The 57,671-nt window shown below is 43.2% G+C and carries 44 protein-coding genes (2 of these 44 only partly in view); 6 read left to right on the forward strand and 38 right to left on the reverse strand.

The genetic code is table 11. From position 1 onward, the window contains the following. From ACFGVS_RS05835 to ACFGVS_RS05865, 7 genes are all read right to left on the reverse strand, one after another. On the reverse strand, window positions 1–524 hold the start of the coding sequence (locus ACFGVS_RS05835; protein WP_439697835.1) for a MutS-related protein. Its footprint begins 829 nt before the window's first position; 524 of the gene's 1,353 nt are visible here — the first part of the coding sequence; its start codon is at window positions 522–524; the stop codon falls past the left edge of the window. A gap of 2 nt (window positions 525–526) precedes the next feature. After that, entirely contained in the window at window positions 527–2,827 is a 2,301-nt protein-coding gene (locus ACFGVS_RS05840) for a Gldg family protein (protein ID WP_439697836.1), read from the reverse strand. Continuing rightward, window positions 2,827–3,765 carry an ABC transporter ATP-binding protein gene (locus ACFGVS_RS05845; RefSeq protein WP_439697837.1) on the reverse strand — a complete coding sequence of 313 codons (939 nt, stop codon included), beginning with the start codon at window positions 3,763–3,765 and terminating at the stop codon, window positions 2,827–2,829. Before ACFGVS_RS05845 ends, ACFGVS_RS05840 begins: the two co-directional genes overlap by 1 nt. An 81-nt stretch (window positions 3,766–3,846) precedes the next feature. Continuing rightward, the gene (locus ACFGVS_RS05850; protein WP_439697838.1) at window positions 3,847–5,217 is read right to left on the reverse strand and encodes a RagB/SusD family nutrient uptake outer membrane protein; all 1,371 of its coding nucleotides are present in this window, start codon (window positions 5,215–5,217) and stop codon (window positions 3,847–3,849) included. A gap of 18 nt (window positions 5,218–5,235) precedes the next feature. After that, window positions 5,236–8,757 (reverse strand): SusC/RagA family TonB-linked outer membrane protein, encoded by a 3,522-nt coding sequence (locus ACFGVS_RS05855; protein WP_439697839.1) that lies wholly within the window; start codon window positions 8,755–8,757, stop codon window positions 5,236–5,238. A gap of 205 nt (window positions 8,758–8,962) precedes the next feature. Next, window positions 8,963–10,174 carry a FecR family protein gene (locus ACFGVS_RS05860; protein ID WP_439697840.1) on the reverse strand — a complete coding sequence of 404 codons (1,212 nt, stop codon included), beginning with the start codon at window positions 10,172–10,174 and terminating at the stop codon, window positions 8,963–8,965. A gap of 81 nt (window positions 10,175–10,255) precedes the next feature. Continuing rightward, window positions 10,256–10,846, reverse strand: coding sequence for an RNA polymerase sigma factor (locus ACFGVS_RS05865; RefSeq protein WP_439697841.1), 591 nt, complete (start codon window positions 10,844–10,846; stop codon window positions 10,256–10,258). A 715-nt stretch (window positions 10,847–11,561) separates the two neighbouring features. Here ACFGVS_RS05865 and ACFGVS_RS05870 point away from each other — a divergent pair. After that, window positions 11,562–12,380 carry an SDR family NAD(P)-dependent oxidoreductase gene (locus tag ACFGVS_RS05870; protein ID WP_274213674.1) on the forward strand — a complete coding sequence of 273 codons (819 nt, stop codon included), beginning with the start codon at window positions 11,562–11,564 and terminating at the stop codon, window positions 12,378–12,380. 57 nt (window positions 12,381–12,437) lie between these two features. Next, on the forward strand, window positions 12,438–13,331 hold the full coding sequence (locus tag ACFGVS_RS05875) for a helix-turn-helix domain-containing protein (RefSeq protein WP_439697842.1): 894 nt from the start codon (window positions 12,438–12,440) through the stop codon (window positions 13,329–13,331). 169 nt (window positions 13,332–13,500) lie between these two features. Here ACFGVS_RS05875 and ACFGVS_RS05880 read toward each other — a convergent pair whose 3' ends face one another. Together ACFGVS_RS05880 and ACFGVS_RS05885 are read right to left on the reverse strand one after the other, a co-directional pair. Further along, the gene (locus ACFGVS_RS05880) at window positions 13,501–15,021 is read right to left on the reverse strand and encodes a family 43 glycosylhydrolase (protein ID WP_439697843.1); all 1,521 of its coding nucleotides are present in this window, start codon (window positions 15,019–15,021) and stop codon (window positions 13,501–13,503) included. Between the two features lie 239 nt (window positions 15,022–15,260). After that, window positions 15,261–17,477, reverse strand: a complete 2,217-nt coding sequence (locus ACFGVS_RS05885; RefSeq protein ID WP_439697844.1) for a hypothetical protein — start codon at window positions 17,475–17,477, stop codon at window positions 15,261–15,263. A 311-nt stretch (window positions 17,478–17,788) separates the two neighbouring features. Between ACFGVS_RS05885 and ACFGVS_RS05890 the strand changes: the two genes are divergently transcribed. Further along, complete coding sequence (locus tag ACFGVS_RS05890; RefSeq protein WP_439697845.1) at window positions 17,789–18,559, forward strand: NUDIX hydrolase; 771 nt, start codon at window positions 17,789–17,791, stop codon at window positions 18,557–18,559. A 98-nt stretch (window positions 18,560–18,657) separates the two neighbouring features. Here the strand turns inward: ACFGVS_RS05890 and ACFGVS_RS05895 are convergent, their stop codons facing one another. The 11 genes from ACFGVS_RS05895 to ACFGVS_RS05945 form a co-directional block, all read right to left on the reverse strand. After that, on the reverse strand, window positions 18,658–18,831 hold the full coding sequence (locus ACFGVS_RS05895; protein ID WP_439697846.1) for a DUF2147 domain-containing protein: 174 nt from the start codon (window positions 18,829–18,831) through the stop codon (window positions 18,658–18,660). Next, window positions 18,831–19,088 (reverse strand): DUF2147 domain-containing protein, encoded by a 258-nt coding sequence (locus ACFGVS_RS05900; RefSeq protein ID WP_439697847.1) that lies wholly within the window; start codon window positions 19,086–19,088, stop codon window positions 18,831–18,833. Before ACFGVS_RS05900 ends, ACFGVS_RS05895 begins: the two co-directional genes overlap by 1 nt. Window positions 19,089–19,130: 42 nt before the next feature. After that, window positions 19,131–20,132, reverse strand: a complete 1,002-nt coding sequence (locus ACFGVS_RS05905; protein WP_439697848.1) for an NADP-dependent oxidoreductase — start codon at window positions 20,130–20,132, stop codon at window positions 19,131–19,133. Between the two features lie 21 nt (window positions 20,133–20,153). Then, window positions 20,154–20,921 (reverse strand): SDR family oxidoreductase, encoded by a 768-nt coding sequence (locus ACFGVS_RS05910; protein WP_439697849.1) that lies wholly within the window; start codon window positions 20,919–20,921, stop codon window positions 20,154–20,156. A 22-nt stretch (window positions 20,922–20,943) separates the two neighbouring features. After that, entirely contained in the window at window positions 20,944–21,747 is an 804-nt protein-coding gene (locus tag ACFGVS_RS05915) for an SDR family NAD(P)-dependent oxidoreductase (protein WP_439697850.1), read from the reverse strand. Between the two features lie 35 nt (window positions 21,748–21,782). After that, window positions 21,783–22,877 (reverse strand): alkene reductase, encoded by a 1,095-nt coding sequence (locus tag ACFGVS_RS05920; RefSeq protein WP_439697851.1) that lies wholly within the window; start codon window positions 22,875–22,877, stop codon window positions 21,783–21,785. Window positions 22,878–23,092: 215 nt separating this feature from the next. Then, window positions 23,093–23,683: a TetR/AcrR family transcriptional regulator gene (locus tag ACFGVS_RS05925; RefSeq protein ID WP_439697852.1), complete on the reverse strand. Its 591-nt coding sequence runs from the start codon at window positions 23,681–23,683 to the stop codon at window positions 23,093–23,095. A 153-nt stretch (window positions 23,684–23,836) separates the two neighbouring features. Then, window positions 23,837–24,445, reverse strand: a complete 609-nt coding sequence (locus tag ACFGVS_RS05930; protein ID WP_439697853.1) for a TetR/AcrR family transcriptional regulator — start codon at window positions 24,443–24,445, stop codon at window positions 23,837–23,839. A 36-nt stretch (window positions 24,446–24,481) separates the two neighbouring features. Then, window positions 24,482–25,774 (reverse strand): TolC family protein, encoded by a 1,293-nt coding sequence (locus ACFGVS_RS05935; protein ID WP_439697854.1) that lies wholly within the window; start codon window positions 25,772–25,774, stop codon window positions 24,482–24,484. A 10-nt stretch (window positions 25,775–25,784) separates the two neighbouring features. After that, entirely contained in the window at window positions 25,785–28,892 is a 3,108-nt protein-coding gene (locus ACFGVS_RS05940; RefSeq protein ID WP_439697855.1) for an efflux RND transporter permease subunit, read from the reverse strand. 9 nt (window positions 28,893–28,901) lie between these two features. After that, window positions 28,902–29,963: an efflux RND transporter periplasmic adaptor subunit gene (locus ACFGVS_RS05945; RefSeq protein WP_439697856.1), complete on the reverse strand. Its 1,062-nt coding sequence runs from the start codon at window positions 29,961–29,963 to the stop codon at window positions 28,902–28,904. Window positions 29,964–30,223: 260 nt separating this feature from the next. On the opposite strand from ACFGVS_RS05945, the gene ACFGVS_RS05950 reads away from it, so the two are divergent. Next, on the forward strand, window positions 30,224–30,814 hold the full coding sequence (locus ACFGVS_RS05950; protein WP_439697857.1) for a TetR/AcrR family transcriptional regulator: 591 nt from the start codon (window positions 30,224–30,226) through the stop codon (window positions 30,812–30,814). 616 nt (window positions 30,815–31,430) lie between these two features. On the opposite strand, the gene ACFGVS_RS05955 is transcribed toward ACFGVS_RS05950, so the two are convergent. The 8 genes from ACFGVS_RS05955 to ACFGVS_RS05990 form a co-directional block, all read right to left on the reverse strand. After that, a complete protein-coding gene (locus ACFGVS_RS05955) occupies window positions 31,431–32,966 on the reverse strand; it encodes an IS1182 family transposase (protein ID WP_439697858.1) in 1,536 nt (511 codons plus the stop codon). 351 nt (window positions 32,967–33,317) lie between these two features. Beyond that, window positions 33,318–33,998: an ABC transporter ATP-binding protein gene (locus tag ACFGVS_RS05960; protein WP_274213690.1), complete on the reverse strand. Its 681-nt coding sequence runs from the start codon at window positions 33,996–33,998 to the stop codon at window positions 33,318–33,320. After that, window positions 33,995–35,254 (reverse strand): ABC transporter permease, encoded by a 1,260-nt coding sequence (locus tag ACFGVS_RS05965; protein ID WP_439697859.1) that lies wholly within the window; start codon window positions 35,252–35,254, stop codon window positions 33,995–33,997. Before ACFGVS_RS05965 ends, ACFGVS_RS05960 begins: the two co-directional genes overlap by 4 nt. Continuing rightward, window positions 35,255–36,340, reverse strand: coding sequence for an efflux RND transporter periplasmic adaptor subunit (locus ACFGVS_RS05970; RefSeq protein ID WP_439697860.1), 1,086 nt, complete (start codon window positions 36,338–36,340; stop codon window positions 35,255–35,257). Between the two features lie 301 nt (window positions 36,341–36,641). Next, the gene (locus ACFGVS_RS05975) at window positions 36,642–37,025 is read right to left on the reverse strand and encodes a hypothetical protein (protein WP_090652724.1); all 384 of its coding nucleotides are present in this window, start codon (window positions 37,023–37,025) and stop codon (window positions 36,642–36,644) included. 318 nt (window positions 37,026–37,343) lie between these two features. Then, on the reverse strand, window positions 37,344–38,456 hold the full coding sequence (locus ACFGVS_RS05980; protein ID WP_439697861.1) for a S1C family serine protease: 1,113 nt from the start codon (window positions 38,454–38,456) through the stop codon (window positions 37,344–37,346). A gap of 560 nt (window positions 38,457–39,016) precedes the next feature. Further along, window positions 39,017–41,566 carry a magnesium-translocating P-type ATPase gene (gene mgtA, locus ACFGVS_RS05985; protein ID WP_439697862.1) on the reverse strand — a complete coding sequence of 850 codons (2,550 nt, stop codon included), beginning with the start codon at window positions 41,564–41,566 and terminating at the stop codon, window positions 39,017–39,019. Between the two features lie 299 nt (window positions 41,567–41,865). Continuing rightward, entirely contained in the window at window positions 41,866–43,341 is a 1,476-nt protein-coding gene (locus tag ACFGVS_RS05990; protein WP_439697863.1) for an MBL fold metallo-hydrolase RNA specificity domain-containing protein, read from the reverse strand. A 156-nt stretch (window positions 43,342–43,497) separates the two neighbouring features. Here ACFGVS_RS05990 and ACFGVS_RS05995 point away from each other — a divergent pair, with 156 nt between their 5' ends. Together ACFGVS_RS05995 and ACFGVS_RS06000 are read left to right on the forward strand one after the other, a co-directional pair. Then, the gene (locus ACFGVS_RS05995) at window positions 43,498–43,929 is read left to right on the forward strand and encodes an Hsp20/alpha crystallin family protein (RefSeq protein WP_439697864.1); all 432 of its coding nucleotides are present in this window, start codon (window positions 43,498–43,500) and stop codon (window positions 43,927–43,929) included. 293 nt (window positions 43,930–44,222) lie between these two features. Next, entirely contained in the window at window positions 44,223–45,233 is a 1,011-nt protein-coding gene (locus ACFGVS_RS06000; protein WP_439697865.1) for a zinc-dependent alcohol dehydrogenase family protein, read from the forward strand. Window positions 45,234–45,268: 35 nt separating this feature from the next. Here ACFGVS_RS06000 and ACFGVS_RS06005 read toward each other — a convergent pair whose 3' ends face one another. From ACFGVS_RS06005 to ACFGVS_RS06050, 10 genes are all read right to left on the reverse strand, one after another. Beyond that, window positions 45,269–46,252 carry an MlaD family protein gene (locus ACFGVS_RS06005; protein WP_439697866.1) on the reverse strand — a complete coding sequence of 328 codons (984 nt, stop codon included), beginning with the start codon at window positions 46,250–46,252 and terminating at the stop codon, window positions 45,269–45,271. 6 nt (window positions 46,253–46,258) lie between these two features. Continuing rightward, window positions 46,259–47,035: an ABC transporter ATP-binding protein gene (locus tag ACFGVS_RS06010; RefSeq protein WP_439697867.1), complete on the reverse strand. Its 777-nt coding sequence runs from the start codon at window positions 47,033–47,035 to the stop codon at window positions 46,259–46,261. A 5-nt stretch (window positions 47,036–47,040) separates the two neighbouring features. Continuing rightward, window positions 47,041–47,835: an MlaE family ABC transporter permease gene (locus ACFGVS_RS06015; protein ID WP_439697868.1), complete on the reverse strand. Its 795-nt coding sequence runs from the start codon at window positions 47,833–47,835 to the stop codon at window positions 47,041–47,043. A gap of 255 nt (window positions 47,836–48,090) precedes the next feature. Next, entirely contained in the window at window positions 48,091–50,541 is a 2,451-nt protein-coding gene (gene ppsA, locus ACFGVS_RS06020) for a phosphoenolpyruvate synthase (RefSeq protein ID WP_439697869.1), read from the reverse strand. A gap of 482 nt (window positions 50,542–51,023) precedes the next feature. Beyond that, the gene (locus tag ACFGVS_RS06025) at window positions 51,024–51,881 is read right to left on the reverse strand and encodes a universal stress protein (RefSeq protein ID WP_439697870.1); all 858 of its coding nucleotides are present in this window, start codon (window positions 51,879–51,881) and stop codon (window positions 51,024–51,026) included. Window positions 51,882–52,185: 304 nt separating this feature from the next. Next, window positions 52,186–53,199, reverse strand: a complete 1,014-nt coding sequence (locus tag ACFGVS_RS06030) for a zinc-binding alcohol dehydrogenase family protein (protein ID WP_090652733.1) — start codon at window positions 53,197–53,199, stop codon at window positions 52,186–52,188. Window positions 53,200–53,209: 10 nt separating this feature from the next. Beyond that, window positions 53,210–53,545, reverse strand: coding sequence for an L-rhamnose mutarotase (locus ACFGVS_RS06035; protein ID WP_090652734.1), 336 nt, complete (start codon window positions 53,543–53,545; stop codon window positions 53,210–53,212). 14 nt (window positions 53,546–53,559) lie between these two features. Continuing rightward, the gene (locus ACFGVS_RS06040) at window positions 53,560–54,576 is read right to left on the reverse strand and encodes an aldo/keto reductase (protein WP_439697871.1); all 1,017 of its coding nucleotides are present in this window, start codon (window positions 54,574–54,576) and stop codon (window positions 53,560–53,562) included. A gap of 17 nt (window positions 54,577–54,593) precedes the next feature. Then, window positions 54,594–55,862 (reverse strand): L-fucose:H+ symporter permease, encoded by a 1,269-nt coding sequence (fucP, locus tag ACFGVS_RS06045; protein WP_439697872.1) that lies wholly within the window; start codon window positions 55,860–55,862, stop codon window positions 54,594–54,596. 45 nt (window positions 55,863–55,907) lie between these two features. Beyond that, window positions 55,908–57,671, reverse strand: partial view of a glycoside hydrolase family 97 protein gene (locus ACFGVS_RS06050; protein WP_439697873.1) — the 3' portion only. Its footprint extends 192 nt past the window's final position; 1,764 of the gene's 1,956 nt are visible here — the last part of the coding sequence; the start codon falls outside the window, past its right edge — the gene reads right to left on this strand; its stop codon occupies window positions 55,908–55,910.

Here is a 57,671-nt window from a genome sequence, read left to right on the forward strand (position 1 = left end):
AGTTTTTTTCCTGACTTTGTTGCTAACCCATGTGAAAATGCAGGATTATTCAGGAGACTCAAGATCTCAGTCCCCTCCGAGCTGTAAGAATTCAACGCGTGCGGTTCTAAGCCGGTCAGAAACTGAGTTAGATTCTTCATGAGCACTAATAAGACCGTAACCCCATTATGCATGGAAGAGGTATCGCCGTCCGGCATAACAATGTTGCTAAGCTTTCTGACAACCGAATCGTCCTGTGCTGAAAGCTTGGTCCGATGATCAACATTCCGCAAATAGGATTCCACCGTATCAAACTGATGGGCAGGAAAGGGAAATTGCAATCCTGCTTTAGCGAAATATTGAATAGTTTCACTTCTCTCAGTAATTTGGGCATAATTGGAAAGCGGGGAGCGGAACATCTCTTCCAGGATCGCCGCTCCGCCACGCGTAGTGGTTCTATTGAAAATCTGATAAATGGAATCGGCCCCCTGTTTGCCGAAAATATTCAGGTCATTAATTGTTTGCTGATCGGTTAAAAATGACATCGTTATTTTCTCTTTCTCCTGATTAATATTATACTCCCAATGGCCAGTAAGATGCCCGGAAGCACCCAGATCAGCACAACTCTTAAATTTTTAACCTGGTCTTTTGTAACCAGTACCAAGGTATCCTTTGCCATGGGCCGGAAACTGCTGATAGGAAACTGCCCATAACTCAGCCAGCTAAAAACGCCCGTGTTAAAGGCAAAGTTTGCGGTCCTCATATTAAAGCGATTCAATTCAGCATTCGACATAAAATCGGCATCTCCGGAAACGATGATGCGCTGTTCTTTACCGTTTAAATTTCTTGTAATACTTGCCGCGAGCGGAAATGGCTTTTTCAGGTCGCCTTTCTCCGGCTCAAACTTGACGGTTGCAGAGTCACTTAAGAATTTGTCTTTTTTTAACCAGCTTTTTCTGGCATCGGTTATCAGCAGTGGTTTAATATCGTATGTTGTTGAGCCTTCGATAGAAAGTGCCGCCGCTGTCGGCATGGAGACAACTATGCTATCATGATGTACTTGCTTTAGCGGCGGGAAAAGGTTTCCTGCCATGCTGGTCAGGAAGGGTGCGGCCAGGTCGGGCTGCAGATCCTTACTTTGTTGTACGATAGCCCCATTCATCAGTTGCACACCAAATTGTTTCAGCAAAGGATTCAAAACAGCTTGCTTTCCGGGTTCGCCGGAGATTAACAGGTTACCACCGGCATCTATATATTTTTGTAGCTTAGCTGTTGTCGAGGGACTAAGTAAGATCTTTGGATCTGCCAATACGAGGGCGGAAATACCGGAAGGAATAACACCGGCATCCAATGAAATGGTGTCCACGTCAAAGCCCTGATTTAACAGCGAATTTCTGAAACTCTTCAAGTTTGTCAACGCACGATAATCGCGATCTCCGATCTTAATGATATTACGTTCCAGGTTACCCGAGGCAAACAGGATTTTGGGTATTTTAGCTTGCAGAAGCCTTTTTAATGCAGCCGATACCTCCGTTTCAGAAGGCCAGTGCTCGTTATCAGGAAACACGCGCAAAAATGTTTTTCGTCCCTTATATTTCAGTTGCATGATGTAATAATTGGGCTCCTGTGAAAGGTCTATCATTTTTCTGATCTCTTCGGGCCGCTTAAACTGATCGAGGCTCATGTCACCGTTTTTGGCTGCCTTTTCGGCAATCTGCGCTAAGGATTTTCCGGGATTTCTTCTCCTAATTTCGCCACCCAGACCCAGCGTATCATAATACATTACACTTTTTAGGATGATGTTGTGTTTAAAACGAACGTAAGGCGCCCATGAGTTGATGTTTTTCTGGTAGGATTCGGGATTTCCGTCTTCCATAAAACCGCCAAACAAATTAGCATAGCCGGTTACTTCCAGCGGCTCGTCACCAAGTTCCATGATGATCTTTTGAGTCTCCGGGCTAATGGTGTTGGTTTTATTTCCCGTGACATCGAAATACACAATGAGTTGGGGTATCGCACTGACGCAACCGATAGCCAGCGTACAAATGAAAATAAAGCCATAACGGGTAACTTTTACCAGCGGAGATGTTGATTCCATGCCAGACTTCAACTTATAGATCGTTAGTCCCAGAAAAAGAAACACAATAGCCAGGAAGTACACGATACCATTACTGGTGATCAGCCCGGCAAGCATCCAGTCAGTACGACCAGCCACGGAAAGGAAGTAAGTTACATCTCTTAAAAATGGTACCCCACGCCACAAACCTGATATATTATACAGGATACCGAAGGTTACAAATGTGCAGACAGCTGCTACAATCTGATAAGTAGTCAGGGACGACATAAACAACCCGATAGCAGAATAAGCGCAAAGTAGCAGGAACAAGCCGAGCAGGCTGCTTAAAAGTAAACCGGTATCAGGTGATTGTACGGTAAAATAGCTTAACGTGATGAAAAAAGCTACAATGGTAACCAGTAAAACGCTCAGTGCTACCATCGCTCCAAACTTTCCCAATACAATTTCGCGTACACGAATGGGTGATGAATAGAGCAGCTTGATTGTACCACTGCTGGTTTCGCGGCTGATAAGGCCCATGGTAAGTAAAGGAAGATAGAGATACAAGTTTCCCATTACAGTCGAAAACACTCCGTTTGATCCAGAAAATATCCCTGCAATTATGCTGAAAGTATTCTTAAAGCCGCCTTCCTGGATTTCGGCAGAGGATTCCAGCATTTTTGAATACACGATTCCACATTGAACCAAAAAGATGATAATGAGAAACCAGGCTATCGGAGAATAAAAAAGTAATTTTAACTCTGTCTTTGCAATTCTGAAAATAGTTTTCATTAAGATGTTTTATTGGACTGGTGTTGTGATAGTTGTTTAAATATTTCCTCGACTGAGTTCTTCTCGAGCGTGATCTCCTGAAGCCGCCAGCCTTTATTAACGCTTTCGTTTACTATGGTCTCGGCGATTCCTGAGTCGCCGCTAAAGAACAGCCGAACGAGCTTCCCGGTAAGCAGATCTGCCTTCATGACGCCTTGAATGGCTTCAAGTTCCATGATCGCTGGCATATTGTTCAGGTGAACGAGCATGCTATGCGGTGCTATGTAATTATTAAATGCATCCATGCTATCTTCAAAAACAATTCTACCGTTCTCGATCATCATGATATCCCTGCATAGCAGTTGTACTTCAGAAAGGATATGAGAAGAAAATATAACAACCCTGTCCCTGGCTATCTCTTTGATCAACGCCCTTACTTCGATGATCTGGTTTGGATCCAGCCCATTCGTTGGTTCATCCAGAACAAGTACTTTGGGCCGGTGTACAATTGCTTGTGCTATCCCCACGCGTTGCCTGTATCCACCGGAGAGGTTTTTTATTAGCCGGTTGCTAAAGTGCGTAATCCCGCAACGCTCCTTGGCTGCTTTTACTGCGTCTTTTCGCTCGTTACCCGACATATGTCTTAATCCTGCGCAATACAAAAGGTACTCGTCGACAGTAAGGTCCATATATAACGGTGGGTTTTGGGGTAAGAACCCTATATCCTTTTTTGCCCGCATTGGATCATCCCTGAAATTTACACCATCGATGTAAACGTTGCCTTCGGTCTGGTTCAGGGATCCGCAAAGGATGTTCATGGTTGTCGACTTTCCCGCGCCGTTCGAACCTAAAAGCCCAACAATCCCGTAGCTGGTGATCTCCATGTTAATGTCACGTATAGCCCAGTTGGCGCTATATTTATGTGACAGATTTTCTATTTTAACGATACTTTTCTGCATTACAGACTTTTTTTAGGCAATTCAATTCCGTATTGATGAACCCGGCGAGGGTGTATCAATACGGAAAATGAGTAGATGGATTTATTTTGGATTCTGTATTAGTTCCGGATTCTGGTTTACAATGATTGAAGAAAAAGGGAAAACATACCCGTTACTGTTAGGTGCCAGCGTGTAAGTAACATTCTTAAAGGTACGTGTGACTGTTTTGGCCAGTGAAGGCTCTTTATTTAAGCGTTTCTGGTCAAACCAGCGCAGGCCTGTTCCGAAAAACTCCCTCCGGCGCTCATCAATGACCATTTGCAAAGCCTGTTGGTCACTCGTGGCGGTTAGCGCTACATAATCGTCTGGAGTAAACCTAAATTTACGCAGGTCATTCAACATTTTTATCGCTTCATTACGTTGTCCTGCCCTTGCCAGGCATTCCGCCCGGATCAGCCACGTTTCATTTACCGTTAAGCCAACACATGCCGGATCGGAACCGCCTCCGGCCCAAAAACCTCTGCCGTTAAAACTTGGATAAAACTGGTCACCAAACCTGGTAAACAGCACATACCTCAGATCTTTGGTCCCTAATAAATTCAGCAAGTCATCACTTAACTGTAATGCCGAATAGGTAGTTCTGGGTATTTTACGCAAAAGGATTTGCTTATTTTCCAAAAGAGTAGGAAATGGAGCGTTCAAAGGACCGGCTGATAGGTTGTAATCATAAAGCTGTCCTGAAAGCGCCAGCGATTGTTCTGCGGCCTGGCGTGCTGCCTCAAAATTCCGCATGTTTAAATGTACTTTGGCCAGTAAGGCATAAGCTGCCGCCCTGCTCGGCCTTACAGCATTTTCTTTGGTAACCGATATCAGGGGGATAGCAATTTCCAGGTCTTTAAGCACCTGCGCATAAACTTGGGCAACTGTTGCTCTCGGTAGAGGGACGAATAACTTTGCTTCAAGTAAAAGCGGCACGCCAAGGTCAGATCCGGCCGTCCCTGCATCATACTGCTTAGCATAGGAGTTTACAAGGGTAAAATAAGTAAAGGCCCGCTGTACAAGTGCCTCAGCATAAATTTCATTCCGTTCCGCCAGCGAACCACCTTTACTATTCAAAACGCCCGATATTACAGTGTTGTAGGTGTACATCGCTTTATACATTCCATTCCAGTCAAAATCGTCAACTTTTTCAAGATAAAAGGGCTTGTCCCAGGTATACATCGCGAGGTTCGAATTGTCTGTTGAGATTTGATCCTGAATATTAGGATCTTTTAGATCAATGTCATCACAACCCAAAATGGCCGAATTCCCTGAGCCAATTTCAGCACTTGTTTGGCCATTGATTAGTAGGCGGTAATCTTGTGTATAGACCAAAACTCTTTGCCCCTGAACCGGAACATTTTCTACGTACTTACGGCAAGATACCAAGGCAAACGTTAGTATGGCTATTAAAAATATTTTTACAATATTCATGATTTTGTCTTTGTGAGGTTATAAACTCAGGTTAACTTGGAAAGAATAAGTCCGGACAGGAGCCAATTGATAAGTACTACTTTCACTATAAAGGTAGTCGGGATCTATTTTCTCTTTATTCGCAGCCCAGATCATGCCCAGGTTGCGGCAAACAGCCGATAAGCTTAAAGCTTTAATTCCGAACTTGGCTACAACCTGCTGAGGTACCGAATACGCCAGGCGTACTTGTTGCAACTTAACATTGCTCCGGCTTCTTACGAGCAAATCTGAATTGGTATACCTATCCACACTGGTGCCATAATAGTAACCGAGGTTATAATCAGCATTAATTCCGGGAACTGTTGTGGTCAACTCATCACCGGGATTTCTCCAGCGTTTTGCCAGATCTCCTGCACTGCTTACAAAATCAGTAAGTGTATTGATGGATGGTTTCCGAAAAACCCCACCAAGCTGATACTGGAACTGTAAACCCAGATCAAAGTGCTTATAAGTGACATTTGTAAAATAGGCGCCAAACCAGGGAGAAGCAGTTCTGCCGGAATACGCTTTAATGTCATAATATGGATAGTCGGCAGTCGTATAAATTTTACCGGGGTCTTTGGGATCTTCAATAAGTGTTTCACCCTTGGCATCCAAACCCTTAAACTTGTAGGAGAACAGGAAATCAGTTGGATAACCGTCGTGAATAATTTGCCCTTGTGTGACATCTTCATTGCCGATAGGCAACTTAAAGCGCTCGTCATGAACAACGTTGGTATTGTATGACAAGTTGATGGTATTGTTCCAGGTTACTGTTTTAGACCTTACCAGGGCGAAAGAAAGCCCCAGATCTATACCGTTTCCTTCTAATCTTGCTGCGTTGAATAAAGTTTCGCTAAATCCGTAGGTTGCATTGATCGGTAAGGTGTAGAATATGTCTGTGGTGTGTTTCTTGTAGTAATCTAATGTGCCGGAAATGCGGCCATTGAATAATGAAAATTCAAGGCCATAATTCAACATTCTTGTTTTCTCCCACGCCAGGTTATCCCTTGCCGGACGGCTTATGGTTGCATAGGGAAGTCCCGAATAAAAGTCGGTGCCCGATAAATCTATAACGGTTACCGGCGCGTAGCCTTGTGGCGCATTCCCGGTAAAACCATAGGTAAAGCGGCCGGATAAGGTACTTAACCATTCGACATCTTTCAAAAAGCTTTCTTGTTTTAGATTCCAGCTGAGGCCGCCAGACCAAAGCGGAATGGCTCTTTTTCTGCGCTCAACGCCTAAAAGGTTAAGATCGTCAAAACGTGCGCTCCCTGAAATGGTGTATTTTTTATCGTAAGTGTAGGCGGCGTTTGCGTAGTAGGAAAGCGCCCTTGTGGTTTTCTCCACTACCGGCCCGGTTGTACTGCCTATATTGGGGCGCTGGCCATAGATATCCGTGTACCGAACTGTTGGGTTTACACTACTAAATGAATTAATCTCTTTATTGTAGCCATAACGGTTCTCACCACTGGTTTTACTAAAAACCTCACGGATTTCATTGCCCAGAACCGCATTCAGTTCATGCTTATCGTTCCAGTTCTTATTCACGTTCAGCTGCCCCCTGACATTGTAACTTCTGACCAATGAATTGTTAAGAGCCAATTTCCCACCCATCGGAATGCCATAAACCAATTTCCCGGCGGTGTTAACACTCGTTGCCCTATTGATCATGATTCTGGATGCATAGCTGTCGGGTTCCTGATAATTTTCCCGCTCATTGAAATTCCTGCCCAGGTTGCCGGAAACCGATAAACTCAACCACGGTGTAATCTTACCATTTACGTCTATAATAATACCGAGATTATTTCCGGTATTCACGGTGTTGTTGTACTTCAACTCGTCAATTGGAGAATATCGAAATGGAAGGTATCCCTGTTTCTCAAATTCCCTGGCCCGTTCGGGAACCATAAAAACATCATAATATTTGGTACTGCCATCAGGATTTGTGAGCATGTCATACGGACGCAGGCCTCCGGTTGACATGCTCATGGCCTGTGCCGACGTAGGATTAGTTTTATCTGTGGTGTTGGCATAATTCAAAGATGTATTGATGGTTATGCGATTTTTAAAGAGCCCCGAACTTGTACCAATGTTGAAGGAATATCCTTTGTTCCGGTTGCTTTTGTACACCCGGTCGTCCGTATAGTAGTAGCCGGACATGTAATAAGAGCTATTTACACCTCCGCCTGACAGCGACAGGTTATATTGTTGCGTAACGGGCCTTTGCAATAAATACTTGGAAATCTGGCCCCTGTTATCATTTTGCCCGAGTGCCGCGAGCTCCGAATTCATTTGGGCTTCGTTGATTTCTCCACGCTTGTTCTTGAATATGATGGCTTGAGCCTGACTATTATTGGCCGGAAGATAACTTGATGGCACGGGGTCAGTTAACAGATTAGCGTTAATCATATCTTTTTCCAGGTTTATATAATCGGGAACTGAAAGTCTCGGCCCATACTCCGTGCCTGGTTTTGCACTTGTACTGTAAGTTGTCGAGAAGTTAAGGGTGGGGGCAGCATTTTGCTTTCCCTTTTTTGTGGTGACTACAATGACCCCGTTGGCAGCCTGAATTCCCCATATGGATGCTGCAGCAGCATCCTTAAGAAAGGTGATCTGTTGAATGTCATCCGGATTGAGAAAGTCTAACGCCCCTCGCGCAATGGAAATCTGTGAAGGAAATCCGTCAATAACGAGCAAAGGTTCCACGCTCACCTGCGTGTACTGGCCAACTATCGTCGAAATACCGCGGATGTTAATGGTTCCGTTACGGCTTTGGCCGGCTGTTGTTTTCGTGGAGACATTAACACCCGGTACCATTCCCTGAATACGTTCAAGCACACTGATCGTCGGAAATTGGGCAAGTTCTTTAGCGGTTATAACTCCAAACGACCCTGTCGCCCGTTCTTTGTTTAAGTTTTGGTAACCTGTATTTACAATGGTGACCGTTGATAACTGTGCCGCTAAGGGCTTTAAAGCAATAACAACGCTCGTTTTCGATTTGAGTACCGTGGTATCCGGTTTATAGCCGATATATCTGGTAATGATCGTCTCTTTCCCGGAAACATAAAGCAATTTGAATGTACCATTGGCATCGGTAATATATAACTTTCCTGCACCTTGAACTGATACACTTGCTCCTGGCATGGGCTCTCCGCGTTCATTAACGACTAAGCCATTTACATCTATGTTAGTAAAAACTGCGCTGATTCTGTCTAATAATGATGGTTCTTTCCGGGACACTACTACTATTTTATCCTGAATTTCGTAGACTAACGGCTGATCTTTGAATAATATTTCCAGAACATCTTTTAGCTCCATATCAACCACCCGGATGTTCACGGGCCTTGCTGCCTTAAGGATATCTCCGTCTGCCACAAAATCTACCCCGGTCTGCACTTTAATATTGGCAAACAGCTTGACTAAAGGTGTATTTTTTTCTGACAAGGAAATTTTCTGTGCAAATCCGGCAGCGGCAACTTGCATCAGCGATGCAAACAAAAACAAGCAGGTTAATCGCATGATGAGGAAAATTTTATGGCATACAAGATTTTGTATACCCTGTTTTGTGGTATATTTTCTATACATTTATCTGAGTTTAGTTTAATGCGGCAGACCTCAACTTTCCAGGGCGAAGGTTCGCTGCAAATAGTTTTTAATTAATTTAGAGCTAAACGAAACTTAAACCAGGTTCCGGTTTCCGGAGTCTGGTTTTTTTGATAGGTAACTATTTACTGACGTATACTTTCCTCCCTTCGATTTTAAAGTGAACTAATTTTGTTGATTCTAAAGCTTTCAGTATTTGGCTTATATTCTTAGACCGGGAAATATTGCCGAAAAATGCACCCGTTGGAGATGGTCCTTCGTAAAACACTTCAATGTTATACCAGCGGGCGATGTCCTGCATTATTTTTTCAATCTTCGCGTCGTTAAAAACAAAGTTGCCGTCTTTCCAGGCAAGCGACTCTTCCATGTCCGCATTCGAAACACTTATTGTTTCTCCTTTCAGCCGGGATTGCTGTCCTGGGTTTAAAATCACTTCATCTTTATAAACAATTTTTCCATGATCACTCCAGGCGGAGGCCTGATAGCCAACCCTGACACTGCCCTCGGCAAGTGTTGTAACAATATTTTTGTCTTGCCTGTAAGCTTTAATGTTAAAGTGTGTTCCTAAAACTGTCACTTCCTGTCCATCTGTCTCCACCAAAAATGGATGCAGCTTATCCTTTGCTACCTCAAAATATGCTTCGCCGTGAAGTTCAACCCGCCTATCTTTTAACGATGAAAAAGAAACAGGGTATTTTAGGGATGAGGCTGCATTTAACCACACGCTGGAACCATCGGGTAATTTCACCTGGTAGGTTTCTCCAATTGCTGTGGATAGCAAATTATGCTGTCCCGGTTTAGCCGCACTGTTTTCTTTGATTTCGTAAACGATCTTTCCATCCGAGGTTTTAGATATTGTCACCCCGGATTCGCTGGCCAGTTCGCCGGAAGGTATAGCAGAGAGCAGAATTTTCCTCCCATTAGCCAGCGTTAACGTGGCAGCGCTTCTGCCTGGAGCAATATCCTGATTTGACGAAACAACTTGTGATTGGTTGCCTGTGGATAAGATTTGGTCTTTGAATAAAATTGCAATAGCCAACAACCCTGCAATTGCAGCCACCCCGGCAATGCGGGGCCATAGTTTCCTAATCTTACGATGGGTTTGAGGCTGGCTCGTTATCTGCTGAAATATTTGCCCGGCACGAAATTCGGAGAGTTTGGGTTGCTTAATTTCGGATGACTGATATTCTCTTTCAATGAGTTCAAACAGGTGCTGCTCGGCCCCCCCACTGGCTAAGAAGGTGTTCAATTCTGTTAACTCTTCAACGGATGCCGTTTTGGACTGAAATTTCTGATATAATAAAAGGAGCCTGTTGTCTTCTGTATTCGGCATGGTTAATATATGGGGAATAATTGTCCCTTTCCTATATTAATCCATGAAAAGTCGATAAGGGGGTATTGAAGAAGAAAAAAATTAAATAATTTTTAGAATAATTAAAATAGCGGCAATATCGGTATGCGATTTCATGTGAGATCTAAGCGAACGAAGCGCCAGTTTCATATAGCTTTTAACCGTTTCAACACTTAAATTCATGCTCTGAGCCGCTTGCTCATATTTAAGCCCATCAATGCGGCAAAGTTCATAAACCATTTTTTGTTGCGGGGGTAACAGCGCAATGCCGTCGGCGAGTATTTTTTGAGTATCCGCCAGCAAGATTCCTTCCTCTGTTTCGTTATGGCTTTCTGTCCAATCTTTTTGCAGTTCAATTTCTGTCTTAGCTTCCAGGACTCTTCGCCGCAGTATTTGAAAGCTTCGGTTACGTGTTAATGTGGTTAAATAAGCGCCCAGATTAGTTTCATCTGTAAGTTTCCCAGCACTTTGCCAAAGCTTCAACATTACTTCCTGAAGCACTTCTTCAGCTAACACTTCCGATTTCAGAAAAAAAATCGCTCTTGCATAAACCGCTCGCCGATGATAATCATAAATTATTTTGAAGGCATGCTGATCACCTTCCGCGATTTTGCGAAGTAGTTGGCTCTCATTGTTTAGCGACCGTACAAACATTTAAAGGGGCGTAATAATCTTTCCTATGTTATTTTTCAACCAACTGGAGTTATTTAATGCGGTAACAGATAAAATTCCCCTGTTAAATTTTAAGAAACGCAAAACATCAACTAACATCTTTATTATTTATGTACTTTAAAGATAACCGATACCTTTTTCGGGCGCAATTAATAGTAAACTTCCATTAATATCGAAAATTGACATTTTTAAAAGCTCTTACAGCGGAAATCCATTACACATTTATGACGTTAAGTGTAAATTTAGCAATAAGTTAAGATAAAATTAATGTTTTCAGATTTTTTGTAAAAAAAATCGCCCAACCGCAATTTCACAAGAATAATCTCAAACGCGTTGAATAAATTTTGACAGGTCCATAATAAGCAATTATGACGTATGGGATATTATAAAAGCGTTTAGATAAAATCTCTTAAGCCCCTGGACAGCGACACCTGTTGATCCTGTCAAAACCTGGCTTTCCAGCAAATTTCAGCTAAGCGAAAGTAATCTTCATCCCGGAAACAATTCTGCCCCGCTCCTATCAGACCATAGCAGACAAGGGCGTTATCAGTTATACGGAGATTTGTATAAATTGTAATTGTTTGATTCGCTTAAATACGTAAAATCGTTCTATGATTACCAACTTTTGTATCATTAAAGCCGCTCGTAATTAGCCGAGATTTGTCATTAAATTTTATATGATATTAAACAAATAACAATGGCAAAAACAATTTTTATAACCGGGGCATCCCGCGGCCTGGGCCGTATTTGGGCAGAAGCATTTTTAAAACGTGGCGATCAGGTGGTGGTTGCGGTAAGAAACCCGGATACTTTAACTGAACTTTCAAAAAAATACGCTTCAACATTGCTGGCTTTGAAGCTGGATGTAACCGACAAGGCTGCATGCTTTGAGGCTGTAGCAAAAGCCAAAGACCATTTTGGCAATATCGACGTATTGATTAATAACGCTGGTTATGGTCATTCGGGTACGATAGAAGAGTTGGAAGAACAAGAGATCCGTACACAATTTGAAACCAATGTTTATGGTTTGCTTTGGGTAACGCAAGCCGTTATCCCGATTATGCGCGAGCAAAAAGCCGGTCATATCATTCAGGTGTCAAGTGCATTAGGCCTGCTCGCTTTCCCTACTTTGGGGCTATACAGTGCTTCCAAGTTCGCTGTTGAAGGTATTAGTGAAGCCCTGGCTGCCGAAGTTAGCGGCTTCGGTATCAAGGTCAGTATACTGGAACCTAACGGTTTCATGACCGATTTTGCCACAACCTCCGGGATGCAAAGCAAACCGTTAGCTTTTTATGATGAAGTTAGGGCCGGACTTGCTGCCGGCAACCGGGCAGAAGACTGGGGCGTACCCGAAGCAACGGCTGAGGCCGTACTGAAATTGGTTGATGCGGAAAACCCTCCGTTAAGACTGATCCTGGGCAGGGTGGGTATCCATTGGATAAAACACGTTTATGATCAACGGATGAAAACCTGGGAAGAGTGGCAGGACGTTTCCGTTGCTGCCCAGGGGAATTAAGATTGTATATTAGCAGTATCTGTTTTACGGATACTGCTTTTCCTATTAAAACAAATCATGAACCATTTCGATAAAATAAGCAGTTTCAGCAATGCCATCGGCATTAAAGCGCCGGAGCATCCACTATTTAGCATTTCCTTCGGAAATAAAGACGAGTGCGCAGGTGATGACATAGAATTCTCTGCAAATTTTTACATTATTTCTTTCCAGCAGCTGGAATCGGGTAACATTACCCATGGCAGAACAAAATTTGACCATGACCGGGGCAAGTTGTTGTTCATTAAACCACGCCAGCCGGTCACATTTAAAAATATCAAGTTAAGGGATGAATGCTTTCTGATATTAATACATGAAGATTTCCTGGCGGGAACTCCGCTGCATCATCAAATTAAAAAGTATGGCTATTTTGACTATGAGACCAATGAGGCCCTTTACTTGTCGCCCAGCGAGGAAGAGATGATCTGGAACCTGGTGAATATTATGGATAAAGAATATCGGAATAATACCGATGACTTTACCAAAACTATCCTGCTTAGCCATTTGGATACCCTGCTTAAGTACGCGCACCGCTTTTACAAGCGGCAATTTACAAATCGGGCCGATATAACGGGTACCGTTGCGACAAAGTTTCATGCGCTGCTCCATTCATATTTTGAAACAAAAAAGACCCAGGAATCCGGCCTTCCTACAGTGACTTTCATGGCAGAAAGATTAAATTTTTCATCCCGCTATCTAAGCGACATGCTTAAACAAGAAACCGGAAAAACCGCCCTGGAACTTATACACCTCTATCTGATCACAGAGGCAAAGAATTTACTTAAAGAAGGAGTGATGAATATTGCAGAGATATCCTTTTTGCTTGGATTTGACAATCCTACCTACTTTTCCAGGTTATTTAAAAAAGAGGTTGGCGTACCACCTAACGTTTTCAGAGATCGGCATCTGAATTAGCGACCCTACCAGGGCTTATTATGTTGATGAACTTATATAAGCCATCTGTTGGAAAATCGATTGCCAATAGCCTCGAAATATTTGACTGTAAATAAATTTGCAGATACTTTAAAGAATTATCTGACTTAACCAGGCATTGTTATGAGATCGCCATAAATCACCATTAATGTTAATTTATTGGTTGATAAATGAAATTTTTGAATTTAACTGTGCCCTCACCTACAGCACACAATCCTATTCGTAAACTGAGGAAACCTCCCAGTACATTATGATTGTAACCGGATACCTCGACAGAATTTTCTATTTTAATCCAGTTTCGTCCGTCTATACTGTAATACATATCAACAGTACTTTTTATGTTCCTGATCTTTAGAAACACATGTTTATTTATTGCATTTTTTTCGGTTGGGAACTGCCATCCCCTCAGGTTCGCCAAAATATTTTGCTTATCCGCTAAAATTCCCGAATAATACCTGTTGTCGTAAAAAAGTGTCAGTCCACCCGTAGCATTTCCCTCTATAAATAGCTCCACCTGTGCCGTATAAGAGTGGTTTGAAGGAATAAAAGTTAAAGGAGCGCAATCAGCTACAGATTTGCCCTTGCCTTTTATTGTTAAACTGTTATCATTCAGGTGAAATCTTGTGGTGTCGTATTCTCCAAAAAATTGCCACTGGGGTTTTAAGCTATGGCCGCTGAAGTCATCGCTTAGGGTAAATGAACTTGTTAACTCGCTTTGTTTTGGTTTTAGTATTGGCGCATCAGTTTTAATGGTGCCGGGTACTTTAAACCACCCGTCCTTTGTCCATTCTACAGGCTCAAGCAAAGTTTGGCGCCCCATACCATAATAACCTTTCTCATAGGCATGAAAAACCATCCACCATTTACCATTCGGGCCTTCCACTAAACTGCCGTGACCTTTGGACCACCATTTTTCTGAATTGTCTTTTGTACGGATGATCGGATCATAAGGTGAATTTTCCCATGGGCCGAACGGTGTTTTAGAGCGTGCGGAGATTACCATGTGGCTTGTTGCAGGACCAGCTGTCCCTCCTTGCGCTACGGTCAAATAATAATAATCACCCCGTTTAGCTATTGTTGGTCCTTCCAGACAAAAGCACTCTATCGACCATTCACGCGGGATCTTCCAGCCGCTGTAAGCCGGTTTTAATTCACCGGTTATAGATAACCCATCATCTGACAACGGCAAATAGCCGCCATTGTTGAAATAAAGATAGCGTTTACCTGCCTTATCGGTAAAATGCCCGGGATCAATAAAATTTACCTTCAGTTCAACCGGCTCACTCCATGGACCATTTATAGAATCGGCGGTAACCACAAAATTGCTATTACTTGCGGGGAAGTAGATGTAATACTTGTTTTTATACTTAACTAAGTTTGGCGCCCATACCGAACCCACATATTTATTCAGCGCGTGTGTAACCGGAGCCCAGTTAACCAGATCTTTTGAATGCCAGATTAACAGGCCAGGATAATATTCAAAGGATGAATGTACAATGTAATAATCGTCACCCTCCCGCATGATGGCTGGGTCAGGGTAATCACCCGCGAAAATAGGATTGACAAAATAAGCATCGCTCTTTGTTTTGCTTTGAGTTGGCTTTTGCGCCTGCGCTAAAAAAGCCGACAAAAAAAATACTGCGGTTAAAGTGATACTTTTGATATTATTCATATTTGCTTAACTATTTCTTTATTTGCCTGTGCCAGGCTACAAACCATCATCCTCCGGGATGGGTGAAAATAAAAACACTGAACGAGCTTTCTGTCAAATCAAGAGAAATTTTTTACTTTCATAAGTATCTGTTTGATTTCTGTTATTCCCCGGTGTGCATGCTGCTCCAACTTTGCATTATAAAGTTCAAATCAACATGATTAAAGCAAGACGAATACGCCAATTTATAATAAGTAAAACTACTTCACTACTACCCTAACCCGATCCAAATTTTGAATCCGGGTAAACGAAGTGTTCGCATTCCCTTGCCGTTGTGATGCCACTCTCAATGTCGGAAAATATGTGCCCGGTTTAGAAAATCTATAAGTAGTTGTCAATTTAACACGCGACCCCGTTTTATTGACGGCAACCCATTTCGTAGAAACTGGAAAGACTCCGGAAGTAACAAAATTCCATCCATGCAAATCACTGATCTTTTTTTTAAAGTCCGGCGATAAGCCATCAAAGTTCCAAACGGCAGTTACTAACTTTCCCATACGTTCCGGCACATCGACAAATGCGGTAAAGGTAACTGTTTCGCCGATTTTAACTACAGCACGTTTGCTGCCATTCGCTTTCGCCAATACTACGGGCTGTATACCTTTTCGTTCATTTGCGGTTGGAGGAATTACTACCTGCCCATCAACAACTTTGTAATTAGTACTGGCCGCGGGAGCAATACCTTTTTCTACCCAGTCGCTCAGATCAAGGAGTGCTTGTTGTAAAACCCCGAGATAGCTAATGGTTTCTGTTGGATCATCTTCAATTGATACATCTCCGTGTAAAGCACGATCTGTGAACCATACCCTGAAATGATTGTCAAGACTATCTCCGAGGTTCGCTTTGACCTTTGTGCGATACCAATCTGCCTGCCACGGAAAAGCCTCGCGATCCCAAAGCGATTCGAGCAGGATCATTTTACCTTTAAATTTGCCGGTGGGAATGACACCGGCCGCTCCTTTTGTAAACAGCGGCCCCAGCAATAACGGACGTTGCGGATGTTTAGGTGTGCCATCGGCATTGCGAAACTGATCCCATACATAATATTCCTTTCCCGGTACCTGGTGGCGGTGATAGGTTTGTATGGCGAGGAAGTTAGAGTTATCAACCTGTACCGAATCCCCTGTTTTGAGTTTGGCAACCACTGTTGAATCAACAGGCCCCAACACTACTTTGTCATCTTCTATTTTATTTATCATCAGAACTTTTCCGGCGGCCGCTCCACTTTTTATGATCAGATCGCCGCCGAGGAAATAAACATCCTTAAGTTTATCCTGCAACTGAAATGCAACCGGCATTCCATCTTGAACGTCGCCTATATTCTTAGACGCGGCTCCAGCCGTTCCACGATCCTCCGCTGACACCGGTTTTTTAAGCCCCAAAGTAGCCGCCTGGTCACTGTTGATGAGCGCCTTGATAACACTGCGCTGCTGAATTCGCCCTTTTAGAAATAACCCTGGTGAGTCGTGTCCGAGGTAGCCGGGCAGGGTCCAAAAGTCATGTTCAAAATATTTGCTGTCAATACGAACAATAGACTGGTATAAAACTGAAAAACCCTGCGTACCCATTGTTTTGTAACCAAACCAGCTTTTTATGGGAAATCCCATTTTGGTAGCTTCCTGGAGCGCGGTTCTTTCTTCCTGATTTAACCCGGCGTACATGTCGCCGCTTCCGCCTGGTTCCAGTGCATCAATAATTTGCGGAAACTTTTCCTTTAAAACACTCATGGCAAACATCCGCGCGGTAAATACATTGGGGATAGCCTGGTCAGACCCCAACACGTAAGGAACTACTCCATCCCAAACGCCACTTGTGCTTTCAAAACCTCCAACTGTGCGATATGCGCCCCCGCTGCCGCCAAAAGCGTATCCGTAAGGCCGTTTACCACCATAGATCTGCCTGGCAATGACCCGTGAGAATTCGGCCGAAGCCGCATTTACCCGATACGCCGCCAGTGATGGGTCAGATTTGGACGGATTGCTGAAGCTGAAATTGCCGCCTTCGTTGGTCTCAACAAAATAAGCTCCATGGGTAAGGCTAAACCCTATTTTGTCTTCTTCGCCGGTTCTTCCCTGCGATCCATTCTCGCTATCCGGGAATGGTGTAATGTATTGAAAAAAGTGGCCCTGATATTTTTCCTTCTGAGGAAAATAAAAGGAAAATTTTGAACTGGTGCCCTTGAATCCACCATGAATGTACCGATGTTTTACCGGCTTATCTCGCCATTCGTCAACATCCACATAAGGTTGCTTAAACAACGTGTCGGTTGCCTTAAATTTTTGAGACAGGACGTCATTTCCCTGGGTTAAATTGTTTTGGGCATAAGAAGCGACAAAACTCAAAACAAGTAGCATAAACAGCCCTATCTTTAGTTTAATAGACTGCCCGGTATTTTGGATGGACTTCATACTTTTCATATTTATACTTATTTATGATCCTTTATAATTAGGTTATATACTGCTAATCAAATTGCGTTGACGGTGCATTTCCTCAGGATTTCATACTTGGAAAATATTGAGGTTTTACGTTTAACGCCAGGAATAATCCCGCGACTACGATAAAAATCATGTTTAGCTTTTCATTTTAATTGGTTTTGAAGATACAGAACCTTATTCTGTTTATTTGACAGAATAAAGATATAATTGTTACATGGTATGTCAAAATTTATTCTGTCTATTTAACAGAATAGTGTGTAACTTTGTATTTTCAAATGATATTTTGATTCATTATGGAATATTCTGAAATAGAAATTATTACGCATCCCGACAGGTACCTGCACCATATACAAGTCGACAATGTTATTTTCGGCTATCATGATAAAGAGCTGAAAGTACTATTGCAGCAGACCATTGCGACCAGTAAATGGACAATTACAGGTGGCTATGTCGGCCGGGATGAGTCCATCGAAGAGGCCGCCGCCCGCATTTCGGCATCAAGGACCGGATTAAAAAATCTTTTCCTGCAACAGTTTCACTGTTTTGGTAACCCGGCTCGTGCAACAGACGCTGAAAAAAATCCGGAAAATCTTCGCAAACTGTCTGGAATTGAAGTTCCTAAAGACCTTTGGATTTTTGACAGATTTGTATCTGTCGGTTTCTATACATTGACAGAATTCTCGACAGTTGAAATAAAGAAATGGTCTCTTGATGCAAAATGCCAATGGTGGCCGGTGAGTGACCTTCCCCCGTTAATGTTTGATCATAAGCTTGTTATTTCTGAAGCTTTACGGACCCTTCGAATGCATATTGCGTTTTATCCGATTGGTTATGAGTTGCTCCCTGAAAAATTTACATTACCCGAAATTCATGCTTTATATCAAACGATACTTGGGAGATCTCTTGATGAAAGAAATTTTCAAAGAAAGTTACTTGCATCAGGCATCGTTTTGAAACTGAAAGAAACAAGACCAATCGGCCCGCACCGGGCTCCCTACCTTTATAAGTTCGACCAGGAAAAATACGATGAAGGCTTACAAAGGGGCATTGTTTTAGCTTTTTAGCAGATTAATAGCAACGCCCTATAGGATTCCTCAATCACAAAAGATTGGAAAGATTAAAAAATAAAGTGGCAATTATTACAGGTCGACAAAATATTACTTTACCCTTTCCCAAACACTTGTCCTGCCAAATAGGATACCCCAATATATCCCCTGATATTTAGTTTATCGTCCTTCAGTTTTAAGGTACAACGGTATGTTTTGCCGCTATAAGGATCATAAATCTGCCCACCGTCCCAGGCATTATCATGATATGTAAAATCGTAAAGCATCATCAGGCCCGGAGGTTACGTGACCTTAATTTTTCATCTTTGTTTTTAACGTCTTTCCGGGAAGTTGTTCCATCCGGTTCGTACATCGTTTTGCCCCAGATCAGTTTACCGAAATACTTGCCGTTTGCTTTATAAATATCAATTTTACCAGTTTTATCTTCACTCAACCATAAGCCTAAAATCTTATCGGCTTCCGGAGTTTGTGCAAAAGTCTTTGTTGCTGCAACAAAGCACAGCAACAATATTCCTATCTTTTTCATTATTAAGTGGGCTTAAGACATTGTATAAGAGAAACAACAACTTTATTTAATTTTAACAACGACTTTCCCTTTGGCCCGTCCACTTTCAACATAGTTTATCGCTTCCTTGATCGATTCGAACGGGAAAACTTTGTCTATAACCGGTATGATAGTACCGGAATTTATAAGGGAGGTGATCTTTGTTAACTGATCTCCGTTTGCCTTCATAAATAGAAATGAAAAGCCCACATTAAGCCTTTTTGCTTTTTTCCTTACTCCAAAGCTTAAAAGGCGTATGATTAATTTCACGAACCATGGAGCTCCGGTTTCTTTTGCAAAATCCGGATCAGGCGGGCCGGAGATCGAGATGAGTTTTCCACCCGGTTTTAACACGCGCAGCGATTTTTCGAGTGTCTTCCCATCCTGACTATTCAAAACCAGATCGTAACCCTGTAGTACTTTCTCAAAGTCATCCTTTTTGTAGTCAATGACAACATCTGCACCGAGGCTTTTTACTAACTCCATGTTGGCTGCACTTGTAGTTGTAGCCACAGTAGCCCCCAAATGTTTCGCCAGCTGAATGGCAAATGTGCCTACGCCGCCGGAACCTGCCTGGATGAATACTTTCTGCCCTTTCTTCAGGTTCCCTTTTTCAATCAGTGCCTGCCATGCGGTAAGGCCCGCCAGAGGGATGGACGCGGCCTCTTCCATGCTCAGTTTTTTCGGCTTAAGCGCCACATCGGCTTCCTTAACGGCAATGAAATCCGCAAACGTTCCAATCCGATGATCTGCCGGTCGTGCATAAACCTCGTCTCCAACTTTAAATTGTTGCACACGGGCTCCAACTTTGGTTACAACACCAGCCACGTCATGGCCTAAAACAAACGGTGTTTTATACGGCAAAATGAGTTTGAACTCGCCACTTCTGATTTTGGAATCCAGGAGGTTGATAGCAGTGGCGTGTACTTCTATTAATACCTCATCCGCCTTCGGTTCAGGAACAGGTATTTGCCCGATGCGTCCGCCGTCCTTGCTTTTATATTTGTCTATAATGAAAGCTTTCATTTTTTTATGGTTATAATGGTTTTACGAGGCTATTACTTTGTAACTTTTCTTAGGATTAGCCAAATTAAAAGTCAGTTTCGGAAAAAGCCGGTTCAATATATACACTGTTTTGGTATCGCCTATACGGATAGTAAGCTGATCGTTTTGAAGGCCTGCAATAAAGCCTTTCACCATATCTGCCGTGGTCATTTTTTTGCCGTTCATATCAGTCGTCATTTCTGTGGCAACAAGCGGAGGTAAAAGTTCAAAAACCTTTACGCTGCTATCCAAAATTTGCAGGTGCTTTCTGAGCGCTTTGGTGTAAAACTGCAAGGCTACTTTGGATGCGGCATAGGTGGCTTCAAGCAATGACGGAACATAACTGAGTAATGAAGTGGTGTTGATGATCGCGCCTTCCGCCCTTGATTTCAGCATATCGATAAACAAATTGTTAAGCCGAATCACTGCCAGGTAATTGACGTTTATTTCGTACGCCGCGTCCTCAAAATGCTGACCGTTTGCTGTACCGAGGTTAATCGGGTTAGTCAGCACCCCCGCGTTATTGTATAAAATATCTATACCGCCCAGTTGCTGTACCTGTTTGAAAAGCTTTTGCGCGTCACCTGCGTCTGATACATCACTTTTAAAAGCCATAATTGCCGGGTATAGTTTCTTCGCTTCATCTAATTTCTCCTGATTTCTGCCGGTGATGATCACGCTTGCTCCATTGGCTAAAAATTGTTTTGCTGCTTCCAGCCCGATGCCTGATGCGCCACCTGTGATCAATACCGTTTTTCCCTTTAATTGCATGGTTTTATTTCTTTTGGTGATGCTATTTTGAAGCGTTAATCGATTTCAGAATGGATTTCTCGAAAAACTTATAGGCGAAATGCTGAAGCAGGAGTATCATCGATGATCCTTTTCCGACAGGGTAACCAAACGTTGGATTTTTTTCTTTTACTGCCTGCAGTAAAGTCGCGATAACCGGTGCAGGATCGGGTGCATTATCAAATGACTTTTTGGTATACGCTAGAACCCTTTGCCGGAACTGATCATAGTCTGCAATTGTGCCTTTCGCTACAGTTGCACTTTCCCCGATATTGGTTTTAAAACTGATGGGCTCAACCATAACCACCTTGATGTTAAACTGGTTCAACTCAAACCGAAGTGCCTTAAAATAACCTTCAAGGGCATGTTTTGAAGCCGAATAGTAGGCAGTATTTGGAAGGCTCACTAAACCCAGCAGGGAGCCAAGTGTAATTATTTTTCCATGTTTTTGCCTCCTGAAGTACGGTAGCAACTCGTTTGTTAATTTGATCGTTCCCCAAAAGTTGGTCTCAAACTGCTGCTTGCCTAATTCAATAGGAGTTTCTTCTGCAAGGCCGTTTACCAAGTAACCCGCGTTGTTGATCAGCACATCTAAAGTTTTGATTTGGCTGAACAGCTGCCTGCCAAAAGATGCTATGGAATGGTCGTCATTCAGATCCAACGGCAGTAACTTAAATGGCAATCTTGCCTGGTGTTTTTGGGGATCCCGGCTTGTGCCGATTACCTGATAGCCATTTTCGTGTAGCTTGCTGGCAACAAGCAGCCCAATGCCCGATGAGGCTCCTGTAACTAAAATTGTTGGTTTCATTTTCGTTGTTTTAATATTGTTTTCATTGAATGCTATCATTGAGCCAGCGCCGGATAATCCGTATAACCTTTTTCCCCCGGCGTATAGAAGGTGGACGGATCGGGCTGATTGAGCGGCGCGTCTGCTTTAAAACGCTCAACAAGATCCGGGTTGGCAATAAAGGGAACCCCGAATGATACCAGGTCAGCATTACCATCATTCAATACCTGGCTTGCTGTGGCCTTATTAAATCCGCGGTTAATAATTATCGTGCCGTCATAAAGCGGGCGGTAACGTTTGGCAACTTCCTCAATAGCCCAGAGATTGCCTGATACATCGGTAAAAGGCTCGGTCAGGTGCAGATAAGCCAGGTCATATTCATTCAATTTGGCAACGATGTAGTCGTGCACAGCCATGGTTTCCTCGTCGAGCATCATACCCTGGATACCGTGAAGAGAAGGGTTTAATCTTACGCCTACTTTCCTGATGTCTATTACCGTATACAGTTCATCCAGGATGTCGAATAATATGCGTGCACGGTTCTTGATAGAGCCGCCGTACTGATCCCGGCGTTTATTGGAATAAAGATTAAAAAACTGGTGCAGCAGGTAACCATTGGCTGCATGCAGTTCAACACCGTCGAAACCCGCTTCCACCGCGTTTGCTGCAGCCTGTTTAAAATCATTAATGGTCTTTTTGATTTGCCCGGGTGTCATCTCACTGGCATCTACGGTATCTTTAAAACCTTCAGGCGTGAATGCCTGGGCCAGCGGATTTAACGCTGAAGGCGCCAGCGGAAGTTCGCCGTCAAGCAGGTCGGGGTGCGATAATCGTCCCACATGCCATAATTGGGTGAAAATCTTCCCACCCTGCCGATGTACTGCATCTGTAACCAGTTTCCAGCCTTCAACCTGTTGTTCTGTATAGATTCCGGGAACATTAAGGTACCCTACAGCGTCACGGCTGACGTAGGTTCCTTCGGTAATGATCAGACCGGCCGAAGCGCGCTGCTGATAATAGAGTGCAGTTAATTCTGTGGCAACATTGCCCGGATTAGCTGAACGGCTGCGGGTCATCGGTGCCATTACCATGCGGTTGCTCAGTGAAAGGCCATTTAAATTATATGGCTCGAAAATTATTTGATCATTCATTGTTTTAATTTTAAATAGTACCAGGAAACAGGTTTACAACCCCGGCACATCGTTGTTTAATCATTATTTTATACTTTTTAGTATATTTTATTTCGTTTTGATTGTTTGTATTCTTACTAAACGATGTCTGCGAAGCAGGATTGAATGCCTAATTGCGAAGACAACTTAATACTTTATAAAAAAGACTTTTTAGTATATTTTATATCAAAAAAAAATCATATCACATAGCTCTCCAATTCTGCCTTCAGGCTCCTGAGCAAACCGGCCATCGGTTTTGCCGTATTCATCGCCCTGCACATCACAACTGCACCTTCAACCGCAGACACCGCTTTGAACGCATAGACAGCAGGATCAAGTTTATCAGAAAATTCACCTCCGGCAATGCCCTGATTTAAAATACTGACAAACAATTCCTGGCCATGGCGAATAACACCGGCTATCTTTTCTTTAATGGCTGGAAAGTTATCATCAGATTCCACCGCAATGTTAAATACAGGACATCCGCCTTTAAGGTAAGTATTCAAAGGATCTTTATAAAAATCGAGAAAGGCAAATACTTTAGCCTTCGCTGTTTTACCCTTGCTGATGGTCAGCAACATTTTTTCGCCGTTAGTATTCAACATGTGGTCAACAACCTGCAGAGCCAGGTCTTCCTTGCCTTCAAAATGGCCGTAAAGACATCCTTTAGTCAGTTTGGTGGCAGCAAGCACGTCGTCTATATTCGCCCCGGATATTCCTTTCTGATTAAAAATAGGTGCCGCTGTTTCCAGGATAAATTGCTTTGTTCTTTCGGCTTTAGTAAGCATATTAATAAGTTTTACGGTACAAAAATATACTAAAAAGTTTAATTAAAAGACTTTTTAGTATATTATATTCTTTATGATGTGAGGATGACAATCATGGTGATCCGGAAAGTTAACTTACATGAAGCAACCTGATATAGCTTGTTTATCAACAGATTATAAAATAGAGCCGTTTGCTTTTACTTTATTATAGTCCGCGAGAAGACGACGTCCGTCATTGGTAATTATTCCGTTTATAAATAGCTGGAGCGCTTCAAATATGTCGGCCGGGGTCCTTACGGTATTATTAAATAGATAAAAGTCTGCTACCGATATATAGATGCCTGCCGTGCCAGGTACATCCAAACCCTGCCGGTACAATCCCATTGCAATCCCATCAGATAAATTTGATTCAATAACCATCTTGAGGTGATTGATTTTGAATTCATGGAACGCTTTCATGGCCCTCGGGTACCTTTTTAACATCATGTCGTTAAAAAGGTACCTTAAGGCGATTAAATGTTTAAAAAGCCCTTGTTGAAGAACCAACTCCTGTACCGGATCATCTGACGCGTTGGTATTTAAGCTGATGATATTTTTAGATTGTCCTATCAGCTCGTCAACAACGGCTTCCACAAGGATTCCTTTATTGGCAAAACATTGGTAGACGGTTTTCTTCGACATACCGGCAGTCTTCGCCAGTTCATCCATCGTTACGCTGATGATACCATGGTTGATAAAAAGCTCAATAGCAGTATCAATGAGCCGTTTTCTCTGCTTTTCCATTCCGGCTACTGATTTGTTAACTTTTAAAGCCGCCGGTCAGGGCTGATTTTCGGTTTTCGCAGTAACGTAATTATATGCCGCTGACCTTACATAAAAATCTGCAAATGCTGTAGCAACCGTGCTTGAGGCCTGCTGGTAAGCAGCCTGGGCATCCAGTACTTCAGAAATGGTAGCCAAACCGGCTTTGTAATTATCCTGGTTAACTTTCAGATTTTCGGTAGCCTGTTCCAGGTTGTCTTTTGCATAGCTGATCTGCGTAAGTTGGTCCTGTATATCGTACCAATAGCGTATAATGCCTACTCTCAGCTGGTTTTGTCCGTCGCGGAAATCGTTTTGAGCTATTTGCTCGTTGATCCTTTGCTTCTGCATCTTTTGCTTACCCCGGCCCCATAAACCGCCGGAGATGGGAATACTCAGGGTAACAAAACTGGCCGGTGCAAAGTTGCTCCCGATCCCACTGTTGATCGATCCGGTCTGCGATGCGCTTAAACCGACTGCCAGGCTTGGCAAATTGTCGGCCCCTGCTAACCGGGTCTGTAGTTTTTCACCTGCTACACGCTTGGTTAACAACTGGTAATTGGCATTACGGTCCAGGTTGGTGTCGGGCTGCAAGGCGGGTAATACCGGGGTGCTGTTTTTATTAAGTGTGTCCTGCATCACCATGAGTGAATCAAAGGCAATACCGGTATACATAGAAAAATCCAGCAGGGCCACCCGGCGGCCGTTCTGCAGCTTGCTTTTGTTAACCAGCAACTGGCTAAGCTGAACTTTTACTTTGAGCAGATCATTCCGGGCAATCAACCCGGATGCCAGCATATCTTTCTGCGTTTTTAGTACCGCGTTAAGCAATGCTTCATTTACCAGTATGGTCTTCTGCTGTTCCTGTATGTTTACCAGGTTCCAGTATTTTTGTTCGGTAAGCAGTATCACAGAATCAACTGATTGTTTTTTCCTGATCTGGCTGACCTGTAGCTGCAATGCCGCTAACTGGTTACCCGTTTTAATTTTACCGCCCGCATAAAGGGATTCTGTGCCGGTTACGCCGAACAGATAAAAGTTATTGATGCCTTTTTCTAATAATGGCGGCGCCGCAGATACGAAATCTTTGAACCCGAATAAACCCAGCCCTGTTGCGCTAACCGAAGGGAGATAATCAGACTTAGCTGCCACTACATCTGTTTTTGCTGAATTTATCCTCAGCTCACCATTTTTTAAAGCGTAACTGTAGGCAATGGCGGCCCGCTTGCTTTCCTGTAAGGATAGGATATGCTGCTGGGCATCAGCCTGCAGACATGTAAAAGTGAATATTGATAATAGGAATGTTTTCATGATCATGGACTTATGCGGTTACAGGTTCCGGTGTTGTGCTTACCGGCTTATTTTGATCCTCCTTACGAAAGAACAGCCAGTACAGCGTTGGTAATACGAACAGGGTCAGTAGCATGGAAACCAGCAAACCGAAGCAGATCACGGTACCAAGCGGGCCCCAAAGCGAAGACCTGCTGACCACCATCGGTATTACACCGACGGCTGCGGCAGAGGAGGTTAAGAAAATCGGCCGCATCCGGCGTTCTGCGGATAGCATTGCGGCTTCGAATACAGATTTACCCTCGTGTTTCCGCAATTCCTCGGCAAAGTCTATCAGGATGATGCCGTTACGAACCACAATTCCACAAAGGGCAAGCAAGCCAAGAAATGAAGTAAATCCAAACGGATATCCTGCAACCAGCAGGCCGAATGAGGCGCCGAGTATACTTAACGGCATCGTGGTTATGCTTAAAAGCGCATGTTTAAGATGCTTAAAGTGCCAAAGCAGGATCAGGAAGATCAATATGATACTTACACCTAAAGCAATGCCCATTGGCCCCTGATTTTCGCCCTGTAATTCAAATTCTCCTCCGTATCGGATCTCCACGCCCTGCGGCAGCTTAATTTTTTCAATGGCAGGTTGCAGGTATAATAAAACACTGTTAGCTACGGCATCCTGACTTACGTCCATCCGGACGGTCAGTGTACGTACGCTATTCCTACGTGTAATTTGTCCATCTTCCCACGCTGAGTTGACATCGGCCACCTGCCTTAGCGGTATAACCGATTTTGTTTGGGGTGAAACGATATTGAGGTCCCGCAAATCTGACAGACTGCTCCTGGCAGCTTTTGGAGATTTGATCTTGACATCCACCGGATACGTGTTTTCCCAAACCTGGGTAGCGGTGATACCTTCCGAGTGCATCGATACCGCATTGGCAATATCGCCTTTGCTCAGTCCGAGCCGAGCCGCTTCCGCCGTTTTTATATCAACCTGGAGGGTTGGCTGCATTTCATTGTAATCTGTTCTGGCCCAGGTCACCTGTTTATGTGTTTTGCCAATGGCTAAAACCTGCCCTGCAACTTGTTTCAGGGCCGAGATGTCGTTTCCGCTGATCCTGACCTCAATCGGCGCAAGCGCATTGATCATATTCAGCTGTTTCATACGGACATAGGCAGACGGAAACAGATTACTATACTTGTGCTGGTAATCTACAATGACCTCGGCCGTAGCATCCTCAGATTCTGTTTTAATCAATATTTGTGCATAATTCTTTGCCGGAAGATTAGGGGCATATACGGAGTGAAAACGTGGCGAACTGCTGCCAATGAAGCTGGTATACGTAACGATGCGTTTGTCCTGCTTTAATATCCGCTCCATGCCTTTGACAACGCTGTCGGTTTGCGACAGGTTATACCCGGAGGGAAGATAGATCTCCATCGCGAACTGGTTACGTTCCACTTTAGGGAACAGCTGCTGGGGCAACACCCCCATAATAGCAATCCCGACGACCACCGCCATGATGCCAAAAAACACGGTCAGCTTGTAGTGTTTCATGGAGTTACCGATATGGCTGTTGAAGAAATCCTGCAGCCGATCCAGAAATGACCTTTTTTTATCATCCTTGCCATGCAATAAACCTTTTTTGATAAAGATGGTATTGAAAAACGGCACCAGCAACATGGAGATGACCAGTGATAAGGTGAGCGCGATCATGATAGTTACCGGGAAAAGCCTGATAAAATCTTTGGATACGCCGGTCATGAAAAAGGCCAGCGGAACGAAAGTGGCTGATATGGCCAGCGTAGCTGTGAATACGGAAGGAAACAATTCCTGCGCGCTGCTTTTTGCAGCTTCCCAAACCGACATGCCATGATCCAGCTTTTCCACATGGTTATCGATCACCACGATCGGGTCATCTACCACGATCCCCAGTACCACAATTAAGGCCGCGAGCGTTACCGTGTCGAGTTCTATACCAACCATATACATAATGGCCAGCGTTGCTGCTATGGTAATAGGGATGGTGGCTGCGGCAACAGCTGCAACCCTGAAGGGCAGCAAAAGCAATGCAACGCATACCACGCCGATAAGTGCGAAAGCAAACTCTTTCATAAAGTGGCTGATCGAATCATCCACAACCTGTGGTTGATCTGCCAGTTTAACCAGCTGGATATCCGACGGCAGATGCTTGCTCACTTTATCAATACGCTCCTCCAATTCTTTACCAAACTGCACAATGTTTTTACCGGTGATCATCTCCAGCGATATCACGATTGATTTGGTGCCGTTTGAGGTGACATAACTGTCGGGCTCGTCGTATTCCCGTTTCAGCGTAGCCACATCGCGCAGGCGTACCGAATTGCCGCTGGCATCCTGTCTGATGATCTGCTCTGCAAGCTCGGCTTCCGTTTTATAGAATGTACTAAGGTGGATAGGCTGGTCAACTATTTCGCCTTCTTCCTTACCGGTGGAGTTTATTGCGCCTTCATTTTGCAGTATCTGCATAATATTGTTCACAGATACGCCTTTTTGCAGCAGCTTATTGTTGTCCACATAAACTGTAATCTGCTCATTCAGGTTCCCGGTGTGCGAGATCTTGGCGACATCCTGCACTTGCCTGAGTTCGGCCTCGATATCTTCGACGTTACGGAGCAGCTCCTTATACGGCCTGGTTTTCGATTCAACAGCCATCAGCATGGCTGATGTATTTCCAAACTCACTGTCGATATAAAAACCCTTGACCTCTTTGGGTAACTGGCTCTGCAAAATGAGCATGCCGTTTTTGATCTTATTCCAAAATGCCTTGGTCTGGATAGCATTTAAATTGTCAGCGACCTCAACAAACACATACATTACGCCATCACGTGAATAGGAGTAGGTTTTTTTCTTGTTGACCTCATTGTTGCTGAATAAGTATTCTTCTACTTTTTTAGTCAGTTGCTCTTCTACCTGTTTTGATGAAGCCCCGGGGTACTGCCCAATGATCAGGCCCTGCCTGATGGTAAAATCAGGGAATTCGTTTCGCGGCATGTTGAAAAGGGCTGTGATACCGAGTATAAAAAATATAGCAGACAGGGCAAGCGGAAATACATGGTATTCCATCGCCCATTCAATTAAATTACCTTTCTTTTTCATGATCTGCTGTTATTTATTGACAATGACAGGGGTTTGATCAGCAAGCTTCTGATAACCGGAGGTGATCACCTGCTCATTTCCGGCGAGTCCTGTCCGGATAGCAATCCCGTTACTGTAAAGCTGTCCGGTAGTTACGTTTTTTCGCTCTGCCTTATGTGCTGCGTTCATTACATAGAGAAAGCTGACCCCTTTTTCATCCACCTGGACGGATTGCACCGGAACAATAACTTCTTTAACATCATTGGATGAGGCAACATTACCGGCGGCTTTGTTAAAAACCACTTTACAAAGCATGCCGGGTCTTAACTTCAAATCATTATTGGCCAGCGATATTTTAAGGTTATAATTGGCACTGCCGCTAAGCGCTAAAACGCCAACTTCGGATACCTTGCCCTGCAAAGGCTGATCCCCTAACGCATCGATTTTTACCGTAGCCAGGGTCCCGGCTTTATAGTGATTGATTTCGCTCTCGGGCACTGCAACCAGCACTTTCACCGAATGGGTATCCAGCAGCTGTAAAACGGGCTGCCCGGGGTTGGCAACAGCTCCTGCTTCGGCTTTCTTTTCACCAATATACCCGCTTGCCGGTGCATAAAGATGGGTATGGGCTATATTCTGGTAAGTTGCCCGGGCGGCAGAGGTTGCCTGTTCATAATTTGATTTCGCCTCCAGCATTTTTATTTCGGCAACACTGCCTTTTTTAAATACATCGTTAATGCGCGTATAATTTTCTTCGGCAAGTTTAGCCTGCGCCAGCTGTGCGTTATATTGGTTACGGTATACTGTTTCATCTATTACACCTACCAGTTGTCCTTTTTTTACGTAATCGCCGGTTAGTACCGGGAAAGACAGGATAGTTCCTGAAACCTGGAAGCTTAAATCAATTGTCTTTTCGGCTTCAAGCGTGCCATCGTAAACAATCCGGTCATTGGTTGAGAGGGAATCTGCACTTAGGTTAAATACGTTTACCGCTAAGGTATCCGGACCGTTCTTTTGCTCTTTTTTGCCTGAGCAGCCGGAAATCCAGATAGCGGCTATCATTGCTCCCGCAAGTGTAAGTTTGGTTTTCATATAATTAAATTGAACATTATTTGTTTTTTTGTCGATTACTATTTCACTGTTTGTTAATCTAAAAGAGCGTTTGCGTCGACTTTAAAAAGTTAAAATAAAGCCTGATATGTATCTTTTACCCTCGATTAAATATTTCGACAATTATACATTATTTGTTTTTTTGATTTTTTAATAATTGTGTCATATTATTAATCTTGCATAATCCTGCAACTCATTAATGACAAAAAAGCCACCAACAAAATTTGTATTTTTGTCGAATCATGAAAGCAGATCAAAACGACAGCATAAGGGAAGAGATCATCGCGGCAGCCGATACGGTATTTCAGCGTTACGGCTTTGTAAGGGTATCTATGCAGGATATATCAAATGAATGCAAGAAAGGCCGAAGCACGCTTTATCATTATTTTAAGAATAAAACAGAGGTGCTTGACGCGTTGTGTCACAAAATGTTTTCCCAGTGCCTGGAGGAAAGTAAAGCCACTACAAGCAAGCGGCGTTCTTTTTCTGCCAATATTGAATCATATAACGAGGTAAAAATCAAACGCCTGCGCGAATTGGTTTTAAAATACAAACTGGTTATCGAGGACATGAGGCAGGAGCCATCCCTGCTGATCATGCAGTCCCGCATTATGTCTGAAGAAGAGATTTTAGCCGTGAAACTCATGATCAAATGGGCCATGGAAAATAAGGAAATAGCGGAACTAAACGAGGACGACAGTCAGTTTCTGGCAGAGACCCTACAAACGGTTTTCAAGAGCTTTGATCAGGAAATCATTCTTTTCGGCAGGTTTCCGCAATTTGAAAGCAAAATAACCTGGCTGGCTCAAATAATACATAAAGGGCTAATGTAATTTGGTTACTGCCAGCAGCGCGATTTTTACCCAAAAACCTGTCGACGATTATGCAATTAAACATCCTGAAGTTAAAATTAAATCATTGGTGAATGTGAGATAACATTAAATTCTCGAGAAATTTACATCAAATCCAGAATATGGGGTGGGTTTAACATTTATTATTGCGTTCCTCCGGTTTTAGGTACTTTAATGGTTTCTAAAAAACAGTTTACTGATTTAAGGACGGAAGTTAATATATTATTGATTGCCTCCGGCTAGAGGAGCTTAAATCATAGAAATCGAACGGACGTTTCCATGAATAAAAAAGAATTGTTTTTTCCCTTTTTCGTATATTTGAAAATAACATTTACAGCTATTTACTTATAAATAAAAAAGTGGTGAGTGATTCGGTGAGTACGAAATTGAAAACCATTCAAGACATCAAATAAGAGCACAAAATTAGGGTTAAAAACAAATCCCTAGCTCTCCGCTGAATAAAAACAGGAGGCCGTATCATAATTCAAATGATGCGGTTTTTTTATTTTACGGCAAAAAAATTGATTTCAAGTAGTTTTTTACTGTTGATTTCGAACTAACGAACATTATTGATTGAGAACGAGAGAAAAGAAGCTCTTTAGGCTGCTTTTTTTCTTAGATTTTGAGCGATTGAAAGTAAACCCCATTCAATGGCGACTTTTTCTTTACCGCGGAGCATGAAGCGCCGGAACCCATGGTTCTGTTTGATATTTCCGAATACGGGTTCGACGTCGAAACACCGTTTCTTTCGCCGTTCTATACCCTCTTCGCTGTTTAGCAGTAGATAAGCCTTTTGTTTCTGCCGCTTCAGATTTTCATTGATTTCAATGATCCGGTTGTGTTTTGATTTATGACAAGCACCGTTCAGCGGACAATTGCTACAATTTCTTGCCTGGTATCTTTTAACATGCTGTTCAAACCCGGTACTGGTTTTCCTGATGTAATTTCCAATGAAATCCATCTGCTGGCCCATCGGGCAGATATAACAATCCTTTTCCTGGTTATAAAAAAGCTTATCCGAAGCAAACGGAAAGTTATTGTTGTGGTTTTCATGCTGCTCTTTATCAAACATGCCATACTTTACAAAAGCGGTGGCCTGTTTTTCTTCAAGCAGTGTGTAATTTTCTTCTGATCCATACCCCGCATCTGCGGTAACTACTTTAGGGGCCTTGCCGAAACTGGTTTCATGCTGCGTTATATGTGCCGGAAACGTAGTGGTATCTGTAGGATTGGGATGAATGGTATAATTAACAATGAATTGATTGGAGGTGGAGATCTGCACATTATAGCCCGGCTTTAACTGGCCATTTTTCATGTGGTCTTCTTTCATGCGCATGAAGGTAGCGTCAGGATCTGTTTTACTGTAGCTGTTCCTTTCTTCCAGTATAGCTTCCTGCTGCTCGTATTTAGCAATGTTTACGGGATAGTTCTTAGTCACATATTGAAGCTTAGCCTTCATCTTCTTATCGGTGTTCTCTTTACCGGATAGTTTTTCATTGAGCTGATCTATCGTTGCCTTTACCTTCTGACTGTCGATCTCTGTGAAATCAGGCGGTTCAGGCATTTTGTCCTCATCGGCAGCGATCTGCTGTGCATACTGCCAGATCTCGGTCAGTTGTTTTTTCATTTTTTCCTTGTTCGTCTGGATTGATTTTTTCCAGACAAAGGTGTACTTGTTCGCATTGGCTTCAATCTTTGTTCCATCCGTATTGATCTCATCAATACTTAGCAACCCTTCATCAGCCAATAGCTTTACCACATCTTCAAACACGTTACGCAACGCATTCTTTAACCGAACACCCCTAAACCTGTTAATCGTATTATGGTCGGGGTAGCTCATTGAGCTCAACCACATAAAGTAGATGCTTTCCTGGCAGGCGGTCGCCAATTTACGGCTGGAATAAATATTGGTCACATAGCCATAAACCAATACTTTCAGCAACAACTGAGGGTGATAACTGGAACTTCCCCTGATATGGTAAGCTTTTAATAGAGGTTCAATATTGATCTTGTTAATTACCTCATTTACAACTCTAACCGGGTGGGATTGAGGGATTAGCTCCTCCAGGGTTGGAGGAATAGCTAATATTTGCTGCTGATCATAATGTTTGAAAACAGGTTGCCTAATTGCCATATCTCATATATCTATACCTTAAATATATGAAAATCAGATGATTAAAACAAATAAAAACAATAGATAGCTGTTTGAATTTATAGTAATAAACCCTTAATAATAAAAAAGAGGCTGATCATGATTTATGATACAGCCTCTTTTTGCTTTTATAACCTACTGAGAGCTGTCAAAGTGATCGAATACGCCTGATTTAAAATTAGGTGTACAGTTAAGAGTTCCGGAGGCTGAGTCCCTCCCTCTCCGCAATAACACATTGCAAAATCCAGCCTTACTTTCCAATATTAAAAAAACATAATCTATTCAAAATATTGTAGCGCCTTTCTTATAAAACAGGTATTATCGCATTCTGTTTTATGACACAATTTCCCCATCCTCCATCTGAATGATTCTATCAGCCCGGTTAGCAAAGTCAGGGTCATGGGTTACCACCAGGATGGTTTGTTTATTTGTCATGCAAATTTCTTTAAAAATATCAAAAACGATATCTGTGTTTTTTTTATCCAGGTTTCCTGTGGGTTCATCAGCCATAACAATTAACGGATCGTTGATAAGAGCCCTTGCAATGGCCACACGTTGCTTCTGTCCGCCACTGAGTTGATTGGCCTTTTTTAGCGCCTGATCTGCTATTCCTAATGTTTTTAAATGCTGCATAGCCTTTTGTTCTATCTCTTCATAAGCATACTTACCCAGTTTCATAGCAGGCAACATCACATTTTTTAATACATTAAACTCTTCAATCAGGTAATGAAATTGAAATACAAATCCGATCTTTTGGTTACGGACATTCGCCAATTCAGTAGCATTTTTTTGGTGCAGCGGCTCATTATCCAACAACACCTCGCCCTCGTAATCGGTATCCATTGTGGAAAGAATATAAAGTAAAGTTGATTTTCCACAGCCAGATTTACCCGTAACCGATACAAAGCTTCCCTTTTCGATACTAAAGCTGACGTCATTTAAAACGCGAAAACGAACAGGGTCTGTAAAATATTTATTTACAGCAATCGCCTGCAGAACCGGTGTTTCTATCATTTTCCTCTTATTATGCCAACAGGATCAATTTTTGCCGCTTTGCGGGCCGGTAACAAGCCGGCAAAGTAAGTGGTAATAAGGGCAAAGCCTACGCCAATAACGTAATATATAAGCTCAAAATTTACAGGATACGTTTTGATAGTAGGCAAAGCCGTGGTTTTGAACGAAATATGACTGATAATAAGCGACATGCAATAACCTAATAATACACCAAAAACACCGCCCACAACACCAAGTGTCATTGATAATTGGATAAAAATTGCTTTAACATCCTTTCCCGAAAACCCGGTGGCTTTTAAAATGGCGATGGTATCCATTTTTTCATAGATCAGCATGTTCAAAATATTATATATTCCAAAGCCGGCAACAATTAACAAAGCAACGCTTACGCTATAAGCGATGGTGTTCCGTACATTGGTACCTGTTTCAAACTGGGCATTTGCTGTTTGTATATCAATAGCATTTACGCCAAATAACCTGGCGTATTCTTTTGAAACGGCTGGAGCAAATGCTATGTTTTTTAATTTGACTTGTATATCGGTAATGTAGCCGGCTGCTTTACCCTGCAGTTTTTGAGCGGTTTGTACCGAGGTGAAACTTTGCACATCATCTACTTCGGCTATTCCGAACTGTACTATTCCTATTATTTTCAGCATCGACATTTCACCGTCGGCAGTTGTTACCCTTACCATATCGCCTATGTTCAAGATCAATTTATCTGCAAGCCCTTTTCCAATTATTATACTGTTACTTACAACACCAAGATCGCTGATATTACCTTCGATAACGTTGTCGTTTAAATTAAATAGCTTTTGCTCCAGTTCAACATCTATCCCGTCAACAATACCCGATATCTGAATAGTCCCGCTGTTAAAAAAAACAGAAGTACTTATTTTAGGTGCAACATCAATAACACGCTCATCTGCACGGATGGCTTTAATTATGCGCATCGCGTTATAAATTTGTTTTCCATCGTCTTTCGGCTTTACCGATTGAATAAAGTTCCTGAACGCTCCAAATTCGGCAGCCATGTTAACCGGTTGTATTTTTGACGGTGCAATTGCATTGTATAGCCTGATGTGCGGAGTGCGGTTAATAACCAAACTGTCTAACATCTTATTTAATCCGGTCATAAAACTAATAAGGGCTATAAACATAGCAATGCCGAAGGTAACGCCGGCAGCAGCCACCATCGATTGTTTTAACCGTGCTTTTAACAATGCCAATGCAATAGTCAGAAGTAAACCTGTTTTCATTTATTTGGGTTTATAAATTGTTTGCAAGGTATCCAGGCCCCGTAGTATCTCGATGTTTTTTTCATCTTGCACCCCGGTAACCACTTTCTTCTTAATATGCCCCGACAACCATACGTTATTATTCTTATCTAAATAATTCCTGGGAATTAGAATTGCGTTTTTTGCTACCCTTACAATAATATTCACCTCTGCGGTTAAATTGGGGTACAGCTTCCCGGGAGGATTTGAAAACAAAGCTTCCACCTTAAAAGTTCGTGAACGCTGGTCCATAATAGGATAAATTTTACTAACCCGTCCCTGAAATAAACGACCTTTATAACTATTCATAGTAATTTCTACCTGCTGACCTAATTTTACCCCCGTGATGTCATGCTCATCAACATTCATTTCTAAGTAAAACAAATCTGGTTTTCCCAAAACAGCCAATGGTGTCTGCGATGTGATCAGCTCACCTTTATTTTGAATTACGTCAAATATTTTTCCGTCAATTTCACTTTTAATTAAATAGTCTGTTTGGCGCTTTCGGCTGATGTTATAATTTATTTTGGATAGGTACAAATCATTTTTTAGCTGCTTTTTCAATTGCTCCAAACTTTTAACCGTTGAAGCATAATTTATTTTTGAGGTACGAAATGCCAAATCGCGCTGATCCAATTCTGCCCTGGTGCCAATATTTTGCTTCCACAAATTCTCCTGCCGATAATAAAAAGTGGAATCGAGCTGATATTTTTCTTTAGCGGCTTGTACAGCATACAAAGCCTCCTGCAACTGCCCGGAATTTTTTTGATCATTTGATGATGCGAAGTTTAAGTGCTGGAGTGCATTTTCGGCATTTAATGCAGCCTCTTTATTTTCTAATATAAACAAGACATCGCCCTGTTTAACCAGGTCGCCAGGTTGTAGGTTAACTTTGGCGATAATGCCCGGTACAGTTGATACCACGGTGTACTGATCTTTTGCTTTTACGTTTGCTGAAGCATATAAAGACACGGTAATATCACTGATCACCGCTTTAGTATGATCTTGCGGATCCGAGCATGAACTGATTAGAAAAAACAGAAGTATATAGTAAATAGTCTGCTTCATTGATGGTAAATTTGCGTCCAAAGAACTATTAAAAATCCACCGTAAGTAACAATAAATATCCAAACGAATTACTGATATCGCTCATATCTGAATGTTACCGGCGTCAAACCGAGATACGACAGCAATCGGTGCGATACATCAAAGGATTGCGCAAACCAATAAATTGAATGAGCAGGGTTATATCACATCCGACGTATTCAATGCCATGGTCACTACGGCCACCCAATTTCCAAAAGTTTCGTAATGAGCGGATATCCATTTGCCCATCATGAAACTTCGGTAAATTTTGCCTAAATATTTTTCACATCCATTTTGCCGCCAGGCGGTTAAATTCATGACGCAGATCGTTGAACATTCTTTCCTCATTGAGATAACGCTCATGGATCCGGGTATGTTCGGTGGCAACGCTTTCGGAAACCGTAGTACCCGTACGCAGCAACTCGGCCTCGATGTCCTGGTCATTGCCATGGATGTCATGCTTTAATTCATCCAGGTAATTTCCATGAATCAGAAACTGGTTTTGAAAATGTTCCACTTTTTCCTGTACTTCGCGCGCTGTATTGTCGGCAGCAATCTCTTGCAGTCTTTCCTGCATGATACCCAGCTCCTGTTTATAAAAGGAGATACCTCTCAAACCGTCATTATTCAGGTTCTTGATATGTTTAATGTTAACATGATTTTTCATACACAAGAATACGGCGGACTTTCCGAAGCCGGAATGACCGGCAGCAGCCCGGAAAGTGATGCTGGTCATATCCTGGCTTGATCGAAGATCCAGTGGTTTGTATCCGGCGAAAAATATATCAGACAAAAACCGACCAGGAATGACCGTTTTTATAATTTGTGGAATAAGTTACGCACAAAAATCAATTAAAACCGTCGCCCTGAAAAAGGGGAAGCATTGAGGATGACCTTGCAAAGCACTGTCCGGATTTTGATATTTCACCTTGTCAACAGTTTATGGGCCATGCTACGTTTCCTGTCACCTGCTGCATATGATGAATTAATGCTTGTGAACGGTCAGTATCACCGGCCATGCTTTTTGCACGTGGCTGCGAACCTCTGTCTGTCCGGCATTTCCCGGAGAGAGCACTGCCGCCAATTGCAATTCGCCGCCATCTCTTTCAATAACAACTAACGCTTGTTCACCAGGCGCTCGCTGCGCCAGCAGTTCTCTTAGCTGGGCAGAATTATAAAGCCGCTGCTTGTCAATCCCGAGCAGGATATCATCTCTTCGCAATCCGGCACGCTCCGCAGCTCCTCCCCTTTGCGTGCTGTCTATTAAAACACCGCTTATATTTTTGGTGCGCAGACGTCTGGCGTTTTCCGCATCCATATCACTACAAGCGATATCCAGGTAAGCGTGACGTACCTTGCCGTAACTAACCAGATCTCTCCAGGCTTTTTTTACAATCCCGGACGGAATGGCAAATGCATAACCCGCAAATGCACCGGTAGGAGAAATGATAGCAGCATTGATGCCGATCAGCTTACCACTACGGTCTACCAAAGCGCTTCCGCTCATGCCTTCATTACTGGCCGCATCCGATTGCAGGTAAGAATTCACCAAAGATGCGTCGGGTTGACTGTCCAGGCTTCTAAAACGGGCGCTCAGGATCCCTGCGGTAACCGTAGAACTCAGTTCAAGCGGATTTCCCACCGCCAGCACTGGGTCGCCAATCCGAACCAGCCCCGGGTCACCTAACTCCAGGAACGGCAAATCGTTTGCCGCAATCTTTAATAGCGCAAGGTCAGCAAGATCGTCTGTACCAATCAACGCTGCATGGTAAGCCCTGCGGTCAGGCAAAACAACGGTTATACTGTCCACTCCTGCAACCACATGCGCGTTGGTCATAATATAACCGTCAGTACTAACCAGCACGCCCGAGGCAGCATTTGCCAGTATACCGCTGCCAGACCGGGGAGTCTTGATCCCCATTTTGTTTATAAGGTCTGGATGGATACTTAATAAACTATCGGACAAGAAAGCCTGCACACTTACAACTGCAGGCAGCGCTTTGGCGGCCGCATAACTCAAATCAATAGTCGGCGCGGGTGTCTGCGCATACAAACCGGCGGGAAATATCCCCATCAGAAGCAGGAAAAACTTTTTCATGAACGTGCTTTTTGTCAAAACTAAATGATTGGATACTGTCAGCCAATGTCGGTCGTCAGCGTAGAAACTGATTCAGATCACCCTTGTTGGTGACGTCACAAAGAGAGGAACAGCAAGGATGTATTCTATCGGATGAGTTGTCTTAAGTATTTGACAAAACGGACGCGCTTTGCAATTCTGTTATCCGGGTTGTAAATATCGTTTTTGGGCCCATGATCTGGGTCTTTCCATCCCCGGCGTTATTATGGGCGATACCTGTCCTTAAACCCAATAGGCGGTCCTTACCTCCACACAGGTGATAACCTTCAACTCTCTTTTTCGAAATCGATAGCGAATACCATTTAACGCAAGGAGTGCGAAACAACTCCCGGCGGAACAATCGGACAGAGAGCAGTTTTGATTACGTGATGCGTATATTTCCATAATTTTAACTTTTGATGAGTAATAAATAAAAGATGTAGATACTCGCTCAAATAACCTATAGATTAATAAAAACTAACATGATACCAGTTAGTATAGGGGATAATAGTAATCACAATTATGTCCGCCGTTATATTATGTTAAAGCGTTTTTTTCAAAAGACGAAATGTCCCTCTATAAAACCCGTATTTAGCGAGTTCGGCGCTAAACATATAGCAGAAGATAATCAACAACATCCAGCCATAAAATGAGAAGGACAACTGAACAAAGCCAAACCAGGCAGCTATTGGCGTTAAAGGCAAGGTTAATATCACCAAAAGGATAATTATTGTTGCTGTTGCCAGGTACTTCCCGGGCAGGCTTTTAAAGAACGGCAGGCGTGTGCGGACAATCAGTACAATTAAAATCGCCGAAATCACGGATTCGGTGAACCAACCGGTTTGAAACGTTTTTTCATTGGCATGGATGATGAGTAATAAGACACCAAAGGTCAGGTAATCATAAACCGAGCTTAACAGGCCAAAAGTGATCATGAAACGCCGTATAAACTGCATATCCCATCGCTGCGGCGTTTGGATATTGATGTCGTCTACGCGATCAGTCGCAATCGCCATCTCGGGAAAATCTGTTAACAGGTTCGTGAGCAGTACCTGTTTTGGCAATAGCGGCAAAAAAGGCAAAAACAAAGATGCGCCTGCCATACTGAACATATTGCCAAAATTGGCGCTGGTGGCCATAAAAATGTATTTCATTGTATTGGCAAACGTTTTGCGCCCCTCCAGTACCCCTTCCAGCAACACGTTCAGGTCCCGGCTAAGCAATACAATATCAGCGGCTTCTTTAGCCACATCTACGGCCGTATTAACAGAAATACCTACATCCGCAGCATGCAGGGCCGGGGCGTCATTGATGCCGTCTCCCATAAAGCCCACTACATGGCCGGCTCTCTTCAAAACCATAATAATCCTTTCTTTCTGGTTGGGCTCCACTTCCGCAAATATATCTGTTAGCGGTGCATGGTGGCCAAGCGCCGAGTTGCTCATTCTTTGAATAGAAGCCCCAGTGAGCACTTTTGGTTGCCCGATCCCAATCCGCAGCGCCAGGCTTTTGGCTACCAGCTCGTTATCGCCGGTAATCATTTTCAGCCTGACTCCAAGCGTATCAAGCTTTCTAATTGTTTCACAAATTCCCTCTTTGGGCGGATCAAACAGGGTAATAAAACCTAAAAAGATCATGCCCCGCTCATCGTCTTTTGTAATAATATGTGTACCGTCAACGGGTTTGTAGGCAACACCCAGCGTCCTGAAACCGGCTTCGCTTAACCGGCTATATTGCTCATTAAGTATCGTTTCCATCACCCGGATGTCCGCCAGTTTTCCGTCGTCCGTCTCCACCTGGTCACATAAGGCCAAAATACCTTGTACAGCACCTTTCGTTACTGCCATATTACAGGTGTCATTTTCAACCTGAACCGTCAGTCTTTTTCTGATAAAATCATACGGAATTTCCGTCAACAAGCTATAGTTGTTTACCGTTCCGGCATTTGCAGTGCAGATTGCCTCGTCAATGGGATTGTGAAAACCCTGCTGCATAACCGCATTAAGCCAGGCATACTGCAATACCTTGTCGCTATGCCTGCCATTGTAATCAAGGCTGTCTCCAAGGGTTACCTTTCCTTCTGTAATAGTCCCGGTTTTGTCGGTGCATAAGATGTTCATGCTCCCGAAATTCTCGATTGAAGACAGGCGTTTGACTATTACCTGCTGTCGGGCCATTCTTCTTGCCCCGGCAGCTAAATTCACACTGATAATTGCCGGCAACAATTGCGGCGTAAGCCCTACAGCCAATGCCAATGAAAATAAAAAAGAATCGAGTACAGGCTTATGAAGCAGTACGTTGGCGGCGAATATGATAATAACGAGTAGCAGGGTTAATTCCATTAACATGTAGCCGAATTTTCTTATCCCTTTTTCAAAATCGGTTTCAGGCGTTCTGCTCATTAGTTCTGCGGATATTTTTCCGAATTCTGTTGTTACGCCTGTTTGGATGACCAATGCTTTAGCCTTACCGCTAATCACGTGGGATCCCATAAACAAGGCGTTACTTCTTTTAGCCATAGGGGCGGTGGCAGCAACAGCGCCGCAACGCTTTTCAACCGGAAAGGTTTCTCCTGTAAATGCCGCTTCATCCACAAACAGGTCCTGCGATTCTATCAACAAACTGTCCCCTGGAATAAAATCTCCGGCGTTTAAGGTGACTATATCACCAGGGACAACTTCTTCCACAGGAATGGTTTTAAGTTGACCGTCCCGCAGCACATCACAGCTCAACTGCACTAATTTTAATAACTCCTTAACAGCGTCCGCCGCCCCTTTCTCCTGCCAAAAACCTAAAAAACCACTAATAAGAACAATGGCCAAAATAATTAAGGTATCGGTCACATCACCTAAACCCGCAGAAAGTAAAGCGGCTGCAATCAATAACAGTGTCACCGGGCTTTTAAACTGTGTGAGAAATAATAGGAAAAGGGATGTTTTTGAATTATTCCTGATTGTGTTGGGACCATATTGCCGCATCCTGATAGCAGCTTCCCGAGCCGATAAGCCCTTGGGATTGGCAGATAACTGTTGATAAGCCGTTTCCGTATCAAACTGCCAGAATTTCATTTTGGTGTCGGCTTTACTTTCCATGGATCGATTAGTATGAAGAAATGAGCAATGGCGTAGAAATATGAACGGGGGGAGAATGCTCTATATAGTCGCAGATAATTTCCTTAAAATAAAAACGGTGATTACCCATAACCATCAGGTCATTATACTTACCGTTCATGATTACATCTGCGCATAGGGCTCCGCCAGGTCTGCCAGTGAATTGTTATTGAGGACGTTAATAGTTTGCATAATGGTTACTGTTGAATATCCTGTACTGTAAATTTTGCACTAATGCCCCGTCAATTAAAATGATCGTGGTACAAAAGAATTGTTTCACATCAGCCCTCAACCGGGCTAACGGGATGTTGTTTTGCCATTTCGGAAAGGGGCAGCACTTTTAACTCACTACGATTTATCCGAAACAACAGTTTTGGTCTGCCTTCTTTCATGATAGTTACAGGAACGCGAAGTTCATCCTTTAGCTTAACCCGAAATGCCTCCTGCGCGCAGGGCTCACCATGTACGAGAAAAACCTCGGTGGGAGCTTGTTCAAATCCTTTTATCCAGGTTAGTAATTCGGTCTGATCGGCATGTGCTGATAAACCGCCAATCCCCAAAATCCGCGCTTTTACCGGGTAATATTGTCCATGTATCTTAATTTCCGGCACCTGGTTAAGCAGGGCTCTTCCCCTTGTACCTTCAGCCTGGTATCCGATCATCAGGACGGTGTTCCTTGCATCCACGAGGTAGTGTTTAAGGTACTCCAAAACCCTGCCACCGGTGAGCATCCCACTTGCAGCAAGCACAATCTTACTCCCTTTTTGGCGGATCGTTTTTTCCGTGAGTCTGTAATCCTGGTTAATGGTCACCCCGCTAAACATTTGGACGGCTTCGCCCGGGGGAAGCGTTAGCCAATCCGCATATTTCAACAAAGACCGACCGGCTGAAGCTGCCATAGGGCTGTCAAGAAAAACCGGGATACTTTGAGGTATTATTTGGGCATTTTTTAGCCGCCATAAAATATGCATCACATCCTGTGCGCGCCCCACAGCAAAACAGGGGATCAGCAGGTTACCACGCCGAAAAATTGTATCCTTGATGGCCAAAGCAAATGCTTCCGCCGGATCATCTGCACCGTGCAGGCGATCTCCGTAAGTGGATTCCATTACCACAAAATCAGCCTTAACCGGATGAACGGGCGGGGGGAGTAATTCTGAATGATAACGCCCAAGGTCACCGGAAAACACAATAGTTTTCCCATAACAATTGATTTCAAGAGAGCAAGCACCCAAAATATGACCCGCCGGGAAAAATTTAAAGCATATATGATCATTCAGGCCGAAAGTTTGTCCAGGTTCCAATGTTACAAAATGCTGCAAGGCTGTTTCTACGTCTTTTGTGGTGTACAATGGCTCGGCCGGCCGATGTTTACTATATCCCCGTCTATTGGCTTTATCGGCATCCTCTTCCTGCAATTTTGCGCTGTCCCTCAGTATCAGCTCGGCCAGGTCACGGGTGGGTGGGCTCATATAAATTTTACCCCGATAGCCGTTTTTAACAAATAAGGGAATATAACCACAATGGTCAAGATGTGCATGGGTAAGGATCGTCACATCGACAGCAGAAAGTTCGGCCGGCGGCATTTCCCAGTTTCGCTCCCGAAGGGACTTCATACCCTGAAATAAGCCACAATCTACCAGAATGTTCAAATCTGGTGTTTGCAGCAGATGTTTTGACCCTGTAACGGTTTCTGCGGCCCCAAAAGACTGTAAAGAAACAACCTCATTATTTAGAGCATCATTTTCGTTGTTCATGATTAACTGGTTTTAATAGTTGATATGTATTATCAGGTAAAATTAGCGCACCGATGAAAACAAATTATTGACGAGCATCACGTTGCGAACTGATATGGGTCATCGTTATTTGCATAGATAAGGGGAAATTTGGACGTAAACATTAAATAAATTATTATGTCAACTTTAGTAAAAACTAACGGCTTTCCCTCACTAAGGTCAATGATGGAAGATTTTTGGAACACCGACAGGTTCTTCGACAAATCCCTTTTTTCTGGCGAGCAATTACCAGCAGTTAACATCCGGGAAACAAAAGATAATTTTGAACTGGAAGTAGCAGCACCCGGCTTTAAAAAGGAAGATTTTAAGATCTCTACCGAAAATGGCTTGATAACCATCAGCGCGGAAACCAGTAATGAGCAAAAAGAAGAAAAAGGAAACTACACCCGTAAGGAGTTTTCAAAAACGGCTTTTACCCGTATGTTCAGTCTGCCTGAAAACGTAACGGAAGAAAAGATTAAAGCATCGTACAGAGATGGCTTATTGGTCATTGATCTTAAAAAATCAGGCAAGGACCTGACGGCTAAAAAAGAGGTAAAAATTGATTGATCCGCAATTTTCGGATGTTTAGCAAAACAAGTTTCAATCTTAATAACATCATGGTTCCTAACCTCACAAACAATATCTTGACATTAAATACAGGTTGGCCGACCAGGAGTTTCATAAAATTGAAATAGATTTTCTGCTGGGTTTGCCGGATGATCATTTCATCCGGTTGCCGGCATCGCCGTACCCGACCACTATTCCATTACTGATTTTTATCCACCCGGTTGCTTGCGCGGCAATTTAAAACATCCCTACGGCAAACGTTGTTTGTTAAGATAAACTCTAATTGCGTTAAAATGGAAACTCCCGGGTTCATGCAGGCCATGGTATTCGAAAAAGCAGGCCAGCCACTTACGCTTCAACGGGTGCCGGTACCCAAACCGGCTGATGGCCAGGTTCTGCTGAAGATCCTGGCCTGTGGTATCTGCAGAACAGACCTGCATATCATCGACGGCGAACTTGACCAGCCTAAACTTCCGTTGATACCTGGCCATGAAATTATTGCAGAGGTAGCCGGATTTGGAAATGGGCTGAATGCTTTGCCATTGAAAACCATCGTCGGGGTCCCTTGGTTAGGTTATACCTGCGGGCATTGCAGGTACTGCAAACAAGGTAAGGAAAACCTTTGCGATCATGCCTTATTTACCGGTTATACTATTGATGGTGGTTTTGCCGAATATGCCATAGCCGATGCACGCTACTGTTTTCCACTCGCCAACAAAAATTACAATGCCCCTTCATCTGCCCCCCTACTCTGTGCCGGGCTAATAGGCTATCGCTCGTACCGGATGATTGACCCTACCGCAATCAATATTGGCATTTACGGTTTCGGCGCCGCGGCGCATATTATCATCCAGATTGCCCGGGCGCAGGGAAAAAGAATTTTTGCTTTTACACGCACCGGCGATGAAGCTGCGCAGCAATTTGCCAGGCAATTAGGAGCCGTGTGGGCCGGTAACAGCACTGAAACCTCCCCGGAATTACTTGACGCGGCTATGATATTTGCGCCCGCTGGGGAGTTGATTCCTATGGCTTTAGGACAGGTTGCAAAGGCCGGGCAGGTCATTTGCGGCGGCATTCACATGAGCGAGATTCCAGCTTTTTCGTATGACCTCATCTGGGGTGAAAGAACGATAAAGTCAGTAGCTAACCTGACGCGACAGGATGGTCTGGACTTTTTCGAGGCATTGAAAGCAATCCCTGTACATACACAAACAACCTTATTTCGCCTTTCGCAAGCCAATGAAGCCATTGAACAATTAAGAAAGGGCCAAATTAACGGAGCGGCTGTTTTGACAATGGATTAATTGGGGCTTTTTCTATCGAAAAATAATTTCCTCTTTCAAAACTGGTCTTTCTTCTTGTTTTTTTCGAGGTTTTTGAAATAGCCCCTCAGCAAAAAGTTGTGTTTCAAGGCTTCCATATTCTGATTAAATCCGGCAGTACCATCCTGAATATTTTTCATCGTTTGTTTTAGTTGTCCGGCCAGCACAGAATCACGGAGCAAGACGGACAGGGAACCATCTTTCGACGATAGATCCTGTTTAACTCCTTCAATCAATGTATTCAACCGGATGGTAGCCTGGTTTGCATTATCACTTACCAACCTGATCTTTTGCATTGTGTTATTTAAGTTTCCCGCAAACGCTGTATCGGTCAGTAACAGCCCGGCAGCGCCCCTTCCCTTCTTGATTCCTTTTACTATAATATCAAGGTTTGTAGCCATGTCCCTTGCATACGCTGTGGCCTGATGAACATTGCTTAAAGAAGACCGGAGTTCTGAGCCCAAATCTTTGTCATTCAGCACTTCAAAAATTTTGCTTTCGTTAATGCGCCCCACCGTGCTTTTTAATTCTTCTGAAATAAGAGCAATATTATTATTGGTCTTATCCAGGGTTTGTAGCATAGCATCAGTATTTACGGCTTTCCGGGTTTGCAGGTAATCGCCTTTGTTTATTGCCAAACCCACACCAGTTCCGGGTTGAATATTAATAACTTTATTCCCCATTAGGCCTTCGGTTCCAATGCTGGCAATGGCATTTTTATGTATAAATGCGCCTACTTTGGGGTCTATCAACAAAATGACTTCAATCAAGGTATCGTTAAGCAACTGCATGTCTTTAACAGTTCCGGCCTGAATCCCGGCATACAACACATTGTTCCCGGATATTAATCCGTTCAAATTGGAAAAACGTACTTTTATTTCAATACCACCGCCAAACAGGTTGTGGTTCTTCCCAATCATATAAAAGGAAAATATGAGCGCCAGTAATCCGGCCAATGTAAATACACCTAATTTGGTATTGTTTTCTCCCTCGTTTACCATAATGTGTTATTCAAAAAATTGCTTAATATTTTCATCCGCAGAAGCTTCAAGTTCATGGTAGGTGCCTTCCATGTAACACTTTCCATCCAGCAGCAAAACCACCCGGTCGGCTGTATTTTTAACGCAATTCATATCATGAGATATAATGATGGATGCGGTATGATATTTTTTCTGCAGGGATAAAATGAGATTGTCGATCTCCCTGGCGGTTACCGGGTCCAGGCCGGTAGTTGGTTCATCGTACAGTATAATTTCTGGTTTAAGGATTAGTGTACGGGCCAGCGCTACTCTTTTTAGCATACCTCCGGAAAGCTCTGCCGGCATCATATCCACAGTATGCGGCAACCCCACATTTTCCAGCGCTTCCTTTACCATGTCGTCCACCTCAGTTTGTGGCAGCCTGAACCATTGCCTTCGAAGAGAAAATTCAAGATTTTCTCTCACAGTCATCGAATCATAAAGAGCGTTCCCCTGAAAAAGAAAACCAATTTTTGTCCTGATCTTATCCAGGTTTTCGTGATCTAATTCTGGTATGTTTTTTCCCAGCACGATGATCTTGCCGCTATCGGGCTTTAAAAGTCCGATGACGCATTTGATCAAAACAGATTTTCCTGATCCCGACTTACCGAGCACCACCAGGTTTTCATTCTTGTACACTTTGAGGTTAAAATCATTAAGCACCACATTTTTCCCGAATCTTTTGCAGAGATGTTCAATTTCAATTACAGTTTCAGGTACTCCTGTTGCCTTGCCGGTTATTGATGATCTGATTGGCGCTTCCATCACATTTAATTTAGTCCAAGAACGTCGGTGAGTTGAACGGCCAGCAGGTCAATGATGAATATCAATACAGAAGCCAGCACAACGGCTGTATTAGCCGAACTGCCAACGCCACGCGTACCTTTACTGGAATTATAGCCTTTATAACAGCCTACAATACCTACCGCAAAGCCAAAAAAAAATGTTTTGATTACTGCCGGAGTAAGATCACCAAAGTTTAAACTGTCAAACACCTGGGTGTAAAACAGGCGAATACTGGTGACTGAACGGATATTGACACCAATATAAGCTCCAAATAAAGAAATTGCATCACTAAGGATGGTAAGTATAGGCAACATTAAGGTTGATGCTACTACCCGCGTGGCTACTAAATATTTAAAGGGATTAGTACCACTTACTTCCATGGCATCAATCTGCTCGGTTACTTTCATCGAGCCTAATTCGGCGCCAATACTGCTGCCAATTTTACCTGCAAATATCAGGGCGGTGATCACCGGGCCAATCTCGCGGACAATAGCTATGCCCACCATCACAGGCAACTCAGATTCGACCCCGTAACTGACCAGAGAAGGTCTTAATTGCATAGTTAATACGAGGCCCATAATAAATCCGGTCAAGCCAATCAGCGGCAGCGACTTGTAACCAATTAAATAACACTGCGTCAAAAGTTCTTTTACCTCAAAACGGGGTTTCAGGCCCATAGAAAAAAAATGGCCGGCAAATCTTGCTACGTGACCGGTTTCTTTAAAGAATTCCAGTAATCGGTCAGTAAAAGCCCAATGAACTTTATCTAAGCTATCCATGTTATACGGGTCTGAATTTTAATTAAAAGTACCGCATTAACTATCGAAGGAGAATGATGAACATCATATAGGTTAATGATCAATGTCATGAAAGCGGATAGCGAAGATCTGTACCAACAAACAAGTTGCCCAACCCACCGGTGGCCCGTCATCGTCATATTACAAACCCTTCTATAAGATAGACTTTCCGTTCCTCAAGTATAATTAGTTTTATAGTGATCGCCGGCGTACGATGCTATATCTAAGTCATTCCGGTTAAGCTGTACCCTTTACATGTTTTGATGCTTTTTTAACATCAACCGGTGGATTGCCTGTTTTTGTAGACTTGATTGGAGACGAAAGCGTTTCATTAATATTATTAATACCATTGATGAGCGCATCCGGGTTAAACGAAATGCTATCGATACCTGCGGTAACAATTAGCCTGGTAAACTCTTTGGAGTCGCTTGGTGCCTGTCCGCAAAGTCCTACTTTTCGCTTCAATTTATTTGCCTTTTCAATCATCAAAACAATCAACTTCTTGCTGGCGGCATTCTGCTCGTCAAATAAATCGGCAATCAGGGCAGAGTCTCTGTCAATACCGAGTGTTAATTGGGTTAGATCGTTGGAACCGATTGAAAAACCATCAAAAACAGCGGCAAATTCTTCAGCGAGCAAAACGTTACTTGGAATTTCGGCCATAACAAAAATCTCCAGTTCGTTATCCCCCCTTATTAATCCGTGCTTTTGCATTTCAGCTATAACCTTTTTACCCTCCTCAACTGTTCGGCAGAACGGAACCATAAGTTTAACATTTGTGAGGCCCATATCGTCCCTTACCCTTTTCATGGCCTCACACTCCAAACGAAATCCTTCCCGGTAACGTTCGTGCGTATAACGGGAAGCCCCCCTGAACCCTATCATAGGATTTTCTTCTTCCGGTTCAAAGTACCTGCCGCCAATAAGGCCGGCATATTCATTACTCTTAAAATCGCTCATCCTAACGATGACCTCTTTTGGGTAAAAAGCTGCCGCAATGGTGGCTACACCCTGCGCCAACTGATCAATAAAATAATCGGTTTTATGCAAATACCTATGAGTGAGGTTCTCGATTTTCAGCCGGTCTGTTTCGTTAATAACCTGATCAAAATTGACCAGCGCCATAGGGTGCACCTTAACAGAATGGGTAATGATAAACTCCAGCCTCATAAGCCCAACGCCATGGTTAGGATAAAAAGCCAGTTGAAATGCCTGATCAGGATCCCCCACAATTAACTGTGCCTTCGGGTGTTCAGGCAAATGGATTGCTTTAACATCAGTAAGGGTTTCTTTCCAATTCATTTTACCACGGTAAACGGTTCCGGTTTTACCCTCTGTACAGCACAGGGTAATTTGTTCTCCGTCTTTGATTTTTACCGTGCCATTTTCAGTACCTACAATAGCAACTGCACCTAATTCCCTGGCAATGATGGCCGCATGACTGGTTCTGCCACCTTTGTTGGTGACAATACCGGCTACTTTTTTGAGTATAGGATCCCAATCCGGGCTGGTAGTGTCGGTAACGAGAATGTCGCCCTCATTAAGTTTGCCGGCTTCATCAGGAGAGCTTAGCAAGCGTGCAAAACCACTGGTGATATGGTGTCCCACTGCAGCCCCTGTTGTTATCGTTTCGCCCTTTTCTGAAATACGACAAGTTTTGATCTGCAGCTTTTTTTGTTGGCTGTGTACGGTTTCTGGTCTTGCCTGGATGATGTAAAGCTGATGGTTCTGTCCGTCTTTCGCCCATTCAAAGTCCATCGGTTTTTGGTAGTGTTCTTCGATGATCATGGCCCAGCGGGCCAGTTTTTCAATTTCCATATCATTCAGTACAAACTCGCCCCTCAATTCCCAGGCCGTATCCTTATTGATAGTTGTATGCTTATCATTCCCGCCCTGGGTATATACCAGCATTTTGCTTTTACTGCCCAATTTTTTCTGTATAATCGCTTGCTTATTTTTTTTCAAGGTGGGCTTAAATACTACAAACTCATCCGGGATAACCGTACCCTGCACCATATTTTCGCCTAACCCCCAAACCCCGGCAAGGTGCACCACATCGCGAAACCCTGATTCCGGTTCGAGGGTGAAGCCTACGCCTGAGCAGCCAAGGTCAGAGCGTACCATTTGCTGAATACCCACAGAAAGAAAAACTTTAGCATGATCAAATCCCTTATCTTCCCGGTATTTAATAGCACGATCAGTGTACAACGATACAAAGCATTTTTGTACAGCGCGAATTACAGCCCCGTGTCCCTGAATATTTAAATAAGATTCATGCTGCCCAGCAAAACTGGCATCCGGAAGATCCTCCGCTGTAGCACTGCTACGGACAGCTACAGCCGGTTCGGAAAAACTAAACAAATAATCATATGCGTCAATAATGGCCATTTGGAGATCCTGGGGAATTTCTGCATCCGTCATCAGTTTTCTGGCTTTTGCACCTACCTGGGAAAGATTGGTAAAATTATCCCTGTCGAGACCCTGAAGTATTTTTTGCAAAGGTTGTTCCAGTTCATTCTTTTTTAAAAAATATTGATAGGCCGCAGCGGTAACAGCAAAACCATCCGGAACTTGTATGCCCATGGGCACCAAATGGGTAAACATTTCTCCGATGGAAGCATTTTTACCACCAACCTCGGCGATATCCAGCAGCCCGATTTCACTGAATTTTTTGATGAAAGGTTCCATATTGATTTTCCGTTATTGATTTTAAAGTATCTTATCTACCTGCTTAGCAGTTACTTCCTTTTGTTTAATATGGAGCTAATTTCAGCTTAATACTCTCCCGGAATAATGACCGGCATCATAACCAAAACTGATCTTGCACAAAGCAGAAGATTTACACCAGGAATTTCAAAGACATTTATTCATTATTCCAGAGATGGCTCTGTTTGATTTTTTCAACACACCAAAAAAAGTTAAACGTCATTTTTCCGATAAGAAAAAATGCTCATTCTTGATTTCATGGATTCAACAGGTTTACTGCAGAATGAATGAAGCGTAACCCCCTGTTTGTAATAAGCCACACTTCCAGGCCGGGATTTTTTATAAAACAATCCGGTTTTTTCATCAAATTTCTTTTCAAAAAATGCAACTCCTGACCCGTTAAAAATCTACAGGGAGTTAAGTCTGTTTGCGGCTTTCCTGGATATAGCAACGGTTTATCAGCTTTACATACCTGAGGGGATTACCATTACCGGTATCTGCTGGTTTGTTAATTGTGCATTGGCATTACTTCCTTTAAATATCCTGCTTAAAAAACTATGATGGTCATGCACCAAGACAAGTAAATCAGATTGGTTCTCCTCACAATAACGATTCAGGCGAGCAGGCAATTCCTTGCCGGAAATGTTGTGGTATGATATCTTAGGGTAGCGGTATCTTTTTACCCGGTTAGAAAATTTAGTTTTCATTTCTATTTCACGGGAATCGCTATCGCCCCAAAGCGACACATGTAAAATTTCCAGTTGAAAATCAAAAAGACGGCCGAGTTTGGTGAGGTAATGTACCGCATTCAGATCGCCTTCATCAAAGTCGCAGGCAACTGTAACTTTTTTTATCTTTTTAAGGTCAGCACTTTCGGGAATAATCAAAACCGGCCGGTTTGTTTGATTGATCACCGTACTGGTGTCACTGCCAATCAACAAATGTTCTATGGTTGTGCCCGAGCGGGCTCCCATAATAATGAGTTCGATATCCTTTCTTTCAAGCAGAAACTTTAGTTGATACTGCAGGCTACCCTCTTCCCGCAGGCAATCGACACTGGGCCGGTGCTCCCGATGTGGTACCTTCGCAACAAGTTTCTCCAGGTGCTTTTTAAGATCGGTGATTTTCCCCTTGCTTTCGTCTACCCAGATCACCTGCTCCGCATCATAAGGCGTTCCGCCAAGCTCGGATAAAACGGGATGGCTAAGGAAAGTGTTAAACAATAAAATATTCGCGTGTAACTTAGCACCAAGTGGAATAGCCGCCGCCGCTGCATGGTTTGCATTATATGTATAATCGGTTAACACCAGTATCTTTTTCATGATCAAGTCATTAAATGTTAAATCCTTTTTTGTCCTCGTTGAACGAAGCGATATAACAAATATGACCAATCGTACACCGGCATTCCATGATCCAAATCAGCTCGAAATTTGATTTACCGCACATTCTGGAAATGGGCAGAATGTAGATTTCAGAATATTTTAGATAGTCAGAAACAAATCTTTATCATCATACGGTTTAACCACGTAATCACAATAGCGATGGAGAATATTATTTCAATGTAAGCTTTTTCAGAAATCGCAAACAGCTTTCAAAAAGGCCGCCCCTTAATCGCAGCTAATACCGCTATATCTCTATCATTGCTTTAATTACGCCATTGACCGGATCAAGCCAGCTTTCAAACTCATCCGGTACCTTATCAAATTGTACACGATGGGTAATGTAATTAGACGGTTGCACCAGGCCTTTTTTCATACATGAAATAACATGTTCAAAATCTTCCCGCGTAGCGTTACGACTGCTCATTAAAGTAGCCTCGCGTTTGTGAAACTCCGGGTGATTCAAACTAATATCGCCTTTTTGCAAACCAACCAGAACATACCTGGCTCCATGTGCCATATATTGAAACCCGTTATTAATTGCCTTTAAGCTGCCCGTGGCATCTATCACCACTGTAGGCATGTCTCCGTTTGTTATTGTAGCCAGTCGCTCCGGTACATCTTCGGTCGATACGTTAACAATATGATCTACATGCAGTCTGTCCCTGCAAAATTCAAGTCTTTTTGTATTGAGGTCCATGGCGATTACCTTTGCTCCCGCAATGCGGGCAAACTCCATTATTCCAAGGCCTATTGGCCCGGCTCCCATCACCAGTACATATTCGCCAGATTTTACACCAGCCCGCCTGATCCCGTGAGCCCCTATGGCCAATGGTTCTACCAATGCCAGTTCATCATAGCTTAGCCCCTCGCCATGTACCAGCGAATATATTGGTACATTAAGGTATTCGGCCATTCCTCCGTCTACATGAACGCCACAGACATTAATTTTAGCACAACAGTTAGGTTTTCCTGATCTGCAGGCAATACAAACACCACAGTTAAAGTATGGGATGAATGTAACAATCTCGCCTTTTTTAAAACCGGGTGCCCCGTTAGGCTCAACTAACTCACCCGAAAGCTCATGCCCCAGAACGCGGGGGTAATTGAAATATGGCTGTGTCCCCTCAAAAGCATGTAAATCGGTACCGCAAACACCTATCCGTCTGATCCTGATTTGGGCATAGCCTTCTTTTATAGCAGTTTTTTCCCGTTGCCCGAGTGCCATTTTTCCAGGCTCTGCACAAACTATTATTTGCATATTATTTATTTTAAAGCTGAAAAATTTGATCCATCATTACCCACTTCTCCCCTTCTTTTGCCCAGGGTAAGGGCTGCTGAAATTTCCACATCAGTTGCTCCCATTCCTGCACCTTAGGGTTAAGTGCGTCCATGGCTGCTTTTTTTGCAGCAAAATAGTTCTCGCTGGTCTCCATGATCATAAATAAACGATTTCCTGTACGATAAATCTGCATATCCATAATCTCAGCATCAAGTATACTTCTCCGCACCTCGGGCCAGCCATTTTCTGCTTTGTGCCAATATTCGTATTCGGCTATCAATTGCGGATCATCCTTTAGGTCAAGGGCTAAACAATGTCTCTTCATAGTTTATCTCGTCTTTATAAATAAGCGGAAGCAAATGCTTTGTTAATCAATCCCCGCTCCCCCATCTCATTCCAGAATCCCCCTGGAATTTTTAGGGAAGCTATCGCAACATTTAGTGCAACTCTATCTGCATTAGTGGTATTCAATGCAATGCTTTTAACCCCCGGTGCTTTTAATCCAAAAACAATACATGCATCAACAGGGGTAATGTTAAAATCCTTGCACAACCGGTAAAACAGCGCCCGCCAGTGATACAAATCTTTATCTTTTACAGGATCTTTCAAGTTGTAATTATAATAAGCCGACCCGGTTAAGAAACCTCCATTAAAAACCGCGGAGTTTATAATCGCTATTTCCTGATTTTCAAGCTCCTGCATAAACTCAACTAACTCAACCGGATGGCTGTGAATTGTCATGCTATTGGCTATCATGACCCAATCCAGCCCTACATCACGGGTTATTCTTTTAATTATCCTCCAGTCTTTTGATCCTACACCTATAGCTTTTACTTTGCCTTGTTGTTTTAATTCATGTAAAGCCCGGTAAGCTTCCAGTATATCCTGGTAACGTTGCATTTGATCAGCCTCATTCTTCGCCGCGGCGAGGTATTCATCCGGATCATGTACGGATACCAGTTCGGCACGGTAATCGCCAAGAAGTTCATTGCCCTGTTCATAACATTCCAGGATACCTTCATAGCTTATTTTTTGCACTGCATCATGTTTCAGGTCACGCCAAACCCCGGGTTCGAAAGTAGGTTCCGCCGTTTTCAGTTCTGTACGCAGCCAGCCCAGCTTATTGCTTATCAGCACATCTGAATGGCTGACATTCAATTGCTTTAACGATCTGCCCAATGATTCAAGTGCCAACCCGGCACCATATTTACCTGCAGAATCAAATACAACCGGTTTCCGCGAACATTTTATGCTCTGTGCAACGATTGCCAATTTAGCTTCATCCGAAAGCGGCACATATAAATTTCCTAATCCGCTGGTTCCGAAAATCACTTTAGGGAATATAATCTTTTCCATATAAAAAATTAGTTACTTTAAAGAACCGCCGAAACCGGTAAACTTTCCGGCTTTACTTTTACGCAATGGCCTTTAAATCCAAAAAGTGCAACAACCATAAAACAAATCAATGGTACTGTGTAGCCATATTGGATATTGCCTGTCGCATCGCTGATGTAACCAAATACCCTTGGCAAAACGGCGCCACCTACGATTGACATAATGATAAGGCTGCTGCCGAATTCTGTATCAGCTTTTAAATCTTTTATGCCCAATGCAAAAATGGTTGGGAACATAATGGACATAAAAAAGCAGATACCAATGACAGTATAAACCGTTAAGATGCCATGAGCTAAAATGGCGACAATGCAAAGTAAGATATTGATGCCCGCATAAGCAGCGAGCAAAACTGCTGAACTGTAATACCTCATTAAAAACGTACCAATAAATCTGCCTATCAAAAACGCAAAGCCGCATAAACTCAAATAGTAGGTTGCCTTTACTTCTGTAATGCCGGCTGCTTTTGGAGCGTAGAGAATAAATAAACTGAATACACAAACCTGTGCGCCCACATAAAAAAACTGCGCGGCAACACCCCAGGCTAAATGGCGGTGCTTCAGGGCATGAAAAATGTTTTTACTGGCTTTATGGCCTTCATGGTGCTGAATTTTGGGCAGGTGCGTAAATGCAAAAAGGATGGCGATAATAATCAGTACGCTACCCAGTATAAAATAGGGCATTTTCACCGAAGAGGCTTCGGCAGCAAGCGCCAGTTTGCGGCCCTGCTCGGTCATTACGCTTAATTGTGCCGGTGTATAACCTTTGGTGAGTATAATACGCCCCCCAATTATAGGCGCCAGGGTTGTAGCAAGCCCGTTAAACGATTGTGCAAAGTTAAGCCTTTGCGTGGAGGTTGCCGGATCGCCCAATGAGGATGCATACGGGTTGGCTGCTGTTTCTAAAATGGTCAATCCGCAGGCAATGATAAACAGGGCTACCAGGAAAAATGCGTACTGTTGCGTATTGGCGGCCGGTATAAACAAATAGGAACCAAACGCAAAAATGAGCAGCCCCGTTATTATGCCTGTTTTGTAACCATATTTTTTCATAATAAAGCCTGCCGGCAAAGCCATCAAAAAATAGGCTATGAACACAGCCGAGTCTACCAGGGTGGCCTGAACAGTTGTCAGGGTAAATGATTTTTTTAAGTGAGGAATCAATATGGGATCAAGGTTATGCGCAAAACCCCATAAAAAAAACAAACTGGTAATCAATATAAAGGGGAAAAGACTTTTGTTCTTTGTCATGATCGGATATTATACTTTATTTTCTTTTACTGATAAAAATCATGCTTAGTCGTTGGCAATAATCTTCGCTACCCATCCGCCCGCGGTGTCCAAATGAATATTGATAACTGAACTTGCTGAAACGCCTCTATTAGACTTGGTTAAGCTTTGAGGAGAAGATAATACATCAGCCCAGGACGACAATGTATATTTACCCGATGGTAAAAAATCCAGTTTCAGTTGCACTGTCCTTTCAGCATCGTTGGTCATTGCGCCAACGTACCAGTACTTTCCGCTTCTTTTGGCCATAATAATATATTCGCCCGGATACCCGCCCAGCACCTTGGTATCATCCCAAACAGTAGGCATATTGCTTAAAAAGTCGGCTCCGGGTTTGCCTAAAATATGCTCTGGTGCATCGCAGTAGACCGTGAATGGACTTTCGTAAATCACAAATTTTGCCAGTTCGGCACAGCGGCTGTTCATTACCTGGGTGGGGCTGCCTTGTCTAAACTCTTCCTTCTTTACATTTAAAAATCCGCCGGGCGTGTAGTCCATTTGTCCGGCCAGCATACGGGTAAATGGTAAGGTGGTATTATGCCCGGCCGTTATCCGGGTTGAAAACTTAGAATATTCTTCGCCTAAAACCCCTTCCCGTGTAATCATGTTAGGATAGGTACGTATGATGCCATCCGGTTTAAAAGCGCCATGAAAATCAACCATTAAATGATATTTTGCAGCTGTTTTAATAATACGGCGATACCAGTTAACCATTTGCTGATCGTCCCGGTCCATAAAATCAATTTTTATACCCGCAATGCCCCATTGCTCATAAATTGGAAAGGCCTTTTCAAAATTATCATTCCGGTTAACATCCGAACTGTATAACCAAAGCCAGCATCTAACATTTTTCGCTTTGGCATAAGCCAAAATCCCGGGCATATTCAATTGCGGGGCCACTTTGGTAATATCAGCTTCCGGTTTATTAAATTGACCGTACCATTGCCAGTCGATAAGCATATATGGCCAGTGTTGTGCCGATGCCAGATCAATATATTTTTTGATGGTTGGCATATCCACCTTTACATCACCGCTCCACCAGTTATCCCAGGCGCTCATGCCCGGTTTAATCCAGCTTACATCTTTTAGCGCGCAGGGAGGATTCAGGTTTTGTATCAGCTCCGACTCGATTAGCTTTCCCGGTGCATCGCCCAATATAATCACCCGCCACGGTGTAAATTGGTTATTTGTAAAACGGGCCTTAACCCCATCCTCTGCTTCGCCCGGCAAAGGCGATAATTTGCTAACCAACTCAACTTTATCAGTGGCGTTGGTGTCTGTTTTTAACGTTCCTATGTAAAATCCCGGATAGTTATCGATATTAGCTTCGGTAATGGCAGCGTAATGGCTCCCATCTAATTCAACCAAAAAGGGCAAACCGGCAATCGTTTTTGTAGTGATGTGATTAAGGGGTCGCGGCCGAAACTCGGTTTCCTGCGAGGAGGTGTAGCTGCCATAATCTGCCACCCAGGCTTTTGCCTTTGCAGGCAAGTTAAAGCCGGTAAGTTCCCTCACTATCTGCCGGTCGCCAATTTTATCCGCACCAAATAACTGGTAACGGAAAGCAACGCCATTATCATAAACCCTAAAATAAACATTCATCCTCCGCATCTGCCCGGATTTCTCTACCAGCGACAACTCCAATTCATTATAATGATCGACTACTGTCCCGTGTTTGGCTTTCACTACCGGTATCCAGGTTTGGTTAACAGAATGCTCCACATGATTGATTACCTTCATATCAGCGCCCATAGCCGGTTCATCTTTCAA

The organism is Mucilaginibacter sediminis, assembly GCF_051903035.1.
In the GTDB taxonomy this organism is placed as follows: Bacteria; Bacteroidota; Bacteroidia; order Sphingobacteriales; family Sphingobacteriaceae; genus Mucilaginibacter.

What these genes read in the sequence shown, in the direction of transcription:
- ACFGVS_RS05840 (WP_439697836.1), bottom strand. Translation starts at nt 2,827, where the DNA reads ATGAAAACTATTTTCAGAATTGCAAAGACAGAGTTAAAATTACTTTTT.
- ACFGVS_RS05845 (WP_439697837.1), bottom strand. Translation starts at nt 3,765, where the DNA reads ATGCAGAAAAGTATCGTTAAAATAGAAAATCTGTCACATAAATATAGC.
- ACFGVS_RS05850 (WP_439697838.1), bottom strand. Translation starts at nt 5,217, where the DNA reads ATGAATATTGTAAAAATATTTTTAATAGCCATACTAACGTTTGCCTTG.
- ACFGVS_RS05855 (WP_439697839.1), bottom strand. Translation starts at nt 8,757, where the DNA reads ATGCGATTAACCTGCTTGTTTTTGTTTGCATCGCTGATGCAAGTTGCC.
- ACFGVS_RS05860 (WP_439697840.1), bottom strand. Translation starts at nt 10,174, where the DNA reads ATGCCGAATACAGAAGACAACAGGCTCCTTTTATTATATCAGAAATTT.
- ACFGVS_RS05865 (WP_439697841.1), bottom strand. Translation starts at nt 10,846, where the DNA reads ATGTTTGTACGGTCGCTAAACAATGAGAGCCAACTACTTCGCAAAATC.
- ACFGVS_RS05870 (WP_274213674.1), top strand. Translation starts at nt 11,562, where the DNA reads ATGGCAAAAACAATTTTTATAACCGGGGCATCCCGCGGCCTGGGCCGT.
- ACFGVS_RS05875 (WP_439697842.1), top strand. Translation starts at nt 12,438, where the DNA reads ATGAACCATTTCGATAAAATAAGCAGTTTCAGCAATGCCATCGGCATT.
- ACFGVS_RS05880 (WP_439697843.1), bottom strand. Translation starts at nt 15,021, where the DNA reads ATGAATAATATCAAAAGTATCACTTTAACCGCAGTATTTTTTTTGTCG.
- ACFGVS_RS05885 (WP_439697844.1), bottom strand. Translation starts at nt 17,477, where the DNA reads ATGAAAAGTATGAAGTCCATCCAAAATACCGGGCAGTCTATTAAACTA.
- ACFGVS_RS05890 (WP_439697845.1), top strand. Translation starts at nt 17,789, where the DNA reads ATGGAATATTCTGAAATAGAAATTATTACGCATCCCGACAGGTACCTG.
- ACFGVS_RS05895 (WP_439697846.1), bottom strand. Translation starts at nt 18,831, where the DNA reads ATGATGCTTTACGATTTTACATATCATGATAATGCCTGGGACGGTGGG.
- ACFGVS_RS05900 (WP_439697847.1), bottom strand. Translation starts at nt 19,088, where the DNA reads ATGAAAAAGATAGGAATATTGTTGCTGTGCTTTGTTGCAGCAACAAAG.
- ACFGVS_RS05905 (WP_439697848.1), bottom strand. Translation starts at nt 20,132, where the DNA reads ATGAAAGCTTTCATTATAGACAAATATAAAAGCAAGGACGGCGGACGC.
- ACFGVS_RS05910 (WP_439697849.1), bottom strand. Translation starts at nt 20,921, where the DNA reads ATGCAATTAAAGGGAAAAACGGTATTGATCACAGGTGGCGCATCAGGC.
- ACFGVS_RS05915 (WP_439697850.1), bottom strand. Translation starts at nt 21,747, where the DNA reads ATGAAACCAACAATTTTAGTTACAGGAGCCTCATCGGGCATTGGGCTG.
- ACFGVS_RS05920 (WP_439697851.1), bottom strand. Translation starts at nt 22,877, where the DNA reads ATGAATGATCAAATAATTTTCGAGCCATATAATTTAAATGGCCTTTCA.
- ACFGVS_RS05925 (WP_439697852.1), bottom strand. Translation starts at nt 23,683, where the DNA reads ATGCTTACTAAAGCCGAAAGAACAAAGCAATTTATCCTGGAAACAGCG.
- ACFGVS_RS05930 (WP_439697853.1), bottom strand. Translation starts at nt 24,445, where the DNA reads ATGGAAAAGCAGAGAAAACGGCTCATTGATACTGCTATTGAGCTTTTT.
- ACFGVS_RS05935 (WP_439697854.1), bottom strand. Translation starts at nt 25,774, where the DNA reads ATGAAAACATTCCTATTATCAATATTCACTTTTACATGTCTGCAGGCT.
- ACFGVS_RS05940 (WP_439697855.1), bottom strand. Translation starts at nt 28,892, where the DNA reads ATGAAAAAGAAAGGTAATTTAATTGAATGGGCGATGGAATACCATGTA.
- ACFGVS_RS05945 (WP_439697856.1), bottom strand. Translation starts at nt 29,963, where the DNA reads ATGAAAACCAAACTTACACTTGCGGGAGCAATGATAGCCGCTATCTGG.
- ACFGVS_RS05950 (WP_439697857.1), top strand. Translation starts at nt 30,224, where the DNA reads ATGAAAGCAGATCAAAACGACAGCATAAGGGAAGAGATCATCGCGGCA.
- ACFGVS_RS05955 (WP_439697858.1), bottom strand. Translation starts at nt 32,966, where the DNA reads ATGGCAATTAGGCAACCTGTTTTCAAACATTATGATCAGCAGCAAATA.
- ACFGVS_RS05960 (WP_274213690.1), bottom strand. Translation starts at nt 33,998, where the DNA reads ATGATAGAAACACCGGTTCTGCAGGCGATTGCTGTAAATAAATATTTT.
- ACFGVS_RS05965 (WP_439697859.1), bottom strand. Translation starts at nt 35,254, where the DNA reads ATGAAAACAGGTTTACTTCTGACTATTGCATTGGCATTGTTAAAAGCA.
- ACFGVS_RS05970 (WP_439697860.1), bottom strand. Translation starts at nt 36,340, where the DNA reads ATGAAGCAGACTATTTACTATATACTTCTGTTTTTTCTAATCAGTTCA.
- ACFGVS_RS05975 (WP_090652724.1), bottom strand. Translation starts at nt 37,025, where the DNA reads ATGAAAAATCATGTTAACATTAAACATATCAAGAACCTGAATAATGAC.
- ACFGVS_RS05980 (WP_439697861.1), bottom strand. Translation starts at nt 38,456, where the DNA reads ATGAAAAAGTTTTTCCTGCTTCTGATGGGGATATTTCCCGCCGGTTTG.
- mgtA (WP_439697862.1), bottom strand. Translation starts at nt 41,566, where the DNA reads ATGGAAAGTAAAGCCGACACCAAAATGAAATTCTGGCAGTTTGATACG.
- ACFGVS_RS05990 (WP_439697863.1), bottom strand. Translation starts at nt 43,341, where the DNA reads ATGAACAACGAAAATGATGCTCTAAATAATGAGGTTGTTTCTTTACAG.
- ACFGVS_RS05995 (WP_439697864.1), top strand. Translation starts at nt 43,498, where the DNA reads ATGTCAACTTTAGTAAAAACTAACGGCTTTCCCTCACTAAGGTCAATG.
- ACFGVS_RS06000 (WP_439697865.1), top strand. Translation starts at nt 44,223, where the DNA reads ATGGAAACTCCCGGGTTCATGCAGGCCATGGTATTCGAAAAAGCAGGC.
- ACFGVS_RS06005 (WP_439697866.1), bottom strand. Translation starts at nt 46,252, where the DNA reads ATGGTAAACGAGGGAGAAAACAATACCAAATTAGGTGTATTTACATTG.
- ACFGVS_RS06010 (WP_439697867.1), bottom strand. Translation starts at nt 47,035, where the DNA reads ATGGAAGCGCCAATCAGATCATCAATAACCGGCAAGGCAACAGGAGTA.
- ACFGVS_RS06015 (WP_439697868.1), bottom strand. Translation starts at nt 47,835, where the DNA reads ATGGATAGCTTAGATAAAGTTCATTGGGCTTTTACTGACCGATTACTG.
- ppsA (WP_439697869.1), bottom strand. Translation starts at nt 50,541, where the DNA reads ATGGAACCTTTCATCAAAAAATTCAGTGAAATCGGGCTGCTGGATATC.
- ACFGVS_RS06025 (WP_439697870.1), bottom strand. Translation starts at nt 51,881, where the DNA reads ATGAAAAAGATACTGGTGTTAACCGATTATACATATAATGCAAACCAT.
- ACFGVS_RS06030 (WP_090652733.1), bottom strand. Translation starts at nt 53,199, where the DNA reads ATGCAAATAATAGTTTGTGCAGAGCCTGGAAAAATGGCACTCGGGCAA.
- ACFGVS_RS06035 (WP_090652734.1), bottom strand. Translation starts at nt 53,545, where the DNA reads ATGAAGAGACATTGTTTAGCCCTTGACCTAAAGGATGATCCGCAATTG.
- ACFGVS_RS06040 (WP_439697871.1), bottom strand. Translation starts at nt 54,576, where the DNA reads ATGGAAAAGATTATATTCCCTAAAGTGATTTTCGGAACCAGCGGATTA.
- fucP (WP_439697872.1), bottom strand. Translation starts at nt 55,862, where the DNA reads ATGACAAAGAACAAAAGTCTTTTCCCCTTTATATTGATTACCAGTTTG.